This window comes from Streptomyces sp. NPDC015220, from assembly GCF_043079345.1.
Lineage (GTDB): Bacteria > Actinomycetota > Actinomycetes > Streptomycetales > Streptomycetaceae > Streptomyces.
This window is the reverse complement of the sequence record NZ_JBIBUK010000008.1, coordinates 1-57,671: the sequence shown is the minus strand read 5'-3', so window position 1 is coordinate 57,671 and position 57,671 is coordinate 1. Positions and strand designations below refer to the sequence as shown.

Annotated in this window: 49 protein-coding genes and 1 pseudogene (1 of these 50 running past the window's edge); 33 read left to right on the top strand and 17 right to left on the bottom strand. The window is 72.6% G+C overall.

The genetic code is table 11. The annotated features are described in order from the left end of the window. Together ACF061_RS18450 and dmpI are read left to right on the top strand one after the other, a co-directional pair. Positions 1 to 521, top strand: the 3' portion of a protein-coding gene (locus ACF061_RS18450; protein WP_392267930.1) for a LysR substrate-binding domain-containing protein. The gene continues 346 nt to the left of window position 1, outside the view; the window shows 521 of its 867 coding nt (coding positions 347–867); the start codon falls outside the window, past its left edge; it ends in the stop codon at positions 519 to 521. A 116-nt stretch (positions 522 to 637) separates the two neighbouring features. Next, positions 638 to 820 (top strand): 4-oxalocrotonate tautomerase DmpI, encoded by a 183-nt coding sequence (gene dmpI / locus ACF061_RS18445; protein WP_392267929.1) that lies wholly within the window; start codon positions 638 to 640, stop codon positions 818 to 820. Positions 821 to 909: 89 nt separating this feature from the next. On the opposite strand, the gene ACF061_RS18440 is transcribed toward dmpI, so the two are convergent. From ACF061_RS18440 to ACF061_RS18430, 3 genes are all read right to left on the bottom strand, one after another. Further along, entirely contained in the window at positions 910 to 1,734 is an 825-nt protein-coding gene (locus ACF061_RS18440) for a S1 family peptidase (RefSeq protein ID WP_392267928.1), read from the bottom strand. A 492-nt stretch (positions 1,735 to 2,226) separates the two neighbouring features. Further along, positions 2,227 to 5,082: an AAA family ATPase gene (locus ACF061_RS18435; protein ID WP_392267927.1), complete on the bottom strand. Its 2,856-nt coding sequence runs from the start codon at positions 5,080 to 5,082 to the stop codon at positions 2,227 to 2,229. A gap of 667 nt (positions 5,083 to 5,749) precedes the next feature. Beyond that, on the bottom strand, positions 5,750 to 6,589 hold the full coding sequence (locus tag ACF061_RS18430) for a LuxR C-terminal-related transcriptional regulator (protein ID WP_392267926.1): 840 nt from the start codon (positions 6,587 to 6,589) through the stop codon (positions 5,750 to 5,752). A gap of 219 nt (positions 6,590 to 6,808) precedes the next feature. Between ACF061_RS18430 and ACF061_RS18425 the strand changes: the two genes are divergently transcribed. The 3 genes from ACF061_RS18425 to gcl all read left to right on the top strand — a co-directional run bounded on the left by ACF061_RS18425 (position 6,809) and on the right by gcl (position 12,202). Further along, positions 6,809 to 8,482 carry an AMP-binding protein gene (locus ACF061_RS18425; RefSeq protein WP_392267925.1) on the top strand — a complete coding sequence of 558 codons (1,674 nt, stop codon included), beginning with the start codon at positions 6,809 to 6,811 and terminating at the stop codon, positions 8,480 to 8,482. Beyond that, complete coding sequence (locus tag ACF061_RS18420) at positions 8,479 to 10,086, top strand: AMP-binding protein (RefSeq protein WP_392267924.1); 1,608 nt, start codon at positions 8,479 to 8,481, stop codon at positions 10,084 to 10,086. Before ACF061_RS18425 ends, ACF061_RS18420 begins: the two co-directional genes overlap by 4 nt. A 331-nt stretch (positions 10,087 to 10,417) precedes the next feature. Next, positions 10,418 to 12,202, top strand: coding sequence for a glyoxylate carboligase (gene gcl, locus ACF061_RS18415; RefSeq protein WP_392267923.1), 1,785 nt, complete (start codon positions 10,418 to 10,420; stop codon positions 12,200 to 12,202). Positions 12,203 to 12,810: 608 nt separating this feature from the next. Here the strand turns inward: gcl and ACF061_RS18410 are convergent. The 4 genes from ACF061_RS18410 to ACF061_RS18395 all read right to left on the bottom strand — a co-directional run bounded on the left by ACF061_RS18410 (position 12,811) and on the right by ACF061_RS18395 (position 17,338). Beyond that, positions 12,811 to 13,047 carry a hypothetical protein gene (locus tag ACF061_RS18410; RefSeq protein WP_392267922.1) on the bottom strand — a complete coding sequence of 79 codons (237 nt, stop codon included), beginning with the start codon at positions 13,045 to 13,047 and terminating at the stop codon, positions 12,811 to 12,813. Between the two features lie 792 nt (positions 13,048 to 13,839). Then, complete coding sequence (locus ACF061_RS18405) at positions 13,840 to 15,303, bottom strand: catalase (protein WP_392267921.1); 1,464 nt, start codon at positions 15,301 to 15,303, stop codon at positions 13,840 to 13,842. 234 nt (positions 15,304 to 15,537) lie between these two features. Further along, positions 15,538 to 16,428: a 2-hydroxy-3-oxopropionate reductase gene (locus ACF061_RS18400; RefSeq protein ID WP_392267920.1), complete on the bottom strand. Its 891-nt coding sequence runs from the start codon at positions 16,426 to 16,428 to the stop codon at positions 15,538 to 15,540. A gap of 70 nt (positions 16,429 to 16,498) precedes the next feature. Next, the gene (locus ACF061_RS18395; RefSeq protein ID WP_392267919.1) at positions 16,499 to 17,338 is read right to left on the bottom strand and encodes a TIM barrel protein; all 840 of its coding nucleotides are present in this window, start codon (positions 17,336 to 17,338) and stop codon (positions 16,499 to 16,501) included. 170 nt (positions 17,339 to 17,508) lie between these two features. Between ACF061_RS18395 and ACF061_RS18390 the strand changes: the two genes are divergently transcribed. The 8 genes from ACF061_RS18390 to ACF061_RS18355 all read left to right on the top strand — a co-directional run bounded on the left by ACF061_RS18390 (position 17,509) and on the right by ACF061_RS18355 (position 24,732). Beyond that, positions 17,509 to 17,760 carry a hypothetical protein gene (locus tag ACF061_RS18390; RefSeq protein WP_392267918.1) on the top strand — a complete coding sequence of 84 codons (252 nt, stop codon included), beginning with the start codon at positions 17,509 to 17,511 and terminating at the stop codon, positions 17,758 to 17,760. Further along, positions 17,757 to 18,119, top strand: a complete 363-nt coding sequence (locus ACF061_RS18385; protein WP_392267917.1) for a helix-turn-helix domain-containing protein — start codon at positions 17,757 to 17,759, stop codon at positions 18,117 to 18,119. Before ACF061_RS18390 ends, ACF061_RS18385 begins: the two co-directional genes overlap by 4 nt. Positions 18,120 to 18,264: 145 nt before the next feature. Continuing rightward, the gene (gene uraD, locus ACF061_RS18380) at positions 18,265 to 18,774 is read left to right on the top strand and encodes a 2-oxo-4-hydroxy-4-carboxy-5-ureidoimidazoline decarboxylase (protein WP_392267916.1); all 510 of its coding nucleotides are present in this window, start codon (positions 18,265 to 18,267) and stop codon (positions 18,772 to 18,774) included. Positions 18,775 to 18,806: 32 nt separating this feature from the next. After that, on the top strand, positions 18,807 to 19,208 hold the full coding sequence (gene uraH, locus ACF061_RS18375) for a hydroxyisourate hydrolase (RefSeq protein ID WP_392267915.1): 402 nt from the start codon (positions 18,807 to 18,809) through the stop codon (positions 19,206 to 19,208). Between the two features lie 8 nt (positions 19,209 to 19,216). Beyond that, entirely contained in the window at positions 19,217 to 20,152 is a 936-nt protein-coding gene (gene pucL / locus ACF061_RS18370; protein WP_392267914.1) for a factor-independent urate hydroxylase, read from the top strand. A gap of 64 nt (positions 20,153 to 20,216) precedes the next feature. Next, the gene (locus ACF061_RS18365; protein WP_392267913.1) at positions 20,217 to 21,629 is read left to right on the top strand and encodes a nucleobase:cation symporter-2 family protein; all 1,413 of its coding nucleotides are present in this window, start codon (positions 20,217 to 20,219) and stop codon (positions 21,627 to 21,629) included. A gap of 68 nt (positions 21,630 to 21,697) precedes the next feature. Further along, complete coding sequence (locus ACF061_RS18360) at positions 21,698 to 23,083, top strand: 8-oxoguanine deaminase (RefSeq protein ID WP_392267912.1); 1,386 nt, start codon at positions 21,698 to 21,700, stop codon at positions 23,081 to 23,083. Between the two features lie 233 nt (positions 23,084 to 23,316). Then, entirely contained in the window at positions 23,317 to 24,732 is a 1,416-nt protein-coding gene (locus ACF061_RS18355; RefSeq protein ID WP_392267911.1) for a nucleobase:cation symporter-2 family protein, read from the top strand. 43 nt (positions 24,733 to 24,775) lie between these two features. Here the strand turns inward: ACF061_RS18355 and ACF061_RS18350 are convergent, their stop codons facing one another. The 6 genes from ACF061_RS18350 to ACF061_RS18325 form a co-directional block, all read right to left on the bottom strand. Beyond that, positions 24,776 to 25,198 (bottom strand): acyl-CoA thioesterase, encoded by a 423-nt coding sequence (locus ACF061_RS18350; protein ID WP_392267910.1) that lies wholly within the window; start codon positions 25,196 to 25,198, stop codon positions 24,776 to 24,778. A 60-nt stretch (positions 25,199 to 25,258) separates the two neighbouring features. Further along, positions 25,259 to 25,894, bottom strand: a complete 636-nt coding sequence (locus ACF061_RS18345; protein WP_392267909.1) for a hypothetical protein — start codon at positions 25,892 to 25,894, stop codon at positions 25,259 to 25,261. A 131-nt stretch (positions 25,895 to 26,025) separates the two neighbouring features. Continuing rightward, positions 26,026 to 26,643 (bottom strand): histidine phosphatase family protein, encoded by a 618-nt coding sequence (locus ACF061_RS18340; protein WP_392267908.1) that lies wholly within the window; start codon positions 26,641 to 26,643, stop codon positions 26,026 to 26,028. Between the two features lie 167 nt (positions 26,644 to 26,810). Continuing rightward, positions 26,811 to 27,512, bottom strand: a complete 702-nt coding sequence (locus ACF061_RS18335) for a DUF4232 domain-containing protein (protein ID WP_392267907.1) — start codon at positions 27,510 to 27,512, stop codon at positions 26,811 to 26,813. A gap of 267 nt (positions 27,513 to 27,779) precedes the next feature. Further along, positions 27,780 to 29,663, bottom strand: a complete 1,884-nt coding sequence (locus ACF061_RS18330) for a trypsin-like serine peptidase (protein ID WP_392267906.1) — start codon at positions 29,661 to 29,663, stop codon at positions 27,780 to 27,782. Positions 29,664 to 29,907: 244 nt separating this feature from the next. After that, entirely contained in the window at positions 29,908 to 31,116 is a 1,209-nt protein-coding gene (locus ACF061_RS18325; RefSeq protein WP_392267905.1) for a pyridoxal phosphate-dependent aminotransferase, read from the bottom strand. 81 nt (positions 31,117 to 31,197) lie between these two features. Here ACF061_RS18325 and ACF061_RS18320 point away from each other — a divergent pair, with 81 nt between their 5' ends. Beyond that, entirely contained in the window at positions 31,198 to 31,824 is a 627-nt protein-coding gene (locus tag ACF061_RS18320; protein WP_392267904.1) for a winged helix-turn-helix transcriptional regulator, read from the top strand. Between the two features lie 56 nt (positions 31,825 to 31,880). Here ACF061_RS18320 and ACF061_RS18315 read toward each other — a convergent pair whose 3' ends face one another. Genes ACF061_RS18315 through ACF061_RS18305 form a run of 3 tightly spaced genes read right to left on the bottom strand, consistent with a single transcriptional unit; the run spans position 31,881 to position 35,524 of the window. Then, positions 31,881 to 32,702 (bottom strand): hypothetical protein, encoded by an 822-nt coding sequence (locus ACF061_RS18315; protein ID WP_392267903.1) that lies wholly within the window; start codon positions 32,700 to 32,702, stop codon positions 31,881 to 31,883. After that, positions 32,702 to 33,970: a VWA domain-containing protein gene (locus ACF061_RS18310; RefSeq protein WP_392267902.1), complete on the bottom strand. Its 1,269-nt coding sequence runs from the start codon at positions 33,968 to 33,970 to the stop codon at positions 32,702 to 32,704. Before ACF061_RS18310 ends, ACF061_RS18315 begins: the two co-directional genes overlap by 1 nt. A 9-nt stretch (positions 33,971 to 33,979) precedes the next feature. Next, the gene (locus ACF061_RS18305; protein ID WP_392267901.1) at positions 33,980 to 35,524 is read right to left on the bottom strand and encodes an IucA/IucC family protein; all 1,545 of its coding nucleotides are present in this window, start codon (positions 35,522 to 35,524) and stop codon (positions 33,980 to 33,982) included. 92 nt (positions 35,525 to 35,616) lie between these two features. Between ACF061_RS18305 and ACF061_RS18300 the strand changes: the two genes are divergently transcribed. From ACF061_RS18300 to ACF061_RS18270, 7 genes and pseudogenes are all read left to right on the top strand, one after another. After that, complete coding sequence (locus tag ACF061_RS18300; RefSeq protein ID WP_392268125.1) at positions 35,617 to 37,140, top strand: IucA/IucC family protein; 1,524 nt, start codon at positions 35,617 to 35,619, stop codon at positions 37,138 to 37,140. 472 nt (positions 37,141 to 37,612) lie between these two features. Continuing rightward, positions 37,613 to 38,587, top strand: a pseudogene (locus tag ACF061_RS18295) (hydroxyacid dehydrogenase); the annotation flags it as partial. Further along, entirely contained in the window at positions 38,587 to 39,933 is a 1,347-nt protein-coding gene (locus tag ACF061_RS18290; protein WP_392267900.1) for a lysine N(6)-hydroxylase/L-ornithine N(5)-oxygenase family protein, read from the top strand. The pseudogene ACF061_RS18295 and the gene ACF061_RS18290, both read left to right, overlap by 1 nt. Next, positions 39,930 to 41,249 carry an APC family permease gene (locus tag ACF061_RS18285; RefSeq protein WP_392267899.1) on the top strand — a complete coding sequence of 440 codons (1,320 nt, stop codon included), beginning with the start codon at positions 39,930 to 39,932 and terminating at the stop codon, positions 41,247 to 41,249. The genes ACF061_RS18290 and ACF061_RS18285 overlap by 4 nt, the downstream gene beginning before the upstream one ends. Then, positions 41,246 to 41,611, top strand: coding sequence for a cupin domain-containing protein (locus ACF061_RS18280; protein ID WP_392267898.1), 366 nt, complete (start codon positions 41,246 to 41,248; stop codon positions 41,609 to 41,611). Before ACF061_RS18285 ends, ACF061_RS18280 begins: the two co-directional genes overlap by 4 nt. Further along, a complete protein-coding gene (locus ACF061_RS18275) occupies positions 41,608 to 43,302 on the top strand; it encodes a class I tRNA ligase family protein (RefSeq protein WP_392267897.1) in 1,695 nt (564 codons plus the stop codon). The genes ACF061_RS18280 and ACF061_RS18275 overlap by 4 nt, the downstream gene beginning before the upstream one ends. Continuing rightward, complete coding sequence (locus ACF061_RS18270) at positions 43,302 to 43,778, top strand: GNAT family N-acetyltransferase (RefSeq protein WP_392267896.1); 477 nt, start codon at positions 43,302 to 43,304, stop codon at positions 43,776 to 43,778. Before ACF061_RS18275 ends, ACF061_RS18270 begins: the two co-directional genes overlap by 1 nt. A gap of 60 nt (positions 43,779 to 43,838) precedes the next feature. On the opposite strand, the gene ACF061_RS18265 is transcribed toward ACF061_RS18270, so the two are convergent. Further along, positions 43,839 to 44,849 (bottom strand): LuxR C-terminal-related transcriptional regulator, encoded by a 1,011-nt coding sequence (locus ACF061_RS18265; protein WP_392267895.1) that lies wholly within the window; start codon positions 44,847 to 44,849, stop codon positions 43,839 to 43,841. 219 nt (positions 44,850 to 45,068) lie between these two features. Here ACF061_RS18265 and ACF061_RS18260 point away from each other — a divergent pair, with 219 nt between their 5' ends. From ACF061_RS18260 to ACF061_RS18205, 12 genes are all read left to right on the top strand, one after another. After that, positions 45,069 to 45,695 carry a LysE family translocator gene (locus tag ACF061_RS18260; RefSeq protein WP_392267894.1) on the top strand — a complete coding sequence of 209 codons (627 nt, stop codon included), beginning with the start codon at positions 45,069 to 45,071 and terminating at the stop codon, positions 45,693 to 45,695. Positions 45,696 to 45,811: 116 nt separating this feature from the next. Beyond that, positions 45,812 to 47,179 (top strand): diaminopimelate decarboxylase, encoded by a 1,368-nt coding sequence (gene lysA, locus ACF061_RS18255; protein ID WP_392267893.1) that lies wholly within the window; start codon positions 45,812 to 45,814, stop codon positions 47,177 to 47,179. Positions 47,180 to 47,245: 66 nt separating this feature from the next. Next, the gene (locus ACF061_RS18250) at positions 47,246 to 48,406 is read left to right on the top strand and encodes a PLP-dependent transferase (protein WP_392267892.1); all 1,161 of its coding nucleotides are present in this window, start codon (positions 47,246 to 47,248) and stop codon (positions 48,404 to 48,406) included. Continuing rightward, entirely contained in the window at positions 48,403 to 49,416 is a 1,014-nt protein-coding gene (gene sbnA, locus ACF061_RS18245; protein WP_392267891.1) for a 2,3-diaminopropionate biosynthesis protein SbnA, read from the top strand. Before ACF061_RS18250 ends, sbnA begins: the two co-directional genes overlap by 4 nt. A 31-nt stretch (positions 49,417 to 49,447) precedes the next feature. Then, positions 49,448 to 50,446, top strand: a complete 999-nt coding sequence (gene sbnB / locus ACF061_RS18240; RefSeq protein ID WP_392267890.1) for a 2,3-diaminopropionate biosynthesis protein SbnB — start codon at positions 49,448 to 49,450, stop codon at positions 50,444 to 50,446. A 28-nt stretch (positions 50,447 to 50,474) separates the two neighbouring features. Continuing rightward, the gene (locus ACF061_RS18235) at positions 50,475 to 51,242 is read left to right on the top strand and encodes an iron-containing redox enzyme family protein (RefSeq protein WP_392267889.1); all 768 of its coding nucleotides are present in this window, start codon (positions 50,475 to 50,477) and stop codon (positions 51,240 to 51,242) included. Between the two features lie 69 nt (positions 51,243 to 51,311). Continuing rightward, the gene (locus ACF061_RS18230) at positions 51,312 to 52,586 is read left to right on the top strand and encodes an ATP-grasp domain-containing protein (RefSeq protein WP_392267888.1); all 1,275 of its coding nucleotides are present in this window, start codon (positions 51,312 to 51,314) and stop codon (positions 52,584 to 52,586) included. Continuing rightward, positions 52,583 to 53,149, top strand: coding sequence for a nitroreductase family protein (locus tag ACF061_RS18225; RefSeq protein ID WP_392267887.1), 567 nt, complete (start codon positions 52,583 to 52,585; stop codon positions 53,147 to 53,149). Before ACF061_RS18230 ends, ACF061_RS18225 begins: the two co-directional genes overlap by 4 nt. Continuing rightward, positions 53,130 to 54,410 carry an MFS transporter gene (locus ACF061_RS18220; RefSeq protein ID WP_392267886.1) on the top strand — a complete coding sequence of 427 codons (1,281 nt, stop codon included), beginning with the start codon at positions 53,130 to 53,132 and terminating at the stop codon, positions 54,408 to 54,410. Before ACF061_RS18225 ends, ACF061_RS18220 begins: the two co-directional genes overlap by 20 nt. Before the next feature lies 1 nt (position 54,411). Next, a complete protein-coding gene (locus ACF061_RS18215) occupies positions 54,412 to 55,695 on the top strand; it encodes an ATP-grasp domain-containing protein (RefSeq protein WP_392267885.1) in 1,284 nt (427 codons plus the stop codon). A 71-nt stretch (positions 55,696 to 55,766) separates the two neighbouring features. Continuing rightward, positions 55,767 to 56,651: a class I SAM-dependent methyltransferase gene (locus tag ACF061_RS18210; RefSeq protein ID WP_392267884.1), complete on the top strand. Its 885-nt coding sequence runs from the start codon at positions 55,767 to 55,769 to the stop codon at positions 56,649 to 56,651. A gap of 83 nt (positions 56,652 to 56,734) precedes the next feature. Further along, positions 56,735 to 57,487, top strand: coding sequence for a cysteine hydrolase family protein (locus tag ACF061_RS18205; RefSeq protein ID WP_392267883.1), 753 nt, complete (start codon positions 56,735 to 56,737; stop codon positions 57,485 to 57,487). The last annotated feature ends 184 nt before the right edge of the window (positions 57,488 to 57,671 follow it).

Here is a 57,671-nt window from a genome sequence, read left to right as displayed (position 1 = left end):
TGGAACTGGTCTCGCTGCCGGCCGCCGAACGCCTCGCCCGGGTCGCCGCCGGGGAGCTGGACGCGGCGTTCGTCCGGGCCGCCGAACCCGTCTCCGGAGTGCGGGTGCTGCCCCTGTGGCCGGACCCCCTGGTGGCCGCGCTCCCCGCGAGTCACCCGCTGGCCGCACGGGACGCGGTCGGCCTGTCCGAACTGGCCGGGCTGCCGCTCGCGCTGACCCCGCGCCGCACCAATCCCGCCCTGGTCGACCTGGTCGTCGGCGCCTGCCACGCGGCCGGGTTCGAACCGCCGCCCGGACCGGTGAGCGGCTCCCTCCAGGACACGCTCGCCACCATCGGCACCCGCCCGCTGTGGACGGTGGTGTACGCCTCGCACGCACGCGTGCTGCACACCCCCCGGGTGGCCTTCGTGCCGTTCCGCGCGCCGGGTCTGGCGCTGCCCACCGGACTCGCCGTGCGCGCCACCGACCCCACCCCGCACCTCGACATGCTCCTGCTGGCCTGCGGCGATCACCGGAACTGATCGCTGCGGTCGCGGTCTGCCTCTTGGTCGGCGACCGCGCGGGCGGTGAACTGGACCCATCGCGGCCGAGAGGCGGCAACCGCCGCCGAAGGCACCGCGGACAAGGGAGTTCAGCCATGCCGATCGTCACCGTCCAGCAGGGACCGCGCGACACCGAGCTCAAGCGTGACCTGGTCAAACGCGTCACCGACGCCTTCGTCGACGCCTACCACATCCCGGCCGATACCGTGCAGGTGTGGATCCACGAGGTCCCGGCGGACAGCTGGGGAGCGGCCGGGAAGCTCACCGCCGACAAGTAGCGGACCCATGTGGAAAGGGGGCGTTGCGGGCCGCTCGTGGTGGCTCGCAACGCCCCCTGGCGATCACCCGGGGGATCCCCCGGGAACCCTCAGGAGCCGACCTGTGCCGTGACCAGGTCCGAGAAGGTGGTCAGCCGGGTGTACACACCCGGATACCCCGCCTCGGCACAGCCGTTGCCCCAGGAAGTGATCCCTGCCAGGACGCCCCCGACTAGCAGGGGACCGCCGCTGTCGCCCTGGCAGGTGTCTACGCCGCCGGAGGAGTATCCGGCGCAAACCATGTCGCTCGCGACGAAGTCGGAGCCGTAGGCGCTCGCGCAGCCGGCGTCGGACACGACCGGAACGGTCGCGGTCCGCAGCTGGTCGGCGGAGTCGCCGCTCTCGGAAGTGGTGCCCCAGCCCAGGACGCGGGCGGTGGTGCCGGCCGCGTACACGGCCGTGTCACGGGCGGAGACGTACTTCGCCGCGGTGTACGGCATGGCGGTCGCCAGGGTCAGCACCGCCACGTCGTCGCCGCTCGCGGAGTCCGTGTAGTCCGGCTCGACCCAGATCCCGGCGACCGCGCTCACCGTGCCGTCGGTGCCGTCCAGATAGGTGCGGCCGCCGACCACCCGCACACCGTCGGGGTTGTCCCCGGCCACGCAGTGCGCCGCGGTGACCACCTTCCGGGCCGCCACCAGGGTGCCGCCGCAGAACTGGTTGCCGGACGCGTCCGTGATCTGCATGACGAACGGGTACTCGGCCGTCGTGGTCGCCGTGCCGCCGACTACGGGCTGGGGAGCGGCGGCGGGCCGCGCGGCGGCGGTGGCGGTCGGGGCGGTCAGCAGGGCGGTCGCGGTGGTGGCGGCGCCGGCCGCGACCGCGGCGGCGGTCCGTCCGCCGCGCGTCCGTCTGGCGCGGGTGAGGCCGAACATGCGTCTCCTCGTGGGGCCGATGGGGGGTCGCACGGGTGGGTGGAGCACGGAGGTCCAGGGATCCGGTGCGCGGACTCCGGTGTGCCCGGGCGATCGGCACGCCCCTTACGCTAGGACCGGGCCCACTCCCCTCCAATGAGGGAAGCCCCTAGGGGCGCCGGGGAGGGAAAACCCTCGGTCGTCCCCGACAGGTCCGCTGCGTCGTCGGTCCGGCCCGGCCGGTCGCGGCCGTCCCCGCTCCTCCCGGGCGGCTCCCGGCCGTCCCCACTCCCTCCGGGCGCTCCGGTCGTCCCTGTTCCCTCCGGCCGCTTCCGGCCGCTTCCGGCCGCCTGCGACCCGTCCCGGCCGCCTGCGACCCGTCCCGGCCGCTCCCGGCCGTTCTCGTCGGCGCCCGGCGGTCTCCGCCGGCCCCCGGCCGGTCACGGTCGTCCCGCGGCGCGCCGCGGTGGTGCTCCTCGCTGGAATCACCCGGTCAGTCAACCCGGACCGCGCTCACCTCGCGCGCCGGCCCGCCGCCAATCGGACGATGTCCACCCGCGAACGGATCCCCAGCTTGCGGTAGACCCGGGTCAGGGTGGCCTCGACCGTCTTGACGCTGACGAACAGCCGGGCGGCGATCTCCCGGTTGGTCGCCCCCTCCATGACCAGGGAGGCCACCTGACGTTCCATCGCGGCCAGCCCGTCCAGTGCCGCCGGGGCGGTCTCCGGTCCCGCTCCCGGCCCCGATCCCGGCCGTGCCGGACGGGCGCGGGCGGCGGCGTCCACCAGGCGCAGCCACGGCAGCGCCCGGCAGCGCCGGAACAGCCTCGCCGCCTCGTCGTAGGAGGTCGGGCCCGGCACGGGGGATCCCCCCGCCCGAGCGGAGCCGGGAGCCGGGGGGAGGGTGCGCAGCCGGGCCAGCGCGAAGGCGGCCCGGGCCTCCTCCAGGGCGTTGCCCAGCTTCGCCAGCCGGTCCTGGGCGGACGTCAGCTGGGCGACGGCGGCCTCCGTCTCGCCGCGGGCCGCCCGCACCAGTGCCTCGGCCCGGTCCAGGACCGCGAGCACGCCCTCGCGGCCGAGCCGCAGCGCGTGCTCGCGGGCCACGTCGACCACCTGCTGCGCCTCGTCCGGCTCGCCCACCAGGACCAGGGCCTCGGCCAGATCGCCGTGCCAGCGGCCGCGCGCCGGGTCGGTGATGCCGAGCCCGAGCTCCAGCTCCCGCACGCGGCGCAGTGCGTCCACCGCCGCCTGCGCGTCCCCGGCCACGAACTGGGCGTAGCCCAGGGCGGCCAGGGCGCGTGAGAGGTACATCTGGTCGCCGTCCTCCTCGGCGTGGTCCACCGCCTCCCGGGCCAGCGCCAGCGCCCGTCCGGTGTCGCCGCCGGAGGCCTCGGCGAGGGAGGCCAGCATGGCGGAGGCGCCCTCGCCGATGCCGGTGTCCCGCGCGAGCCGCAGGCTCTGCCGGGCCAGGTCCAGGGCCCGCCCGCAGTGTCCGGAGAGCAACTCGGTCTCGGCGTGGGAGCGCAGGAAGTGAACCTCGCTCTCGACCATCCCGCGCCGCCGCACCTCGCGCAGCAGCGCGGTGATGGTGGCCCGGGCCTCGGCCAGCCGGCCGCTCATCAGCAGCCAGCGGAACCGGGCCGAGCCGACGCCGTTGTGGTGGCAGGCGACGTAGTCGTCCTGGGGCTCCTCCAGCGCCCGCCGGGTCGTCGCCGCGGCGTCGGGATGGCCCATCAGGGTCTCGGTCGAGGCCTGGTGGGCGAGCGACATCAGTTCGGTGCGCCGGTCGCCGGCCCGGGCGGCCAGCTCGGCCGCGTGCGCCGCCTCCTGACGGGCCTCGGGGAAGTCGCCCTCCACGATGAGCGCCCGCCAAGCCAGCATGTAGTGCACCAGGGCGAGCAGCCGGGGGTCGTCACCGGCGTCGGCCAGCGCCTGCGGGAAGACGGCGTCCACGTCCCCGAGGGCCTGCCCGGCCGCCTCGATCACCACCATCCACGCCCGCACCCGTTCCGCGGGCACGGCGGCCCGGGTCAGCACCTCATGGGCTATGTCCCGGGCGAGGTCCGCCTCGCCGGCCGTGATGGCGTCCTCGGCGGCCTGCAACCGCCGCTCGTCGGGTCCCGGTTCGCCGTCGGCCGGGGTGTGCCGGGCGGCGAGCAGCCCGAGCGAGGCGGCCACCGAGGGCGCCCCTCGGTCCCGGGCCAGCGCGGCCGCCTCGGCGAGCCGGGCGGCCACCTCCGGATCGGTGCCGGTGCTGGCCAGGGCCAGATGGCGGGCCCGCTCGATCGGGTCGGAGGCCGCGGTGGACAGCGCGGCGTGCGCGGCCCGTCGTTCCTGGGCGGGCGCCTCCGCGTACAGCGCGGCCGAGATCAGCGGGTGCGCGAACCGTACGGCAGGGCCCTCCGGCTCGGTGGCCAGCAGCCCGAGTTCGGCGGCCTGGGCGCACTCGGCCTCGGCGTTCTCCCGGCCGGCCGCGTGCAGCAGGGCCGGGGTGGGGCGGGCCCCGGCGCTGGCCACGAGCAGGGTGCGGCGGGCCTCGTCGGACAGCATCTCCAGCCGGCTGAGCACCAGGGCGCGCAGCGAGGTCGGCACCGGCAGCGGCTCGCCCGGCCGCGGCGAGGCGGGGGTCTCGGCCAGCGCCCGGCCCAGCTCCAGCGCGAACAGCGGGTTGCCGCCGCTGGTCCGGTGGATCTCCCGGACCGTGGAGCGGGGCAGTCCGGTGTAGCCGCGGTGGTCGAGCAGCGTGGAGACCTGATCGCGCGAGAGCGGGCCCAGCCGGACGGAGAGGGTGTCGGGCGGGCAGGCGCGCAGGTGGCGGTCGTACTCCTCGTCCTCGGTGCGCACCGCGCACAGCATCTGCACCGGGGTGCCGCCCAGCCGGCGGGCGGCGAAGCCGAGCAGCTCCGCACTGGCCGAATCCAGCCATTGGAGGTCGTCGGCGACGAGCAGGACCGGGCCCTTCGCCGCGAGCGCGCGCAGTGCGGAGAGCACGGCCAGGCGCAGGGCGAGCCCGTCGCGCTGGAGGGTGGACTCGCCGCGGCCGGTGAGCGCCGACTCCAGCGCGGTGCGCTGGGCGGCCGGCAGCCCCCCGGACACCTCGTCCAGCTCCAGACCGAAGAGGTCGGCCAGGGCCAGGAAGGGCAGGTGGGATTCGGACTCGGTCGCCGAGCAGCGCAACACGGTGCGGGCGGTCGGCGCGTATTCCGCCGTCAATGCCCGCAGCAGGGTGGACTTTCCTATTCCGGCCGGACCGTGCAGCAGCACACTGCCGCCGCGGGCCAACTGCTCGCGCGTCGCCGCGGACGGCTCCTCCTGGCCGATGACAAGCTCGGAACGGCAGCTCGCAGGGCCCTTGAAGTCCCGTCGCACGGTTACCGCTCCCCTCGAGTGTCGTGTTCTGGCCAAATACTAGGCAACCAGTCCTTGAATTCCGGACCGGTGGGGTGGTGAGGGAAACAACAGTGGGCGGGGCTTGTCCTATTCAAAGCGCCACCAAATGAATACGAACCCCACGCGAACAGCCCTTCGAAGGTACCCCCCGCACCGCGCCCACCGGTACCGCGCCCGCCCGGCACCCGCCCCCACCACGCCCGCATCCGGCCACCGGCGTCACGCCCGCGTCCGGGCACCGGCACCGGGCTCGCATCCAGCCACGGCCACCGCCCCCGACCCGAGCCGCCGCTCGTCAACCTCACCTTGTGGTCCTGCGGTCCTGCGGTCCTGCGGTCCTGCGGGGATCGTGGATCGACGGTCAGGCGCCGTCGGTGGGGTGGGTGCCAAGGCCGTCTCGTCCCGGCCGCCGTGACAGCGCTCCCGCCCGGCCGCCCGCGCCCCTCGGCCGCAACCGACTCCACCGGTCCCGCGCCCCCGCCGGCCGGCCGCGGCCACACTCACCGGGTCCCCGGGCCGGGACCCGGTCCCCGGGCCGGGCCCCGGTCCCCGGACCCGGCCCCGGTCCCCGGACCCGGCCCCGGTCCCCGGACCCGGCCCCGGTCCCCGGCACTTCGGCTGCCCGGTGGCGCCTCGTCCGCTCCGGCTACGGCAGCACGCCCGCCCGGCGTGCCGCCGCGACCGCCTCACCGCGGGTGTGGGCGCCGAGCTTGCGCATGGCCGAGCGGAGGTAGCCCTTCACCGTCTCCGGTCGGATGCCCAGCCGGGCGGCGGCGGTCGCGTTGGTCGCGCCCGCGGCCACGCAGGTCAGGACGTCCACCTCCCGGGGGGTCAGGACCACGCCCGCGGCCGGGGCGGCGGCCGCGGTCAGCAGGCCGCAGGCGGTCAGGAGCTCCGCGCGCAGGGCCGGGTCCGTGATCCGCGGGGCCAGGGCGCGCAGCGCCGCGTGGGCCTCGCGGACCTGCTCCCAGGCCGTGCCGCCCCACGGATCACCGGTCACGGGTTCCGGACGGGACGCCGCCAGCAGGGCCCGCGCCTCCTCCCGTGCCACCAGCGCCTGCTCCACGTCCCGGGCCGCCGCCACCGCCGCGCTCAGCGCCCGGTCGCCCAGCGGCTGGGCCGAGCGCAGAGCGCCGTACAGCACGCCGCGCACCCGGCGCCGTACGACGACCGGGACCGCGAGCACCGAGCGCAGCCCCTCCGCGGCCACCGCGGCGTCGTACTCGTGGCTGATCTGCCGGGACAGCGAGTAGTCCGTCACCGCGCACGGGCGGGCCAGTGCCACCGCCTTGCCGCCCAGCCCGTTGCCGGAGGTCACCGCCAGCGCGCTGAGCGCGAGCGTCGCCGTACCGGTCAGTTCGCTGATCCGCACCCGCGGCCGGCCCGGCTCGACCAGGCCGCCGAAGGCGACCGGCAGGCCCGTCGCCCGCCGCAGCCGTACCAGCGCACCCCGGATCTCCGCCGCCCCGGACGCCTCCGTCGTCACCTGCTCGCTCCTTCGCCCCGGCCGTCTCGGCCGGCCACTGTGCCAGGCCCTGTCCGACAATCCCCGCCGGGCCCGCGACGCCTTCCGTCGGCCGGGACCCGGCGCAACCCCGCACCACACCCCCGTTCGGGGGTAGTGAGACGTGCATCACGGATTACACGATGTGACAGAGCCGCCCGGCAATGGTCCGGAACATTCGGGACCGCACATGGAGGACAGATGACGACGGCGACGGAGACCTTCCGCAGGGCCCGGGACTTCCTGCTGACCCACCGCGAGGACTACGCGACGGCCTGCGCCGGTTTCGAGTGGCCCCGCCCCGACCGCTTCAACTGGGCGCTGGACTGGTTCGACGTCGTCGCCGAGGGCAACGACCGCACGGCCCTGCACATCGTCGAGGAGGACGGCACCGAGACCCGGCTCTCCTTCGCCGAGATGTCCGAGCGCTCCAGCCGCGCCGCGAACTGGCTGCACGACCGCGGAGTGGCCGCCGAGGACCGCATCCTCGTCATGCTCGGCAACCAGGCCGAGCTGTGGGAGACCGCGCTGGCCGCGATGAAGCTGCGCGCGGTCGTCGTCCCCGCCACCCCGCTGCTCGGCCCCGCCGACCTGCGCGACCGCGTCGAGCGCGGCCGGGTCAAGCACGTGATCGCGCGGGCCGAGGACACCGCGAAGTTCGCCGACGTGCCCGGCACTTACACCCGCATCTCGGTCGGCGGCCTGCCCGAGGAGGGCTGGGAGCCGTACGAGGACGTCTACGCCGCCCCCGCCGACTTCCTCCCCGACGGGCCCACCCTGGCCGACGACCCGCTGATGCTCTACTTCACCTCGGGCACCACCGCCCGCCCCAAGCTGGTCGAGCACACCCACACCTCGTACCCGATCGGGCACCTGGCCACCATGTACTGGGTCGGCCTCAAGCCCGGTGACGTGCACCTGAACATCTCCTCGCCCGGCTGGGCCAAGCACGCCTGGTCGAACCTCTTCGCCCCGTGGAACGCCGAGGCGACCGTCTTCATCCACAACTACACCCGGTTCGACGCGGCCCGGCTGATGGCCGAGATGGACCGGGCCGGCGTCACCACCTTCTGCGCACCGCCGACCGTGTGGCGCATGCTCATCCAGGCCGACCTGAGCCGACTGCGCACCCCGCCGCGCGAGGTCGTCGCCGCGGGCGAGCCGCTGAACCCGGAGGTCATCGAACAGGTCCGGCGGGTCTGGGGGGTGACCGTCCGGGACGGCTTCGGGCAGACCGAGACGGCCGTGCAGGTCTCCAACAGCCCCGGTCAGCCGCTGAAGACCGGCTCCATGGGCCGGCCCAGCCCCGGTTTCCGCGTCGAACTGCTCGACCCGGTCTCCGGCGCGCCCGGCGTCGACGAGGGCGAGATCGCGCTCGACCTGTCCGCCCGCCCGGTCGGCCTGATGGCCGGTTACCACGGCGACGCCGACCGCACGGCGGAGGCGATGGCGGGCGGGTACTACCGGACCGGGGACGTCGCCTCCCGGGACGAGGAGGGGTACCTGACCTACATCGGGCGGTCCGACGACGTCTTCAAGGCGTCCGACTACAAGATCAGCCCGTTCGAGCTGGAGAGCGCCCTGCTGGAGCACGAGGCGGTGGCCGAGGCGGCCGTCGTGCCCGCACCGGACGAGCTGCGCCTGGCCGTGCCGAAGGCGTACGTGGTGCTGGCGGGGGGCTGGGAGCCGGGGCGCGACACGGCGAAGGCGCTCTTCGAGCACTCCCGCCGGGTCCTCGCCCCCTACAAGCGGATCCGCCGCCTGGAGTTCGGGGACCTGCCCAAGACCGTCTCCGGCAAGATCCGCCGGATCGAGCTGCGCGAGGCCACGGCCAAGGGCTCCGCGGATGAGTACCGCGAGGAGGACTTCCGGTGACCGCGGAACCGTCGTACGCCCACGGAACGAGCGACACCCGCCTGCTGGGTGACACCATCGGCGCCAGCCTGGACCGGGCCGTCGCCGCCTGGCCCGACCGCGAGGCCCTCGTCGACGTCTTCGCCGGCCGGCGCTGGACGTACGCCGAGTTCGCCGCCGACGTCGACCGGCTGGCGTACGCGCTGCTGGCGAGCGGGGTCGCCAAGGGCGACCGGGTGGGCATCTGGGCCGTGAACTGCGCCGAGTGGGTGCTGGTCCAGTACGCCACCGCCCGCGTCGGCGCGATCATGGTGAACATCAACCCGGCCTACCGCACGCACGAGGTCGAATACGTCCTGAAGCAGGCGGGCATCCGTCTGCTCTTCGCCTCCGTACGGCACAGGACCAGCGACTACCGGGCGATGGTGGAGGAAGTGCGCGGCGCGTGCCCCGAGCTGCGGGAGGCCGTCTACATCGGCGACCCGAGCTGGGCGGCGCTGATCGACCGGGGCACCCCCGACCGGGCCGGGGAACTGCGGGCGCGCGCGGCCGAGCTGTCCTGCGACGACCCCATCAACATCCAGTACACCTCGGGCACCACGGGCTTCCCGAAGGGAGCCACCCTCTCCCATCACAACATCCTCAACAACGGCTATTTCGTCGGGGAGTCGATCGCCTACACCGAGCAGGACCGGGTCTGCATCCCGGTGCCCTTCTACCACTGCTTCGGCATGGTGATGGGCAACCTCGCGGCGACCTCCCACGGTGCCTGCATGGTCATCCCGGCGCCGTCCTTCGATCCCCGGGCCACCCTGGAGGCCGTCCAGCGGGAGCGCTGCACCTCGCTCTACGGCGTCCCGACCATGTTCATCGCCGAACTGAACCTCCCCGACTTCGCGGACCACGACCTGTCCACCCTGCGCACCGGCATCATGGCGGGCTCACCCTGCCCGGTGGAGGTGATGAAGCGGGTGGTCGCCGAGATGCACATGGAGCAGGTCTCCATCTGCTACGGCATGACCGAGACCTCCCCGGTGTCGTTGCAGACCCGGACGGACGACGACCTCGAACACCGCACCGGCACGGTCGGCCGGGTGCTGCCGCACCTGGAGGTGAAGGTGGTCGACCCCGCCGGGGTGACCGTGCCCCGCGGCACGGCGGGCGAGCTGTGCACCCGCGGCTACAGCGTGATGCTCGGCTACTGGGAGGAGCCCGAGCGGACCGCCGAGGCCGTCGACGCGGGCCGCTGGATGCACACGGGGGACCTCGCGGTGATGCGCGAGGACGGTTACGTCGAGATCGTCGGCCGCATCAAGGACATGATCATCCGGGGCGGCGAGAACGTCTATCCGCGGGAGATCGAGGAGTTCCTCCACGGCCACCCGAAGGTCCGCGACGTGCAGGTCGTCGGCGTGCCGCACGAGAGGTACGGCGAGGAGGTGCTCGCCTGCGTCATCCCGCTCGACGCGGCCGACCCGCTCACCCTCGCCGAACTGCGGGCCTACTGCGAGGGCCGGCTGGCGCACTACAAGATCCCCAGCCGCCTGGCCGTCCTCGACGCCTTCCCGATGACGGTGTCCGGAAAGGTGCGCAAGGTCGAACTGCGTGAGCGCTACGGCGTCTGAGGAGGTGTGAACGACCGGACACCGAGTGTCCGGTGAGAACTCGACGGGGGACCCCGGCCAGAGGATCCGAGTGCGCAGTCGGCGGCGCACACGGCGGGCCGGGGTCCTTCTTCGTTTCCGGGGGTCTTCGGCGGGCCCGCGGCCCGCCCTGTCCCGGCCCTTCCGCTCGCCCTCTCTTGACGACCTCCGCACGCCCACTTACATTGCTTCCAGATCGTAGAAAATACTTTCCGCTATACGGAAGTACGGAAGAGAGCTCACCGCGGGGCGCGACGGGAGTGCGAATCCGGCAGCCGAAGACAGCAGAAGACAGCCGAAGCAGGAGTACTCGATGGCTCGTATGACCGCTGCCCGCGCGGCAGTTGAGATCCTCAAGCGCGAGGGCGTCACCGACGCGTTCGGTGTGCCGGGCGCGGCGATCAACCCCTTCTACGCGGCGCTCAAGGCCTCCGGTGGCATCACCCACACCCTCGCCCGTCACGTCGAGGGCGCCTCGCACATGGCCGAGGGCTACACGCGTACGCACGCCGGCAACATCGGCCTCTGCATCGGCACCTCCGGACCCGCCGGAACCGACATGATCACCGGCCTCTACTCGGCCATCGGCGACTCCATCCCGATCCTGTGCATCACGGGCCAGGCCCCGACCGCCGTGATCCACAAGGAGGACTTCCAGGCCGTCGACATCGCCTCCATCGCCAAGCCGGTGACCAAGATGGCGGTCACCGTCCTGGAGGCCGCGCAGGTCCCCGGCGTCTTCCAGCAGGCCTTCCACCTGATGCGCTCCGGCCGCCCCGGCCCGGTCCTGATCGACCTGCCGATCGACGTCCAGCTGACGGAGATCGAGTTCGACCCGGAGACCTACGAGCCGCTGGCCGTCTACAAGCCGGCCGCGACCCGGGCGCAGATCGAGAAGGCGGTCGGGATGCTGACCGCCGCCGAGCGGCCGCTGATCGTCGCGGGCGGCGGTGTCATCAACGCCGACGCCGCCGACCTGCTCGTCGAGTTCGCCGAGCTGACCGGCACCCCCGTCGTGCCGACCCTGATGGGCTGGGGCATCCTGCCCGACGACCACGAGTTGAACGCCGGCATGGTCGGCCTGCAGACTTCGCACCGCTACGGCAACGCGACCTTCCTGGAGTCCGACTTCGTCCTCGGCATCGGCAACCGCTGGGCCAACCGCCACACCGGCAAGCTGGACGTCTACACCCAGGGCCGCACCTTCGTGCACGTCGACATCGAGCCCACCCAGATCGGCAAGATCTTCGCCCCCGACTACGGCATCACCTCGGACGCCAAGGCCGCGCTGGAGCTGTTCGTCGAGGTCGCGCGCGAGCTGAAGGCGGCCGGCCGGCTGCCCGACCGCTCGGCGTGGGCGGCCGCCGCGCAGGAGCGCAGGGCGACCCTCCAGCGCCGTACGCACTTCGACAACGTCCCGATCAAGCCGCAGCGCGTCTACGAGGAGATGAACAAGGCCTTCGGCCCGGAGACCCGGTACGTCTCCACCATCGGCCTCTCCCAGATCGCCGGCGCCCAGATGCTGCACGTCTTCAAGCCGCGGCACTGGATCAACTGCGGCCAGGCCGGCCCGCTCGGCTGGACCATCCCGGCCGCGCTGGGCGTCGCCAAGGCGGACCCGGACTCCCCGGTCGTGGCCCTCTCCGGCGACTACGACTTCCAGTTCATGCTGGAGGAACTGGCGGTCGGCGCGCAGCACAAGATCCCCTACGTGCACGTCCTCGTCAACAACTCCTACCTGGGCCTGATCCGTCAGGCGCAGCGGGCGTTCGACATCGACTTCCAGGTCAAGCTGGAGTTCGAGAACATCAACTCGCCCGAGCTGGGCGTGTACGGCGTCGACCACGTCAAGGTCGCCGAGGGCCTCGGCTGCAAGGCGATCCGGGTGACCGACCCGAACGAGCTGGGCGCCGCCTTCGAGCAGGCCAAGAAGCTCGCCGCCGAGTTCCAGGTGCCGGTCGTCGTCGAGGCGATCCTGGAGCGCGTCACCAACATCTCGATGTCCGGCACCAACGACATCAGCAACGTCGTCGAGTTCGAGGACCTCGCCACCGAGCCCGGCCACGCGCCGACCTCGATCAGGACGCTGAAGGTCTGACACGCACGCACACCACGACGAAGGGGTGGCCCGTCCCGAGGACGGGCCACCCCTTCGTCGTGCCCGCGCCGGACCGCGTACCCGGCAGGTGGCCGGCGGAGTCCGCCGCCCCGGGCGGTCGGAGCGCGCCATGAGCCGCCCCGCGCGGTCCGGCCCCGCACCCGGGGTCCGTCACCGCCGCGCAGGACCCCGGCGCCCGGCCCCGTCGGCCCCCCGTGCCGACCGGCGCCCACGCCGAGGTCCTTCCGCCCCGTGCCGACGGAGCTCGCCCGGGATTCCTCGGCCCTCTTTCGGACAGGTCCCGTGCCGGCCGGGTCCTGTGACAGGTCCGTCGCCCCCGTGCCGACGGACCTGTCACAGGACCCCTCACCCCCCGTTTCGAGGGGTCCCGTGCCCGGGACCCCTCGTCCCCCGTGCCCGGGTCCGTCGCCCCCGTATCGACGGATCCGGCGCCAGGGTCCGTCGCCCCCGTTCCGACGGGCCCCCGCGCAGGGACAGACTGCCCGGCCGCGGGGGTGGCCGAAGCCTCCGCCGCCGGTTTCAGAGGTTGATTTGAGCATGGCGTAGCCGGCCTGCGCCTCCTGCTGTACACGGGCCGGACGGCCCTTTCAGAAGTCGTCGTGCTCCGACAGGCCCGGCCAGTCGTCCGGGCCGCCGCCCTGCCATTCGACGAGGTCGGTCTCCTCGACCTCCACGCGGTCCAGGTCGGCCAGCCGGAGGATCTCGACGACGTCGTCCAGGTGGGAGGCGAGTCCGAGCGTCACGTCGCCCTCGGTGACCCGCCGGGAGCCGTCCAGGGCCGGCGGATGCACCACGATGTGCGGATGCTGCGTGAGGTGGTCCATGCCCTCAGCCTCCTGCCCGCGCCGCCGGTCCGCACCCCGGGACCCGTCCCCACTCCGGAACGGGTCCGCACCCGGCCTGCTCGCGCGCCGAACGGGCCCGTACGCCAGGGCCCGTTCCCGCCCCGGAACCGATCCGCACCCGGCCTGCGCGCGGGTCGAACCGGTCCGCGCCCGGACCCACTCGCCCCTGGCCCCGCTCGCACCCCGGTCCCGCTCGCTCTCCGGACCCGACTCGCACCACGGTCCCGCCGGGCGGCCTCCCGTGCCCGCCGCATGCCGTGCTCCGCGTGCCCCGGCGCCGGCGCCGGCCCCGCCCCGCCCGGGTCCCGCCCAAAGGCCGGGGCCGGCCGCCCGTGCCGTGGCACGCCGAAGAGCGCCGGATGCGGGACCGTCCGCATCCGGCGCTCTTCGGCCTGGTGAGGTATGAGGTGTCGTGATGTCCGTCCGACGGCGCGAGACTGGGCGCGACAGGACATTCGCGCCGCCGGACGGAGTCTGGGGGAGCCTCGTTGGACGCGAGGCGGATTGGCTGGGACCGCGGTGGGTGCGACGGCGCCGGGAGGCCTTCCCTCTGGTCGAGAAGGCGGCTCACGGAGCCTTCACCACCGCACTGGCTCGCACTGCCCCGGGTTCTCGCCTTCGCTCGAACAGGGGCACCCCCACCGCGGTCCTCGCCCTGACCGCACGGCCGCCGGCCGACCACCCCTCATCCGGGTCGTCCGGCGCCCGCGCGGGGCGTTGTGCGTCCGGCTCCCGACCTCCCCGTCGGGGTGCCGGACGCGGCTTGCGGGATCAGTCCTCGCGCAGGGCGCGGACCGCCTCCTCCACGCGCTTGCCGTAGTCCGGGTCGGCCGCGTGGAAGTGCGCGAGGTTCTTCTCGATCACGTCGTTGCGGGTGACCTGCGAGAGGCCGCCGGCGATGTTCGCGACCAGACGCTTCTTCTGGTCCTCCGACAGCAGCCGGTACAGCTCGCCCGCCTGGAAGAAGTCGTCGTCCTTGGTGTGCTGGGGCGCCTCGTGCGTGCCGGTGTGGCCGGACACGGGCAGCGGGGCGGACAGCGGACGGCCGGTCTCGACCGGGCCGTCGTAGGAGTTCGGCTCGTAGTTCTTGGCGTACCGGCCCTGGGAGTTGGAGGCCATCAGACCGTCGCGGCCGTAGTTGTCGGCGCCACCGGGCACGGCCTTCGGGGCGTTCACCGCGAGCTGGGTGTGGTTGACGCCCAGGCGGTAGCGGTGGGCGTCGGCGTAGGCGAACAGCCGGCCCTGGAGCATCTTGTCCGGCGAGGGGCCGATGCCCGGCACGAAGTTGTTCGGGGAGAACGCGGCCTGCTCGACCTCGGCGAACACGTTGTCCGGGTTGCGGTCCAGCACCATGCGGCCCACGCGCTGGAGCGGGTAGTCCCTGTGCGGCCACACCTTGGTCAGGTCGAACGGGTTGAAGCGGTAGTTGTCCGCCTCGGCGGCCGGCATGATCTGGACGTAGAGGGTCCAGGACGGGTGCACGCCGCGCTCGATCGCCTGGAGCAGGTCGGTCTGGTGCGAGTTGGGGTCCTTGCCCGCGGTCTCGGCGGCCTGCTCGCTGTCCAGGCAGCGGATGCCCTGGTTGGTCTTGAAGTGGTACTTGACGAAGAAGCCCTCGCCCCGGGCGTTCGTCCACTGGTAGGTGTGCGAGCCGAAGCCGTCCATGTGGCGGTACGACGCCGGGATGCCGCGGTCGCCCATCAGCCAGGTCACCTGGTGCGTGGCCTCGGGGGAGTGGGCCCAGAAGTCCCACACGTTGTCCGGCTCCTGGCGGCCGGTGAACGGGTCGCGCTTCTGGGAGTGGATGAAGTCCGGGAACTTGATCGGGTCCTTGATGAAGAACACCGGGGTGTTGTTGCCGACGAGGTCGTAGTTGCCCTCCTCGGTGTAGAACTTCACCGCGAAGCCGCGCGGGTCGCGGACGGCGTCCGCGCCGCCGAGGGAGTCGGCCACGGTGGAGAAGCGCACGAACACCTCGGTGCGCCTGCCGATCGTCTTCAGGAAGTCGGCGTGGGTGAAGCCGGTGACGTCGTCGGTCACCTCGAAGTGGCCGTAGGCGCCGGAACCGCGGGCGTGCACCACACGCTCCGGGATGCGCTCCCGGTTGAAGCGCGCCAGCTTCTCCAGGAGGTGCTGGTCCTGCAGGAGGAGCGGGCCGCCGATGCCGGCGGAAGCGGAGTTCTGGTTGTCGGCGACCGGGGCGCCGGACTCTGTCGTGAGCACGCGCTTCGACATCGAAGACCTTCCGTACGAGGGGCAGCGGAAACTTGTTTCCGCTTTGTGGAGCCTAGGTTTGGAGCGATCGGGACGTCAACAGTTTGTTGAAGTTCACCGGGTGGCCGACCGGAGGTGATACCGGGGGACGCCGCCGCCTGGGCGCGACAGGACAGGTGTCGGCGGCGGCGCCACCCGGAGTCGGAGGGGGCCGGCCGGCTCAGCGGGAACCGGCCGGCCCGGGCGGGCGCCCGGTCAGACCTGGGCGCCGGACAGGCGCTCCACGGCCCGCAGCAGGGCCGAGTGGTCCAGGCCGCCGTCGCCCTGGGCGCGCAGCGAGGCGACGAGCTGGGCGACCACGGCGCCGACCGGCAGGGCGGCGCCGACGTTGCGGGCGGCGTCGGTGACGATGCCCATGTCCTTGTGGTGCAGGTCGATGCGGAAGCCCGGCTTGAAGTCCCGGTTGAGGAAGTTGTCCTTCTTCCGGGTGAGCACGGTGGAGCCGGCCAGGCCGCCGTTGAGGACGTCCAGGGCCGCGGCGAGGTCCACACCGGACTTCTCCAGGAAGACCACGGCCTCGGCGCACGCCTGGATGTTCACGGCGACGATCAGCTGGTTGGCGGCCTTCACGGTCTGACCCGAGCCGTGCGGACCGCACAGCACGATCGTCTTGCCCAGCGCCTCGAAGATCGGCTCGGCCTCGTCGAAGTCGGCCCGCTCGCCACCGACCATGATCGAGAGAACGGCCTCGATGGCGCCGGCCTCGCCGCCGGAGACCGGGGCGTCCAGGACGCGGATGCCCTTGTCCTTGGCCGCGGCGGCCAGGTCGACCGAGGTCTGCGGGGTGATCGAGGACATGTCGATCAGCAGCGCGCCGGACCGGGCGTTCTCCAGGATGCCGTCCGGGCCGTAGGCGATCGCCTCGACCTGCGGGGAGGCGGGCACCATCGTGATCACCACGTCGGCGTCCCGGACGGCCTCGGCGATCGAGCCGGCCGCGTTGCCGCCGGCGGCCGCCAGCCGGTCCAGCTTCTCCTGCTCCAGCGTGAAGCCGGTGACCTGGTAACCCGCCTTGATCAGGTTCTCGGACATGGGGGAGCCCATGATGCCGAGGCCGACCCAGGCGATCTTCGGAAGGTTGCTCATAACGGGGGTGCCTCTCTGAAAAGCTGTGCTGTGTCTGCGACTTCGGCGGGCCCGCCGGGGCCCGGAGCGATCAGCGGGCCGCGCGGGCCTCGGCCGGCAGCCAGTCGAAGGCCTCGGCGCTCGGCCGGTCGCCGGGCTTGTACTCCAGGCCGACCCAGCCGTCGTAACCGGCCTTCCTCAGCTGGTCGAGCAGCTCCTCCAGGGGGAGCGAGCCGGTGCCGGGGGCGCCGCGGCCGGGGTTGTCGGCGATCTGCACGTGGCCGGTCTTCGACGCGTACTGCTCGATCACCGACGGCAGGTCCTCGCCGTTCATCGACAGGTGGTACAGGTCCATCAGGAACTTGGCGTTGCCCAGGCCGGTGGCCGCGTTCACCTTGTCCACGACCTCGATCGCGGCGGGCGCGCTGACCAGCGGGCACAGCGGCGACTCGGGCTTGTTCAGCGCCTCGATCAGCAGGGTGCCGCCGATCCGGCCGACCGCCCGGGCGGCCAGGACCAGGTTCTCCAGGGCGAGCGCGTCCTGCTCGGCGGGGTCCACGCCCTCGACGCGGTTGCCGTAGAGGGCGTTGAAGGCCGTGCAGCCGAGGGACTGGGCGAAGGCCACGGCCACGTCGATGTTGGCGCGGAACCTCTCCGACTCGGCACCGGGGATCGACAGTGCGCCCCGGTCGGGGCCGGGGAGCTGTCCGGCGTAGAAGTTCAGCCCGGTGAGCTGGACGCCGGCGTCCTCGATGGCCTTCTTCAGCGCGTCGAGTTCGGACTGCTCGGGGGTGGGGGCGTCGACCCAGGGCCACCACAGCTCGACCGCGGAGAAGCCGGCCGCGGCGGCGGCCGCGGGACGCTCCAGGAGCGGGAGTTCCGTGAAGAGGATCGACAGGTTGACGTTGAAGCGCTGGTCTGCGAATCCCATCGGGGCCGCGCTCCCTTCCGTATTGCTATTTCGTATGGCGGAAGTTCATTTCTGCTTAATGGAAGAGTGCCGTCGAGCGTCCCGGCTTGTCAAGAGGGGGTCCCCGACCGGCGTGCCCCCGGACCGGCCGGGACGGTCCCCGGGCGCCGCCCGCGCGTTAGGTTGAGCGCGTGCGATTGAGAGTTGAGTTCACGACCGAACCCTTCGACCTGGACGAGGCGCCCGCTCACGCCGTGGTGGCCCGTGAAGTCGTCGAGGCGGCGGAGCTGGACGCCGTGGACGTCGGGCCGTTCGGCAACACCGCGGAAGGAGGCGCCGACGCGGTCCTGAACGCCGTGGACGCCCTGCTGCGCAAGAGCCTGAAGGCCGGCGCCACCCGTATCTCGCTCCAGGTCAACGTGATCGGGGAGGGTGATAGATGACCGGGTCCGAGCCGTTCATCGCTGCCGTGAAGCCGCTGGTGGACGCGATGGGCGGCGAGCTGCTGCCGCCGGACGAGGCCGGGCTCGACGACGTCGTGCTCGCCTGGGAGGGGCAGGACGTCGTCGCCGTGCGGCTGCCGCAGCTCGCCGACTCCCTGGACCACATCCTGGCCGCCATGGAGCGCCGCAAGGGCATGCCGCTCGCCGAGCTGGACCGCAAGGCCAAGCAGGAGGTCGTACGGGTCCTGGAGGCGCGCGGCGCGTTCTCCGTGCGGCACGGGGTGGAGACCGTGGCGGGCGCCCTGGGCGTCAGCCGCTTCACCGTCTACAACTACCTCAACCGGGAGAAGGAAGGCTGAGTCGCCCCAACCGGGAGGAGGCGCGACGGGCCGCCTTTGGGCTTTACCCGGAATTTTCAACAAAGTGTTGACGCAGTGTTTCGGAGGGCGTTAGCTATCCGCAGCCCGTTCAGCACAAAGGCCGTTCGCGGCCACGGAGGCTCCCGTGACTACGAGTTCCACGCCGTCGGGCCTCGCCCGCTTCAACGCTTCCCCGGACGCCGCGGCCCGCGCCGCGCTCCTGGAAGCGTGCGCCTCCACGGCGTGGGCGGAGCGGCTCCTCGCCGCCCGCCCCTACGCCGGTCCCGAGGACCTCTTCGCCGCCAGTGACGCCGCCATGGCCCAGCTGACCACGGCGGACCTGGAGGAGGCGATGGCCGGCCACCCCCCGATCGGCCGTCCCAAGCCCGGCGACCCGACCTCGGCCCGCGAGCAGAGCGGCATGGCCGGCGCCTCCGAGGCACTGAAGACGGAGATGCTCGAACTGAACCTGGCCTACCAGGAGAAGTTCGGCCATGTCTTCCTCATCTGCGCCACCGGCAGGACCGGCGAGCAGATGCGGGACGCGGTCGAGGAACGGATCGGCAACTCGCCCGAGCGGGAGCGGGAGATCGTCCGCACCGAGCTGGGGAAGATCAACCGCATCCGGCTCGCGCGACTGCTCGAAGACGCCTGAGCACCTGCTCGACGACGCCCGAAGAGGAAACCATGAGCACCGAGACCACCGCCTCCGTGTCCACGCACATCCTGGACACCAGTGTCGGCCGGCCCGCCGAGCACGTCGCCGTCCAGCTCTCCGCCCGCTCCGGGCCGAGCGCCGACTGGCAGGCGCTCGGCGGTTCCGCGACCGACGCGGACGGGCGGTGCAAGGACCTTCCGGCCCTGCCGGAGGGCACCACCCACGTACGGCTCGACTTCGACACCGAGACGTACTTCGCCAAGAAACAAGCCGCGGCCCAGCAGGACGCCCCCGCGCTCCGGGACAGCGAGAACGGCCGGCCGGTGTTCTTCCCCGAGGTCACCATCACCTTCGCGGTGGTGCCCGGTGAGCACTACCACGTTCCGCTGCTGCTCAACCCGTTCGGCTACTCCGTTTACCGAGGGAGCTGACCGACACCATGACCCGTTTCGTCCTGGGACAGAACCAGTACGGCAAGGCAGAGAACCGCGTAGTCAAGATCACGCGTGACGGCGACACGCACCACATCAAGGACCTGAACGTCTCCGTCGCCCTCTCCGGCGACATGGAGGAGGTCCACCGCAGCGGTTCCAACGCGAACGTCCTGCCCACCGACACCACCAAGAACACGGTGTTCGCCTTCGCCAAGGAGCACGGGATCCAGAGCGCCGAGGACCTCGGCGTCAAGCTCGCCCGCCACTTCGTGGACAACAACGAGCCCATCCACCGGGCCCGCATCCGCATCGAGGAGTACGGCTGGGAGCGGATCGAGACCTCGCAGTCCGGCGCCCGCTTCGTCGGCTCGGACGAGATCGCCCACTCCTTCGTCCGCAAGGGCCAGGAGACCCGCGTCGCGCAGATCACCTACGACGGCCACGGCATCCAGGTGCTCTCCGGGTTCAAGGACCTGACCGTCCTTAACTCGACCAACTCCGAGTTCTTCGGCTTCCTTAAGGACAAGTACACCACCCTCCAGGAGGACCACGACCGCATCCTCGCCACCACCGTCTCCACCTGGTGGCGGCACAACTGGGACGGCATCGACTCGCACGCCCCGGACTGGGACCGCTCGTACAACGGAGTGCGCAAGCACGCGCTCCAGGCGTTCGGCGAGACCTACTCGTACTCGCTCCAGCAGACCCTCTTCGAGATGGGTGTGCGGGTGCTGAACTCGCGCGACGAGGTCGAGGAGATCCGCTTCTCGATGCCCAACAAGCACCACTTCCGCTCGGACCTGTCGCCCTTCGGGATCGACAACGAGGCCAAGGACGGCGCCGTCTACTACGCCGCCGACCGCCCCTACGGCCTGATCGAGGCCACCATCCTGCGCGACGGCGCCGAGCAGCTCATCCCGGTCGACATGACCAACCTCTGACGCGGGACGCGCGCCACCGGCCCGGCCGCCCGGGCCGGTGGCGCGCCACACCGGAGGGAACACAATGGCACAGCCTGCAATGGAGCCGGCGAAAGGCTCCTGTTCCACCCCGCCGGTGCACACCGAGGACGCCGTCACGTCCGTGCACCCGGTGGACGAAAAGCTCCACCCCTCGCGGCTCGTCCCCGCAGCTCTCCAGCACATCGCCGCGATGTACGCAGGCGTTGTCACTCCTCCGCTCATCATCGGCCAGGCCTGCGGACTCGACATCGCGGCCCGCACCCGGCTGATCGCCGCGTCCCTGCTCATCGCCGGCGTCGCGACCATCCTCCAGACCATCGGCGTCAAGGGCGTCGTCGGCAACCGGCTGCCGTTCGTCAACGCCGCCTCCTCGGCCGGCATCGCCCCGATCCTCGCCATCGCCGAGACCAACTCCAAGGGCCACCAACTCCCCGCCATCTACGGCGCGGTGATGGTCGCCGGCGTCTTCTGCCTGGCCATCGGCCCGTTCTTCGGACGGTTGCTCAGATTCTTCCCGCCGCTCGTCACCGGCGTGGTGATCACCCTCATCGGTGTCACCCTGATGCCGGTACCGGTCGGCTGGGCCCAGGGCGGCGACAAGACGGCCGCCGACTTCGGCTCCATGAGGAACCTCGCGCTCGCCGCGTTCACCCTCGTCGTCATCCTGCTGATCCAGCGCTTCGGCACCGGCTTCGTCAAGCAAGTCGCCCTGCTGTTCGGCCTGTTGATCGGCACCCTGGTCGCCATCCCGTTCGGCATGGCCGACTTCAGCGGCATCGAGTCCGCGCCGCTGGCCGCACTGCCCACGCCGTTCGCCTTCGGCGCCCCCGTCTTCCAGCCCGCGGCCATCCTGTCGCTGTGCATCGTGATGCTGGTGCTGATGACCGAGTCCAGCGCCGGCATGCTCGCCCTCGGCGAGATCTGCAACCGCCGCGCCGACGCCCGCACCATTACCCGCGGCCTGCGCACCGACGGCATCGCCACCCTGCTCGGCCCCGTCTTCGGCGGCTTCCCCACCTCCGCCTTCGCCCAGAACGTCGGCGTCGTCTCGCTCACCCGGGTGCGCAGCCGCTACGTCGTCGCCGTCGCCGGCGGCGCCCTGCTGGTCCTCGGCGCCTTCCCGGTCCTCGGCGCGGTCGTCTCCCTGGTCCCCATGCCGGTCCTCGGCGGCGCGGGCATCGTCCTGTTCGGCTCGATCGCGGTCAGCGGCATCCGGACGCTCTCGGAGGCCGGCCTCGACGACAGCTCCAACATCATCCTGGTGGCCGTGGCCCTCGGCGCGGGCATCATCCCGCTGGCCGCGCCGACCTTCTACGCCGAGTTCCCGGCCTGGGCGCAGACCGTCCTCGGCTCCGGCATCAGCGCCGGCGCGATCGTCGCGGTCCTGCTCAACCTGTTCTTCCACCATCTCGGCACCCGGAGCCGCGCCGCGGCCCCGGCACTCAAATCCTCCTAGGGTCCTGCCGTGCCCTCCCCGTGGACCCTCCCCGTCCACGGGCCGCCACCGAAAGACAAGGAAGCGCAATGGCACCATCGGCAGCCCAGCGCATCGTCATCGAGAACTGCGCGATCGCGACCGTCGACGCGGACGACACCGAGTACGCGTCCGGACACATCGTGATCGCCGGCAACAGGATCGAGTCGGTCGGCGCCGGCCGGGCCCCCCAGGGCCTGGAGGACGTGCAGCGCCGGATCGACGCGAGCGGTCACCTGGTCACGCCCGGCCTGGTCAACACCCACCACCACTTCTACCAGTGGATCACCCGGGGCCTGGCCACCGACCACAACCTGTTCAACTGGCTCGTCGCGCTCTACCCCACCTGGGCGCGCATCGACGAGGAGATGGTGTACGCCGCGGCCCAGGGGTCGCTGGCGATGATGGCCCGCGGCGGCGTCACCACCGCCATGGACCACCACTACGTCTTCCCGCACGGCTCCGGCGACCTGTCCGGCGCGGTCATCCGCGCCGCCCGCGAGATGGGGGTCCGCTTCACCCTGGCCCGCGGCTCGATGGACCGCAGCGAGAAGGACGGCGGCCTGCCGCCGGACTTCGCCGTCGAGACCCTGGAAGGCGCGCTCGCCGCCACCGAGGAGACCGTCAAGAAGCACCACGACGCCTCCTTCGACGCCATGACCCAGGTGGCGGTCGCCCCCTGCTCGCCCTTCTCCGTCTCCACCGAACTCATGAGGCAGGGCGCCGAACTGGCCCGCCGGCTCGGTGTACGGCTGCACACCCACGGCTCGGAGACGGTCGAGGAGGAGAAGTTCTGCCACGAGCTGTTCGGCAAGGGCCCGACCGACTACTTCGAGTCGACGGGCTGGCTCGGCGAGGACGTGTGGATGGCGCACTGCGTCCACATGAACGACTCCGACATCGCCGCCTTCGCCCGGACCGGGACCGGTGTGGCGCACTGTCCGTCGTCCAACGCCCGCCTGGCGGCCGGCATCGCCCGGGTCCCCGACATGCTGGCCGCCGGGGTCCCGGTCGGCCTCGGCGTCGACGGCACCGCCTCCAACGAGTCCGGCGAACTCCACACCGAACTGCGCAACGCCCTGCTGATCAACCGGCTCGGCGCGCACCGCGAGGCCGCCCTGAACGCCCGTCAGGCGCTGCGCCTGGGCACCTACGGCGGCGCCCAGGTCCTCGGCCGTGCCGAGCAGACCGGCTCCCTGGAGGCCGGCAAGCTGGCCGACCTGGTGCTGTGGAAGCTGGACACGCTGGCCCACGCCTCCATCGCCGACCCGGTGACCGCGCTGGTCTTCGGCGCGGCGGCCCCGGTCACGGCCTCCTTCGTCAACGGACGGCAGATCGTCGAGGACGGCCGCCTGCTGCACGCCGACGAGGACGCCATCGCGCACGCCACCCGCACGGAGGCCCAGCGCCTGGCGCGGATCACCGCCCAGGGCTGAGCCCCCGGAAGACTCCGACCGGGAGGGACGGCTCCCGGTCGGTGCCCGTGGACCCGAGCGGGGTCCACGGCGGCCGTCTCCGGGGCGCGCGTGGACGCGCGCGCCCCGGAACGGTGTCCGTTCGCCACCCCCCGAGGGCCCCGCAGGGGCCCGCCCCCGGTCCCGCACGACCACATGCATCACCTCCCTGACACCCACGTCAGCAGACGTGTTAACCGACCGGAGGAGCCGCCGTGGCCACTCAACCCGCTTCCAGCGATGAGGCACGACAGCCAGCCGAGTCCATCCACCCCGTCGACGAGAAACTCCCCGCACTCAAGATGGCGACCAGCGGGCTCCAGCACGTTGCCGCCATGTACGCGGGCGTGGTCGCCCCGCCCCTGATCGTCGGCGCGGCCGTAGGCCTGTCCGGCACCGAACTCACCTTCCTGACCGGAGCCTGCCTGTTCACGGCCGGCCTCGCCACCTTCCTGCAGACCCTCGGCATCTGGAAGATCGGCGCCCGGCTGCCCTTCGTCAACGGCGTCACCTTCGCCGGTGTCGCCCCGATGACGGCGATCGTCGCCTCCACCGACGACAAGTCCGACGCCCTGCCGATCATCTTCGGCGCGGTCATCGTGGCCGGCCTCCTCGGATTCCTGGCCGCCCCCGTCTTCTGCAAGGCGGTCCGCTTCTTCCCGCCGGTCGTCACCGGCACCGTGATCACCCTCATCGGCGTCTCCCTGCTGCCCGTCGCCTTCGGCTGGGCCCAGGGCCCCAACCCGGCGGCGCACGACTACGGATCGTCGACCTACCTCACCCTGGCCGGGATCACCCTCGTCATCGTCCTGCTGCTGCGCCGCTTCACCCGGGGCTTCGTCAAGCAGATCGCCGTCCTGCTCGGCCTGATCGCCGGCACGATCATCGCGATACCGTTCGGCGTCACCGACTTCGGCCCCGTCGCCGACGCCTCCGTCATCGGCTTCCCGACCCCCTTCCACTTCGGCGCGCCCCAGTTCCACGTCGCGGCGATCGTGTCGATGTGCGTGGTGATGGTGGTCTCCATGACCGAGTCCACTGCCGACATGCTCGCCCTCGGCGAGGTCGTCGAGCGTCCCTCGAACGAGGAGACGATCAAGGCGGGCCTGCGCGCCGACACCCTCGGCTCCGCCCTCAGCCCGCTGTTCAACGGCTTCATGTGCAGCGCCTTCGCACAGAACATCGGCCTGGTGGCGATGACCCGCATCCGCAGCCGGTTCGTGGTCGCCTTCGGCGGCGGCTTCCTGGTCCTGATGGGCCTGTGCCCGATGGCCGCCTCGCTCATCGCCGTCGTCCCGCGCCCGGTGCTCGGCGGCGCCGGCGTGGTCCTGTTCGGCTCGGTGGCCGCCAGCGGCATCCAGACCCTGGCCCGGGCCGGCCTCGACAAGGACAACAACGTCCTGATAGTCGCCGTGGCGCTCGCCGTCGGCGTCATACCGATCACGGTCCCGGGCTTCTACCACGCCTTCCCCGAGACGGCCCGGATCGTCCTCGACTCCGGCATCTCCACCGGCTGTGTCGCCGCCGTCGTCCTCAACCTGGTCTTCAACCACCTGGGCAAGTCCCGCAAGGAGGAACGGGACGTCACCCATCCCATGGAGGCGGGCGAGGAGATCGCCGTCGTGCACTGACCGCGGGGCGGGGTACGGTGCACGCGCCGTACCCCGCCGCGGCTCACAGGCCGAACAGCTCCGGTCGCGCGGCGAGCTCCTCGAAGCGGTCGCGCGGGTCGGCCAGCAGCTTGCGCGCCTTCAGGTCGAGCAGTCCGCCGACCGCGGTGACCTCGGCGGCCACGGTGCCGTCTGCCTTGCGTATCGTCTGCTCGATTCGGAAGGTCTTGCCGCCGCCCCACTCGAACGAGCACGTCACGTCCACCTCGTCACCGGCCAGGAGCTCCCTGCGGTAGCGGATGGTGGTCTCCAGGGCCACCGGGCCCACGCCCCGCGCGTGCAGGCCGGCCTGGGTGATCCCGGCCGCCTGGAGCATCGACCAGCGGGCGTGCTCCGCGTAGTTGAGGTACACGGCCTGGTTGAGATGGCCCTGCGTATCGGTCTCGTACCCGCGTACGGTCACCCGCACGGAAAACGGCTCGCTCACGGCGTCCCCTCCACACACGTCCGGCATGTCACACCCTCGCCCATGATCTTGGCACGCCCGTCACACCCGGCGCGGGGACGCCAGCAGATACCGGGCCCGCGTACGGGGCTCGGTGTACTCCCCGGCCTGCCAGCCCGCCCGTTCCAGCGCCACCGCGTACTCCCGCAGCGCCTCGGGGCCGGGCCCGTGCACGGCGACCGCCTCCGGCTGCGCCGTCGCCCGCACCCGGTACCCGTCGTCGCCGTTCGGTCCGGCGGGGCGGCGCCCGGCCGCCTCCAGGGCGAGCGCGGCGGCCCGCACCAGATGCGTGCGCTCCCAGCCGCACGGCCGGTCCACGGAACCGTCCGGATTGGTCATCCGCCGCAGCTCCAGCAGCCCCTGCCAGGCGCTGTGCACCTCACGGGCACGGGCGGGGGAGGCGTCCGCCGCCTGCTCCTCGCCTCCGACGCGGGCGGCGAACACACCGGCGGGAGCCTCCTCGGCGGTGGGGTGCTCGGGCTCGGGCGCGGGTTCCGCCTCCCGTGTCCGATGGCCGGCGGGCGTCAGGAAGTGGTCGTGCGGCGGGCGCGGATGCCGGAACGCCAGCCCCCGCCCGACCAGGGCCGCCAACTGGGCCGGTGTGCCCCGCACCCGCCCGGTCACCGGGTCGGCTGAGTCGATGACGCGGCGCTGCGCCGCGGTCGGCGGTCGTGTCACGGCGTGCTCCCTCCGAGGCCGTCGCGCACGGCCCGGCCGAGGGGCCGCGAAGACGGTCCTCCCGGCCCTTGGCGAAGAGTACGACCCGGGTACGACAACGGCGTCCGGCGACCGGCGTCCGGCGACCGGCGTCAGTCGGAGGGCCGGTCCGGACCGGACGGCCGGATGTTCCAGCCCGCGACCACCGGCCGGTCGTGCTCCGTGCCCAGTCGGCACACGGTCCCCGTGGCCAGCTGGAACAGCGCGCCCGCCGACGGCGGCAGACCGAGCCGCCGGGCGGTGAGCACCCGCAGGAAGTGACCGTGCGCCACCAGCAGCACCACCCCCTCGGTGTTGGCGAACGCGGCGTCCACCTTGGCCAGCATCCGGTCGGCGCGCTCGCCGACCTGCTCCACGCTCTCCCCGGGATGCTCCGGCGGCCCCGGGGCGACACCGTCGGTGAACAGGAACCAGCCGGGCCGGGTGCGCTGGATCTCCGGGGTGGTGACGCCCTCGTAGCCCCCGTAGTCCCACTCGCGCAGGTCCGCGTCGACCCGGGCGTCGTGCACGCCGACGAGCTCGGCCGTCTCCCGGGCCCGCTGCGCGGGGCTGACGAACGCCGCGCCGATCCGGTGCGAACGGATCAACGGCACCAGCGCCCGCGCCTCCTGCCGGCCGCGCTCGGTCAGCGGCACATCCGTCCAGCCGGTGTGCCGCCCGGACCGCGACCACTCGGTCTCCCCGTGCCGGACGAGAAAGAGATCACCCACGGCCGTCGTTCCTTCCTCACGACGCGTACCCCAGCACCGTGCCACACCCCCGCCGGGGCCCGCAGGACGGACTCGGCCAGTCGGCCGCCGCACGGCGAGGCCCCCCTGCCCGGCGGACGGGGAGGCGAAACGGCGGCGGACGCGGGAGGACGCAGGCGCACGCCCGGTCATCCGGGGTGTGCCGGGGGCGTCCGTCGCGGGGGCGTCATGGTCATGTACTCGCCGCAGGCCCTCATGACGGCCACCCGGTGACGCGTGTCCAGGACCGGGACGACGGCGCGGGCCCGGTCGTGCGCCGCCCAGACGACCGCCTCCTTCTGGCTCACGCACAGGGGGGAGGCGTCCTGGGAGCCGGCCGGGGTGTAACGGATGTCGAACGCCACACCCGCGCCCTCGCGCAGTTCGAGGGGCGCGAAGCGCCCGCGGCCGAGTCCGTCGACGCTGTTCGCCTTCCCGTTGTGGATCTCGACTCCCGGGTAACCGGCGAACACGCAGCTCCCCGGCCCGCCGTTCACGGCCGTCAGCCGGGCCCCGGGCCCGCCGGAACCGGCGGGGCGCAGGAGCACCAGCGTCCAGCGCAGCCGGTCCGTCCCGCAGGTGCCCGGTCCGCGGGCCGTGGAGGGCGCCGCCGAGGGGGACGCGGACGCCGGCGCGGCCGTGGACCCGGGTGTGCCCGGCCCCGCCGTCGGGGAGGCCGGCGACGCGACGGACGGACTCGCCGAGGCGTCTGCCGGCCCGCTGGCCGGCCCGCCGGCCCACGGCGTAGCGGACCGCTCCGCCCGTGCGTCCGAGGGACCGCAGGCCGTCACGGCCAGAGCGGCCGCGAGCACGGCCGCGGTGGCGGCGAGGCGGCGGGTCGTGGTTCGCATGGCTCCCCCTGGACGTTCCGGGCTCATCCTCGGGGTAAGAGGCCGTCCGCGGCCGATGAGTTCATCCGGCCGGCGACCGACCCGGCGAGCGGGCGGCGACGGGTACGGCTCCGGCCCGGTGGCGGGGTCCGGCGACTGCCCCCGGCAGGCGGACGGTGACTGGTTCGGTTCCGGTCCGGTGACCGGGTGCCGACCCGGCCCGGCGGCCTGCCCGGTGGTGGGTCCGGTCCGGCCGGCGGGCCGACAGCCCTCGGCCGGACCGGCCGGTCACGTGTGGGGGTAGACGAGGACGGTCTCCTTGCCCAGTGCGCGGGTGCCGGTGTCGGGGTACAGGGTGGTCCGGCCGTCGGACCACCGCACGAGGAGGTCGTCTCCCAGACGGTTGGCCGTGTAGTCGCCCGCCGTGACGACCTGGCCGAGCTTCCAGGCGCTGCTCGGCCCGCGCAGACGGGACTTGACGCCCAGTCCCGCGGCCGAGGTGCCCGCGTAGTCGTCGAGCGAGCCGTCCGCCCAGCGCACGACGATGTCCCAGTTCTTCTTGTGGCTGAAGTTCGAGCTGGTCACCAGGGCGGCGTTCTTCCAGGTGGCGTTCGGCGCGAGCAGGCGCTTCTCCTTGCCGAAGGTGCCGGCGCCGACGCCCGTGTAGAGGCTCAGTTCGCCGTCCGACCAGCGGACCACGAGGTCCGTCGGGTACGTTCCGCCGTGGAACTGCCCGGCCGTTATCTGGACGGCGTTCTTCCAGACGGAGCCGGAGCGCGCCATCTGGACCTCCTTGCCCAGTCCCTTGCGGCTGACGTCGGGGAAGAGGCTGACCCTTCCGTCGGACCAGCGCACCATCAGGTCGTACAGCGAGCCGCCGGCGAAGTCCCCGCCCGTGATGGTCGTGGCGCGGGTCCAGGTGGCGCCGGCGGCGCGCAGCCGTACCTCGGGCAGGAAGCCGCCCTTGCCGTCGCCGGGGTACAGGGTGACCTCGCCGTCGGACCAGACCACGATCAGATCGCCGCGGTGGTCGCCGGTGTAGTCGCCCGAGGCGAACAGCCTGGCGTGCTGCCACAGCGCCGCGCCGCCCGGGAGCTTGCCCGGGACGCCCCGGTACGGCGGCAGGCCGGACGGCGGGGTCCGGTCGGCGACCGCGTCGGCGAGCAGGTTGGCGGCGTCGGCGCCGAAGGCCGGGGCGTAGCTGACGTAGTCGACGTTGGCGTCGTTGCCGCCCCCGTTGTAGCCGCCGAGGTTGCCGATGACGTGGCCGGTGCCCGCGTCGTCCCGGTAGTCGGTGATCCACGGGCTGCCGGACACACCGCCGTAGTAGCCGCCGCAGGTCATGGACATCTGGCGGTAGCCGGGGAGCTGTGTCGTCGGCACGGTGCACTTGACGGCCTGCCCGGCGTCGTTGCCGTACTTGCGGGCCGGGTAGCCGACGACGGTGACGTTCTTGTTGGAGTAGCCGCCCGGCCGGGTGAAGGTCAGGCCGCCGCCCACCGCGTCCTGGAGCTGCTGCCCGCGCTGGTTCGCCGAGACGCGGGCGAAGGCGGTGTCCAGGTCGGACAGGGGCGTCTTGGTGGTGGACGACCCCTTGTCGGGCACGTAGCGCGGGTCGATGAACATGCGCTGGATGTGGAAGATGCCGTACGGCTGCTGGTCGGGGCCCGCGCCCTTGACGAACCGCGGCACGAAGATGTAATTGCTCCCGATGCCCCGTCCGCAGTGCGCCGCGGTGAGGATGACGTTCCGGGCCGCGGTGTCGAGCACGCTGCCGGTGCACGTCCAGTCGGTGCCGTCCGGACCGCCGGAGCCGAAGAACGTCCCGACCAGCCGGGTCCCGCCGAACTTGGTCCCCTGCGGGATCGCCGCCACCGCGTTCGCGGGCCGGTGCGGGGCCGGAGCCGCCGAGCGCAGGTCGTCCAGCGGCCTCGCGGCCGCCATCCGCCGCGCCGTCCAGTACGCGGCCGCCCTGCGCGCCTCCTGCCCCGCCGCCGTCCGGGCGGACGGCGTGCCGGGGCCAGGGGTGGAGGACGGCCCCGGCGACACCGGCCGGACGGCCGAGGACGGCCCCGGGGGAGGCGGCGCGGCCTGCGCCACGGGAACCGCGGAGCCGAGCACGGCGGCGGACAGGACGGCGACGGCCGTCGGGCGTCTTCGGGGCGAGAACAAGCCCACTCCTCCTGGTGCGACGGAAGATCGATCGCGCGGGCGGCGCCTCGGCCGGGCCGCCCACCGCGCCGCGGGACCGGCACGGGTCATGGGCCCGCGCCCGTGGCCGGACCGGAGCCGGTGGTGGCCGGCGGGCAACTCCCGCACATTCGCGTGATCTTCGCACGAACGGTCCCGTGCGGGCCAGGAGACCGGGCGGGGACCGTCGCGTGTCGGCCGTGCCGCTTGGGGTGCCGCGGCGCGGCTACTGCCGGTACCCGCTCAGGAACCGTCCGATCCGGCTGATCGCCGTGTCCAGCACGTCCGCGTGCGGGAGGGTGAGGATGCGGAAGTGGTCGGGGGACGGCCAGTTGAAGCCGGTGCCCTGGACGACCTGGATCTTCTCGCGCAGCAGGAGGTCCAGGACGAACCTCTCGTCGTCGTGGATCCTGTGGACCTCGGGGTCCAGGCGGGCGAACGCGTACAGCGCGCCCCTGGGCTTGACGCACGACACGCCGGGGATCTCGTTCAGCTTCTCCCAGGCCACGTCGCGCTGTTCGTACAGCCTGCCGCCGGGGGCGGTCAGCTCGCGGATGGACTGGCGGCCGCCGAGCGCGGCCTGGATGGCGTACTGGGCGGGCGCGTTGGGGCACAGGCGCATGGAGGCCAGCATGGTCAGGCCCTCCAGATAGCTCTTCGCGTGCTGCTTCGGGCCGGACACCACCAGCCAGCCGGAGCGGAAGCCCGCCACCCGGTAGGTCTTGGACAGACCGCAGAAGGTGAGGACGACGAGGTCGGGGGCGAGCGCGGCGGTCGAGTGGTGCACCGCGTCGTCGTACAGGATCTGGTCGTAGATCTCGTCGGCGAAGACCATCAGGCCGTGCCGTCGGGCCAGGTCGAGGATGCCCTCGAGGATCTCCTTGGGGTACACCGCGCCGGTGGGGTTGTTCGGGTTGATGATCACCACCGCCTTGGTACGGTCGGTGATCTTCGAGGTCATGTCGTCCAGGTCCGGGTACCAGTCGGCCTGCTCGTCGCACAGGTAGTGCACCGCCTTGCCGCCGGCCAGGGTCGTCACGGCCGTCCAGAGCGGGAAGTCGGGGGCGGGGATGAGGATTTCGTCGCCGTCCTCCACCAGGGCCTGCACGGCCATGGAGACCAGCTCCGAGACGCCGTTGCCGAGGAAGACGTCGTCCACGCCGACCTCCAGACCCCGCTCCTGGTAGCGCTGGGCCACCGCCCGGCGCGCGGAGAGGACGCCGCGCGAGTCGGTGTAGCCGTGCGCCTGGGGCAGCATCCGGATCATGTCCTGGACGATCTCCTGCGGCGCCTCGAAGCCGAAGAGCGCGGGGTTGCCCGTGTTCAGCCGCAGGACGCTGTGGCCCGCCTCCTCCAGGGCGTTGGCGTGCTCGATCACCGGGCCGCGGATCTCGTAGCAGACCTCGCTGAGCTTGTTCGACTGCCGGAACTCCATGCGCCCCTCCGGGAACTCGTGTTACTTGGTTTTACCAAGTTGGAGCTTGGAAAGTCCAACGACATGTCTAGACTGCGTCGCATGCCACCTCGCCGAAGCTACGACCAGTACTGCTCCGCCGCCCGCGCCCTCGACCTCGTCGGCGACCGCTGGACGCTGCTGATCGTGCGTGAACTGCTGGCCGGTCCCCGCCGCTACACGGACCTGCACGCGGACCTGCCCGGAGTCAGCACGGACGTTCTCGCCTCGCGGCTGAGGGACATGGAGCGGGACGGGCTGACCGGCCGCCGTCGGCTGCCTCCGCCCGGCGCCGCCTACGTCTACGAACTCACCGAGCGCGGTTACTCGTTGCTGCCGGTGCTCCAGGCGCTGGGGGAGTGGGGCCGGGCCGAACTGGGCGAGCCGCGGCCCACCGACGCGGTACGCGCCCACTGGTTCGCGCTGCCCCTGCTGCGGGCGCTCGACGGGGAGGGCGTCGTCGAAGTACACCTGGAAGAGGGTGTGTTCCACCTCCGGGCCGGCGCCGAGGACGGTCCCTTCTACGGGGACGGCCCGGCCCCCGGAGAGCCCGACGCCCGGCTGGTGCTGGACTCCGCCACCTGTACGGCCGTCGCCCGTGGAGAGGCGACCCTGGTGGACGCGGTACGCGACGGAAGGGTCGGCGTGAGCGGCGACGGCGCCCTGGCCAAGGCGCTTCGCGAGGGATGACGGAAGGCCCGTCCTCCGGGAGAACGGGCCTTCTGGGTATCGCAGGCGTCGTGGCGTCAGTTGTCCGTGGGCACCCGGGACGGGCGTCCCGATCCCCGCGTCAGCGCGTACCCGCCGATGCCCGCGAGGGCGGCCAGCACCGCGCCGATCCCGCTCCACACCCACCGGTCGGACCACCAGTTGGAGGACCAGCCGTCGTCCGGCTCGATGCTCGACAGCACCGCGTGCTTCTTCGAGCCGCTGCCGCTGTCCGAATCGCCGTCCTTCTGAGCGGACTTGACGGCGATGCCAGGAACCAGCGGCTGGGACAGGGAGCCGTCCACCGCCGCCGGACCGCCGATGTGCTTGGAGTGGACCCGCACCTCGGCGCTCACCGGCTGGCCCAGGTCGGACGCCTGGAGGCCGACCACGGTGAGCCGGATGTAATAGGTGCCCGGCAGCGGGTCGTCGGCCCACGGCTCCGACCAGGCGCGGACCGTGCGCATGACGCAGGCCAGCTCCACCGTGGCCGCGCCCTGGGCGGCGGTGCGGGTCTGCGCGCCGTACTGGCAGGACTGGCGCCGCCGCAGACCGTCGTAGACGTCGAGCTGCCAGGTCTGCGAGGTGTGCTTGTCCGACAGCTTCACCGTCGCCTCGACGGTGGGCCGCTCGCCCGCGTCCGCCGGGAACGACCAGTACAGGTAGTCGCCCGTGGAGCCGCCGGCGGTGGCCCGCTGCCCCTGCTCGATCTCCGTCGCCGTACGGAACGACGTGCCCGCACTGGTCGGCGCGTCGCCGTCGCCGGACGGGCTCGCGGAGGGCGAGGAGTCGGCCGCCGCGGGCCCCGCGGCGAGTCCCACGGCCAGCAGCGCCGCGCTCAACACACGTGTGAAACGCATCAGTTCGTCCTCCAGATCGCGACCCGCCAGCGCGACAGCCAGCCCCAGACCAGACCCGCCAGGAAGCCGATCACCACGAGCAGGCCGAGCAGCCACCAGCCACGGCCCAGACCGAACGCGGCCACGTCGTGCGCCTTGTCCGGTCCGTCCACCACGTCCACGGTCAGCTCCAGCGGCAGACCCGGCGAGGTCTTCACCCCGGCGGCCGCCGCGAAGGAGTTGGTGACCTGGAGGCACACCGTCTCGGCCGGCGCGTTCTCGTCGTCGCTCTCCGGGCGCGGGTAGCGCAGCCCCGTCGAGATCACGTCCGTGCGGCCGGTGCCGGCCGCCTCGCCGCGCACGATCTCCCGGCCGTGCACCGTCACCGCCCGCAGCAGCACCCCGTAGTCGGGGGCGACCGCCCGGTCGTCGGCGACGCTCACCGAGGCGCGCAGCTCCTGGCCGGCCTTCACGTCCACCCGGTACCAGCGCTGCTGCCCGAACTCCTCACGGTCGGTGTAGAGGCCGGACTTGAGCGCCGGCGCCTTGGCGCAGTCGGCGGCGCCCTGGGCGGCCACCGGGGTCACCACCGGATCGGCGGCCCGGTCGACCAGCTGGCCGACGCGGTCGCTCAGCTCCTCCTTGTGCTGCACGGAGGTGTAGGTGCCGCCGGTGGCGTCCGCGATGCAGCTGAGCTGGTCCCGGGTCTTGGCGTCCGGGACCAGGCCGAGGGTGTCGATGGTCAGGCCGATGCCCTTGGCGGCTATCTCACGGGCCACCTCGCACGGGTCCAGCGGCTGGCAGGTGTCCTCGCCGTCGCTGATCAGGACGATCCGGCGGGTGCCGTCGCCGCCCTCCAGGTCCGTCGCCGCCTTCAGCAGCGCCGGCCCGATCGGGGTCCAGCCGGTCGGGGAGAGCGTCGCGACCGCGGTCTTGGCCTCGGTGCGGTTCAGCGGACCGACCGGGTAGAGCTGCGCGGTGTCCTTGCAGCCCGTCTTCCGGTCGTCGCCCCGGTAGTTGGCGCCCAGCGTGCGGATGCCGAGCTGGACCTCCTCGGGCGTCGCGTCGAGCACCTCGTTGAACGCCTGCTTCGCCGCCGCCATCCGCGATCCGCCGTCTATGTCCCGGGTGCGCATGGAACCGCTCACGTCCAGGACGAGTTCGACCTTCGGCGCGGCCTGGCCGTCCGTCTCGTCGGCGGCGACCGCGCCGGCGGGGAAGGCGGTCCCGGCCGTCAGGGCGGCGAGCAGAGCACAGACTCCTGCCGCCAGCCGTTGTCTTGTGATCATCGGCGGATCTTATTGACCGGGTGTGCGTTGCTCCAAAACGACGTCCTCGACCAGCGGGTTGGGCAGCACGGTCCACTGGTCGCCGGACGTCCCGGGCGACAGCCGCATCAGCGTCAGCGCCTTGGCGGGCAGCGGCTCCTCGCGCAGCGCCCGCGTATCGGGGGTGCGCGGCAGATCCCGTACGGCCGCCTCCAGGGCCGCCCGGAGCGCGGCCCCCGATCCGGCCGTCCCCGCCAACGCGCCCGCCACCAGGGAGCCGAACAGCTTGCGGCGCAGGGCGACCGGGTCGTCGGTGAGGTTGCGGGCGGGCAACCGCGGCACCTCGATGCCATGGTGCGCCAGCCGGGCCGGGCTCACCCGGATGTCGGCCAGGTCGCGGTAGACCAGCCGCACCGGAGCGCCCGAGGCGGACAGCACCACCAGCAGGTTCTGGCCGTGCGCCTCCAGGGCCACGCCCAACTCCAGCAGCCGCAGACCGGCGAGGAGGGCGAGCCGCGCGAAGTCGGCCGTCCACTCGGCGGACTCGGGCAGGCGCGTGGCGGCGAGGGCGGCCACCGGCAGCACCTGCTCGCCCGGCGCCGCGTACGCGCGCGGGGACTCGCGCCACAGCGCCGCCAGGTCCGGCGAGCCGGCGGTGGCCGCGCCGAGGGTCCGGGTGAAGTGCAGCAGGCCGTCCGTGCGGGCGGCCAGATCACGGGCGAAGGCCGACAGCGCCGCCGAGGCCGTCACCGAGCCGACCGAGATGTCCCGCACCGACGACGTCAGCCGGGCCGACAGCGCCGTCTTGACGTGCGGGCCGTCCGGCAGGGCCAGGGTGCGCAGGGACATCAGCGGGTGCGCCGCGAGGCCCGTGCCCTCGCCCGCCCGACCCAGCACGTGCCGCGCCTGCCACGGGTGCACGGGGATCAGCAGCCGTCCCGCGTCCCGCATCCCGCTCGGCCACTCCCCGCTCACCAGGCACTCCGAGGCCCGCACCGGCAGCAGGGCCAGCTCCACCAGCGGACGGTGCTCCGGCCCGTACGCCAGTTGCTCGGCCACCGAGAAGCCGGGCCGAGAACGGCAGTTGGGGTGGAAGGGGTGCCCGTCGACCACTCGCTGTTCCCACCCCCAGTCCGTCGCGGGCCATCCGTTCGGGTGAGTCCCGCCGCTCTCCGGCTGGTTCGCCCGCGACAGCGCCAACGACGCGGCACTGTGCGCCAGTTCGGCGGCGAAGTCCTCACCGTGCGGCACGGCCAGGTCCGTCGTCAGGCGCGCCGGATCGTCGTAGGGCCGGCCGTCGAGGCGTACGGCGGACACGTAGCCGGCGGTGGCGTACGGGTCCGCCGCAGGACCGCTCAGCGTGCGGCCGTCGGAAAGTTCGAGGACCAGCCTGTCGCGCGCCCGTTCCCGGGCGCCGATCCACGGCAGCGGCTCGTGCGCCAGGGCACGCCACAGCCGGGTCAGCACGGACGCCCGGGCGCCGGGCAGCTCCCGCGCGTACCGTGAGACCAGGCCGGGCCGCCCGGCGGCCAACTCGTCGCCGATCTCGGTCTCGACGCTCGGGGGACGGTGCACGATCGGGCTCCTCGGTAGCGGGTCGGGCGTCACCGTAGCGCGCGCCGGGCAGACATACTGATCACGTCGCACCCTGTGGACGTATGGAACGAATGGAACGCGTGGAGCCCATGCCCCCCAGCGCCGACGCCGGAGCGCGCGCCGACGCGTACGCCGCCGCGCCCCTGCTGAACTGCCTGATCCGCGAGCTGGCGCGGCCGTGCCCGGATCCCCGGGGGCGGCAGGCGTACCGGCTGCCCGGCGGCCGGCTGCTGCGGGTGCGCGCCGGGCGGCGGCCCGCCGAACCGGAGGTCCGCGCGGACGGTGGCTGGCGGCCCGTCGGCCACACCGAACTGGTCAAGCTCGTGTCCGAGGAACTGCGCCGGCACACGGGCCTGACCAACGACGAACTGCCCGCCGAGATGATCGACAGCCGGGAGGCGGTGGCGGCGCTCCTCGCCGCGCGCGACCGCGCGATCCCGCCCGCCGATCCGTACATCCGCTCCGAACAGTCCCTCGTCACCGGCCACCCCTACCATCCCGCGCCCAAGGCGCGCGGCGGCGGCCCGGTGGCCTCCTGGCTGCCCTACGCCCCCGAGGCGCACGCCCGGTTCCCGCTGGCGCTGCTCGCGGTGCGCGAGGACCTGGTCGTCGAGGAGGGCGACACCTCGGCGCTCGACGCGCTCGGCCAGGCGCCGCCCGGCTACCGGCTGCTGCCCGCCCACCCCTGGCAACTGGAGCTCGTGGGCCGCGACCTCGCGGGGGCGTTCGCGGACGGCCGGCTGCTGCGGCTGGGCCGCACCGCGTTCGAGGCGCACCCCACGGCGGCCGTCCGCACCGTCCACGCCGCCGACGCCGACCTCTTCCTCAAGTTCAGCCTCGACGTGCGGATCACCAACGACGTGCGCCGACTGTGGCGGCACGACCTGCTGAGGCTGCGCCGCACGGACACGGCGGCGGCGGCCGCCTTCGCGCGGCTGGACGGCCCGGCCGCCTGGCTGAGCGACCGCGGCTACCGCACCGCCGCGTTCGCCTTCGAGGAACTGGCCGTGGTCGTCCGCGACGGACTCGGCCGGCACGCGCTGCCCGGCGCGACGGTGCTGCTCGCCGCCGCCCTGGCCGAGGGCTTCGACGGCAATCCGCTGGACCGCCCGGTGGACCCGGCGGTGTGGTGGGCGGCGTACCTGCGCCAGGTGGTGCCGCCGGCCCTGGCCGCCTTCGCCGATCACGGCGTCGTGCTGGAGGCCCACCTGCAGAACTCGCTGATCGCCGTGGACGCGGCCGGGCTGCCCGTGCAGGCGCTGTTCCGGGACGCCGAGGGCGTGAAACTGCTGTCGGAGACGACCCGGGCGGCCGGCTGGGAGCGGCTGGTGTACTGCCTGGTCGTCAACCACCTCACCGAGATCGCCGGCGCGCTCGCCGAACGCCGTCCCGGCTTCGACCCGTGGCCCGCCGCCCGCCGCGAACTGTCCCGCCACGGCCTCCCCGAGATCCCCGCGCTGCTCGCCGCGCCGACGCTGCCCGGCAAGACCAACCTGCTGCTGCGCTGGACCGGAGCGGACGGCGCCGCCGCCCGCTACCGCCCGCTCCGGAACCCGCTCGCCACCGCACAAGGGCGGGCCGGGCGAAGAATTTGAGACAGCGGGCCGGTACGGCAGAAGAATGTACGTGCGATTCGCGTTGCTGACAGAATTCTGTTCCCTGCTCCCCGCCACTCGTTGAACAATTGCGTCGAATAGTGGTGGACGGGCACGGCGACTACTCCTTTATGCCCGCTTTTGTCCACCCGTCTGCGGATGGTGCCCGCGCATTACGACAGGTGATGTCGCTGTTACTCGCGGCCCCCGGGTGGCAGAGTGATTGACCGACCACGAGAAGTGACTGGTCAAATCCTGAACAACGGGGAGTGAAAGTGAAGCGCATCACCGTCTGCCTGGTATCCGTGATGGCCCTCGCCATTCCTGTTTCTCTGAGCGAGGTACCCGGATCCGGACAGTTCAGTGGTTCGACCGCACGATCTGCGGCCGCGCAGGACCTCGGCTGGGGCTGACCGCCGTACACAGCCACGACATACTCCGCGCCTCACGAACAAGGAAAGGTTGTTTCGGAATGTCCGACGCCAGTCTTCCGGTGGTTCTCATCGCCGAAAAGCTCAGCCCCGCCACCGTCGACGCCCTGGGCCCCGACTTCGTGATCCGGCACTGCGACGGCGCTCGCCGTGACGAACTCCTCGCCGCCGTCGCCGAAGCCGACGCGCTCCTCATCCGCTCCGCGACCAAGGTGGACTCCGAGGTGCTGCGGGCCGCCGGGAAGCTGCGCGTCGTCGCCCGGGCCGGGGTCGGGCTGGACAACGTGGACGTCGCCGAGGCCACCCGGGCCGGCGTGATGGTGGTGAACGCCCCCACCTCCAACGTCGTCAGCGCGGCGGAACTGGCCGTGGGCCTGCTGCTGGCCACGGCGCGCAACATCGCGTCCGCCAGCAGCGCCCTCAAGGCCGGACAGTGGGCGCGGTCGCGCTACGGTGGCGTGGAGCTCAGCGGCAAGACCGTCGGCGTGGTGGGTCTGGGGCGCATCGGCTCCCTGGTCGCCGAGCGGCTGCGGGCCTTCGGCATGACGATCGTGGCCTACGACCCCTATGTGACCGACGACCGCGCCGAGCGGCTCGGCGCCGAGCGGGTGGAGCTCGAGGAGCTGCTGCGCCGCTCTGACTTCATCACCATCCACCTGCCGCGGACCGCGGACACCGTCGGCCTCATCGGGGACGAGGCGCTGCGGAAGGTCAAGCCCAGCGTCCGGATCGTCAACGCGGCCCGGGGCGGCATCGTGGACGAGGTCGCGCTGGCGCTGGCGCTGAAGGAGGGCCGGGTGGCCGGCGCCGGCCTGGACGTGTTCGAGTTCGAGCCCACCGTCGAATCCCCCCTGTTCGACTTCGACTCGGTCGTCGTCACCCCGCACCTGGGCGCCTCCACGGGAGAGGCCCAGGAAAAGGCCGGAATATCGGTTGCGCAGTCCGTCCGCGCGGCCTTCGCGGGCGAACCGGTGCCCGGCGCGGTGAACGGAGAGGTTCTCCAGGAGCGCCGACCGTGACCTCTGCCGATACGCTCGGCACAGTTCAGGCCCCGGTCCACGACATTCTGGGAATCGGATTCGGCCCGTCCAACCTCGCGCTCGCCATTGCCGTCCGGGAACACAACGACCGGGTTCCGGACACCGATCGTCTGACCTCCTTCTTCCTGGAGAAGCAGATTCGTTTCGGGTGGCACCGTGACATGCTGATAGACGGCGCGACGATGCAGGTGTCCTTCCTGAAGGACCTCGCCACGATGCGCAACCCCGGAAGTCGGTACGGTTTTCTGCCGTATCTCCAAGCGAAGGGGCGTTTGGTCGACTTCATCAACCACCAGAGTTTCTTCCCGACCCGTGCCGAATTCCACGACTACCTGGAATGGGCGGCGGCGGACTTCGCCGACCAGGTCGCCTACGGAGAGACCGCCGACGCGGTCCGGCTCACCCGCTCCGACGGCGAGCCGCTGTTCCAGGTGACCTCGCACCGCACCCGGGCGCCGGAGCGGACGACGGTCCGGCTGGCCCGGCACGTCGTCCTGGCCCCCGGCCTGACGCCCCGCCTGCCGCCAGGGGTCACCGAGTCCAAGCGGGTGTGGCACAGCAGCGGTTTCCTGTCCTGTCTGGACGCACTGGCCGGGGCGGAGCCACGGCGGTTCGTGGTCGTCGGGGCGGGGCAGAGCGCGGCCGAGATCACCGAGTACCTGCACCGCCGCTTCACCGGGGCGGAGGTGTGCGCGGTGTTCGAGCGCTACGGCTACAGCCCCGCCGACGACAGCCCCTACGCCAACCGCGTCTTCGACCCGGAGGCGGTCGACCGCTACTTCCACAGCGACGACGACCTGAAACGGCGTCTGCTCGCCTACCACGCCAACACCAACTACGCCGTGGCCGACCTCGACCTCGTCAAGGAGCTGTACCGGCGCGAGTACCAGGAGGGGGTGAGCGGTCCGCGGCGGCTGCGCATCCTCAACGTGTCACGGCTCGTCGCGGCCGACGACCTCGGCGACCACGTCGACGTCACCGTGCGGGACCTGTCCTCCGGCTCGACCACCCGGCTCACCGCGGACGCCGTGGTGTACGCGACCGGGTACCGGCCGGCGGACCTGCGCGAGCTGCTCTCCTCCGTGGCGGGGCACGTCCAGTGGGACGAGCGGGGCCTGCCGAGGGTCGCCCGTGACTACCGGCTCACGACGTCGCCCCGGACGCCGCTGCCCGGCGGCGTCTACCTCCAGGGCGGCACCGAGCACACCCACGGCATCTCCAGCTCGCTGCTCTCCGTCTCCGCGGTGCGCGCCCAGGAGATCTGCGACTCGATCCTGGCCGGCCGGCGGACGCCGCACCGCGCACCGGCGGGAACCCGGTGAGCCAGGCCCGGCCGGCCGGCCCGGACGGAGAACGACGGCCGAGCGGGCGTGCGCCCGCGCCGGCCGGCGGTCTCGGCACCCGCGGGCTGGTGACGTTCTACGTCACCAGCCTGATCGGGGCCGGCCTCCTCGGCGTGCCCAGCGTGACGGCCGCCATCGCCGGTCCGGCCTCCCTGCTGGCCTGGGCGGCGCTGGCCGTGGCCTCCTACCCCATCGCCCGGCTGTTCGCCGAGATGTCCGCCCGGCACGTGGACTGTTCGGGGCTCAGCGCACTCATCCGCAGCGGGTTCGGCAGGCACGCCGGTGACACCGCCAACATCCTGCTCGTCCTGGTGTACATGGCGGGCAACCCCGTCATGGGCGTCATCTCCGCGCGGTACTTCTGTCACCTCACGGGGCTCGGCGACGGCTGGACGATGTACGTCGCGGCCGGCTTCATGACGCTGTCGGTGGCGTTCAACGCAATGGGGCTCGCGCTGGGAGCCCGGATCCAGCAGGCCGCACTGGTCCTGCTGCTGCTCTGCCTGGCCGCCGCCGTCGTACTCGCGGTGCCCTCGATGTCGGCCTCCCGCCTCACGCCGTTCGCCCCGCACGGCTGGCAGGCCGTCGGCACGTCCGCGGTCATCGCGTTCTTCTCGTTCCTGGGCTGGGAGAACGTCTCGGCGGTGGCCGAGGAGGTGCGCGACCCCGCGCGTTCGTTCCGCCGTGCCATCCGCTACGCGGTGCCCGTCGTGGGCCTGGTGTACATGGTCGTCGCGGGCGCCTACCTGCTCGTCCCCCATCCGGAGGGGACCATGGTCCTCTCCGCCCTGCTGGGTGCGCGCGACTCGGGGGTGGGCGCGGCCGCCGGCGACCTCGTCGCCCTGGTGATCGTGGTGACGGCCACCAACTCCTGGGTGCTGGGCGCTTCCCGGCTCACCCTCGCCGCGACCCGCCAGGGCCTGCTGCCGGCCGCCCTCGGCCGGGTCGGCCGCCGAACCGGGGTGCCCGCCCGGGTGCTGCTGACGCTCGGCGCCGGCTACGTGGCCGTGCTCACCGTGCTCGGCCGCTTCGGTGTCGAGGAGGACCGTCTGGTCGCCTTCACCAGCGCCGTCTTCCTGATCCTCTACATCGCCTCCGCGGCCGCCGCGGTGCGCGACCGTCCCACGCGCGCCATGCGGGCCAGCGCCCTGGTCACCGGGGCGCTCGCGGTGTTCTTCCTGCTCTTCACCGGTACGGCCCTGCTTCTCGCCCTGCTGCTCGTGCTGAGCGTGGTGCCGGCCACGGCCCGCCGTCGCTCGCCGGACAGGCTCATCAGCAACGAAGAGGTCACGTGACAACCAAGTTCCGCATTGATCCCGCCCTGGCCGAGGAAGAGTTCGGCATGCGCTGCCAACGGCTCGTCCCCTGGGACGGCGGCGACGAGCCGCCCGTCGGCGCCATGGCCTGCTTCCTGCCCGCGGGCGCCAGCTCCGATCCGGACCGGCACAGCCAGGTCGAGGTGATGTTCGTGCTCGGCGGCGCCGGACGGGTGGAGCTGGAGGGCGAGAGCACCGACGTCACCGCCGGCGACGTCGTGGTGCTCCCCGGCGGGCTCGAGCACGTCGTGCACAACCCCGGCGCCGCAGGCGCGGCCACCCTGAGCTGGCTCTCCGTCTACTGGCCCCTGCACGAGGACCCGCGGGAGGTCGCCGCGTGACCGCGCCCGTGTGGATCACCAGCACCCCTCCGACCCCCAACGGCGACCTGCACGTCGGCCACCTGGCCGGACCGTACGTCGCGGGCGACGTGCTGAGCCGCTTCCTGCGGGCCGAGTCCCGCAGCGTGCTGTACACCTCCGGCATCGACGACCACCAGAGCTACGTCCAGGTGCGCGGGCTCAAGGACGGCGGCAGGAGCGCGGCGGAGATCGCCGACCGGTACGGCGCCTCCATCGAGCGGACCTGGCGCGGCGTCGGGGTGCGCCTCGACCGCGTCGTCCTGCCCCGCCGGGACGCGGGGTACGCCAAGGCCGTGCAGGGGTTCTTCAGACGCCTTTACGACGAGGGCCGCATCGAGGCCCGCACGACCCCGCTGCCGTACTGCGCGCCGTGCGAGCGCTGGCTCTACGAGGCGTACGTGGTGGGCGGCTGCCCGCACTGCGGGGCGTCCTCCAACGGCAACGCCTGCGAGGCGTGCGGCCGTCCCAACGACTGCGGTGACCTCGTCGGCCCGCACTGCGCGCTGTGCGGACGAGCGGCCGTCAACCGCCCGTGCGAACGGCTGTACTTCCCGCTGGGTCCCTACACCGAACAGCTCCGCGACTACTGGTCGACGGTGCGCATGCCACCGCACCTGCGGGCCCTGTGCGAGCGGATGGCCGCCGACGGACTGCCGGACATCGCGGTGACGCACCCGGCCGACTGGGGCGTCGGCGTCCCGGTGGTGGGTTTCGAGGACCAGCGCGTCCACGTGTGGTTCGAGATGGCCCCCGGGTACCTCGTGCAGTCGGGCCGGGAGGACGCCCCGGACCACGTGGAGCACCCCGGCCACGTGCAGTTCTTCGGCTTCGACAACGGCTACTTCCACGCCGTGCTGTTCCCGGCCCTGTACACCGCCGCCGGCCGGGCCGACGCGCTGGCCGCCGGGTTCGTGGTGAACGAGTTCTACCGGTTGCGGGAGCAGAAGTTCTCCACGAGCCGCCGCCACGCCGTCTGGGCCGACGAGGCCATCGAGGAGTGCGGCAGCGACGTCCTGCGCCACCACGTGTGCTCCGACCGGCCCGAGGGCCGGCAGACCAGCTTCGACCGGCCGGCCCTGGAGCGCACCCGCCTGCATCTGGACACCTTGTGGAACGGCTGGCTGGAGCGGCTGTTCGACGCGGTCGGGACCGAATGCGGCGGACGGTTGCCCGAGGAGGAACCCGCCGGCGCCGACTGGGGCAGGCTGCGCGCCCGGCTGCTGGCCTCCCTGGCCGAACTGCGCGATGCGTACGGGCCGGCCGGGTTCGCGCCCCGCCGGGCGGTGGCCCTGCTGGACGAGATGGTCCACTGCGTGACCGACTTCGCGTACGTCCAGGCCCACCAGGCCGAACGCCCCGACGGTGGCCCCGGCCATCGCGCGGCCCTCGCCGGGCAGCTCGCCGTGGCGTCGGCGATCGCGGCCTGGGCGGCACCGGTGCTGCCGGTCGGCGCGGCGCGGCTCGCGGCCGTGCTGGGCCTGCCCGCCGACCGGCCGGTGACCGCGGCGGCGCTGGAGGTGCCCCGGGGCCGGCGCCGACTCGCCCCACCGGCCGGTCCCGTCTTCGGCTCCGTCACGCACTACGCTGCCGTCGGCGCCGCCACCGGCGAGGAGGGACCCGACGGGGTGCTCCTGGGCGCCGCGAACCGGCCCGTCATGGAGGAGAGTTGATGAACGACAGCGTGCGGGTGCGCACCGCGGTCCTCGCGGACCTGCCGGAACTGACCGGACTCTTCCGCCTGTACCTGGAGTTCTACGGCGTGGAGCCCGCCGACGACGAGGGCCCGCGGACGTTCCTCGCCGACCGGCTGAAGAACGGTGACGCGATCCTGCTGCTCGCCGAGACGGACGCCCGAGCCGTCGGCTTCGCGCAGGTCTACCCGACCTTCTCGTCCCTGTCCATGCGGCCGGTGTGGACTCTGAACGACCTGTACGTGCGTGCCGAGGCGCGCGGCGACGGAGCGGGCCGCGCCCTGGTGCGCTCCTGTCTGGAGCGGGCACGGGCGGCGGGGGCGGCCGGGGTTCAGCTGGAGACCGCGCCGGACAACCACGTCGCCCGGGACCTCTACGAATCCGAGGGATTCGGGCGCGGTCACTACCTCACGTACTTCCGCGCCACGGACACCGGGGCCGACGCCTCCGGGTGACGGCGGACGGATGACATCACGCGGCGGAGCACGGGCCGAAAGCCCCCGTGCTCCGCCGCTTCAGTCGTTCTCGGACCGGTCGCGGTCTCCGGCCGGCGGGTCGTGCGGACCGTCGTCGGCGTCGCCTTCGGTGAGGGCCGCCAGCCCCGGGTCCCCCTCGTACTCCCGCAGCAGATAGCCGGCGTGCACCCGGCTCTTGGCCCCGATCCGTTCCATGATCTTCGCGATGTGGCGCTGGCACGTCCGTACGGTCATGCCCATCCGCCGGGCGATGACCTTGTCCGACTCGCCCTGGACCAGGAGCCGGATGATGTCCTCCTTGGTCTTGTCGGAGACCCGGATGGCCTGCGCCCGGCCGAGGCTGACGGGGAACGGGTCCGCCTGCCGCCACATCAGCTCGAAGGCGGCCACCGTGAAGGAGACCACGCTGGGTTCCCGGACCACCAGCGCGGCCTTGGCGTCGCCCTTCTGCTCGATCACGACGATCTCCCGGTCGAAGGCGATCATCCGCATGAAGCCCTCGCCCAGGGTGCGCACCTCCGCTCCGAGCCCGGTCACGATCTCGACGTACGCCGCCGTCCCGGGGTTGTACTGAGCGGTGTGCTGGTAGAGCGTGCGCATCCGGACGCCCCGCCCGAGCACCGCCTCGGTGCGGCCCATGGCCTCCTGGAGGACCTCCTCGTTGCGTCCGCCCCCCGGCTGCGAGGTGAGCACCTCGTGCCGCGCCTCGGTGGCGAACCGGTCCAGCTCGCGCCGCACACTGGCGACATCGGGCAGCTCCTCGAACAGGGGCTGACGCAACCGCCGTTCGAGGGCGTTCTCGTAGACGGACACCAACTCGCCGCGCAGGCGGTCCGCGGCATCACGTGCCGTGCGCGCCTGCTGGACGATGGGACGGATCAGGGCCTCGCACGCGGCATCGGGGGGAGCCGCGGCGAAACGCTTCTTCTCCCCGCCCACCGGCAGTAGCAGCCGGCGTTCCGTGAGGTTGTGAAAGGCGGCCGCGACATCCTCGGCCGCCATGCCGTCGATCTCCGGCAACTCGTCGCGGGGTACATCTGCGCGTTCCACGGCAAAGGTATACAGCGCGAGTTCCGCCGCGGAGAGGGGGGAAAGTAACGTATTGTATGGCATGTCCATTTTATTCACCCGTCCTAAAGTGTGCTCGACTAATGAGTATGCTTCCGTTCGGCCTTCGCCCCGGCCGCGGGTGGCACACTGGAGATGTCTCCACGGAAGGTCTGCGGCGAGAACGCGCCGCCAGCGGAAGGTGCGGAGCGACTACCTGTCATGGACATCCTGAGCGCGTCGTTCGTTTCCTTCCTCGCGGCGGCCACGATCGTGTGCGTCACTCCCGGGCCCGACATGCTCTACGTCATGTCTTTCGGGGTGTCGCAGGGGCGCCGCGGTGGAGTCTCGGCGGCCGCCGGCGTGGCGGCCGGAATGTTCGCGCACGCGGTGCTCTGCGCCTTCGGCGTGTCCCTTCTCGTCTCCCGCTACCCGGTGCTCCTCTCGGCCTTCAAGGTCGTCGGGCTCTGCTACCTGCTCTACCTCGGTGTCTCGATCATCCGGGACAAGTCCGACATGGCGGTGAGCACGGCCCGGGCGCGCCAGGACTACGGACGCATCGCCTACCGCGCGATGCTCGTGAACCTGACCAACCCCAAGGTGATCGTCTTCTACGTGGCCTTCCTGCCCCAGTTCACCTCGTCCTCCGGCTGGCCCGTCCCCGCCCAACTCCTGGCGCTCGGGGGCATCTTCGTGGCCATCGGCTTCGCCGCGGACGCGGGAGTGGGGCTGGTCAGCGGGGCTCTCGCCGAACGCTTCACCGCCGACAAGGGCCTCGCCCGCAAGGTCAACATCGGCTGCGGCATCGTGATGTTCCTGCTGGCCGGCGTGCTGGCCCTGGACATCTGAGCCCACCGTCCCGCCCGTACCCGGGCCTTCGCCGGCGGCCGGCGGCTCACCGGGCCGCCACGCCCTGCCGTCCCCCCCGTCTCCCACAGGGCCCCGCCCACGGCCCCGACTCGACCATGCCGCACGACCAGAGGAGTGCCGTGCCCGCACAAGAGTTCCCGCCGCCCTCCACCACCGATCCCTTTTCCCTCTCGTCCGGCATCTGGCCGGTCACCGCCGCGGACGAGAACGGAACTCTCACGATCGGCGGAATGTCCGTCACGGAAATCGCCGACCGTCACGGCACACCGGTCTACGTTTTCGACGAGACCGACTTCAAATCACGCTGTGCCCGATTCCGCACGGCCTTCGAAGAATTCGACGTCTATTACGCCGGAAAGGCTTTCCTGAGCCGCACCACGGCCCGGCTGGCGGAAGAGGCCGGACTGAGCCTGGACGTGTGCACCGAAGGCGAACTGGCCTTCGCCAAAGCCGTCGGATTTCCCGGCGAACGCATACTGATGCACGGCAACAACAAATCCGCGGAGGAACTCGCCGCGGCCCTCGAATACGGCGTGGGCCGCATCGTCGTGGACTCCTTCGCCGAACTCGACCGGCTGGGCGAGCTGCTGCCCAGGTTCCCCGGCGTCCGGCCCGCCGTCCTGCTGCGTGTCACGGTCGGCGTGCGCGCCGACACCCATGCCCACATCGCCACCGCGCACGAGGACCAGAAGTTCGGCTTCTCCCTGGTCAGCGGCGAGGCGGCGGCCGCCGTCCGGCGCGTCCTCGACGAGGACCTGCTGGAACTGCGCGGGCTGCACAGCCACATCGGCTCGCAGATCCTGGGCACCGCCGGGTTCGAGGCCGCCGCCAAGCGGCTGCTCGAACTGCGCGCGCAGTTCGTCCGGGAGGGGGCCCGACTGCCCGAACTGGACCTGGGCGGCGGCTTCGGCATCGCCTACACCCCCGAGGACGAGCCCACCGAGCCGGAGGAGATGGCCGAGCTCCTGCGCACGGTGGTGGCCAAGGAGTGCGCCGCCCTCGGCGTCGACGTGCCCCGGCTCGCGATCGAACCGGGACGGGCCATCGCCGGCCCCAGCGGCGTCACCCTGTACACCGTCGGCACGGTCAAGCACCGCGAGGGCATCCGCACGTTCGTCGCCGTCGACGGCGGCATGAGCGACAACGTGCGCACCGCGCTCTACGACGCCAGTTACTCGGTCCGCCTCGCCGGGCGCACCTCCGACGCCCCCGCGCGACTGGTGCGGGTGGTGGGCAAGCACTGTGACGCCGGCGACGTCGTCGTACGCGACGACCACCTGCCCGCGGACGTCCGGCCGGGCGACCTGCTCGCCGTACCGGGCACCGGCGCCTACTGCCGCAGCCTGGCGCACAACTACAACCACGTTCCCCGGCCGCCCGTCGTCGCCGTCGCCGACGGCGAGTCCCGGGTGATCGTCCGCAGGGAGACCGTCGACGATCTCCTGCGCCTCGACATGGACTGAGCAGCACAGCACAGCACGGCACCGCCGCCCCTTCCTCGATGGCAGAGAACAGTCAAGGAGTAAAGAGTGACGAAGCTGCGCGCCGACGACGCCTACCGCAACAGCATCGAGTCGCCCACCTACCAGAGCGCCTCCTACTACTTCAACGACGCCGAGCACGTGAAGGCCGGACTGCACGACCTGTCGGTCCCGGCCGGCCGCTACGGCCGGTACTCCAACCCGACCTGGATAGAGGTGGAGAACCGCCTCACCTCGCTGAGCGGGGCGGACGACTCCCTGGTGTTCGCCTCCGGCATGGCCGCGCACACGACGGCCTTCCTCGCCCTGCTCCAGGCCGGCGACGAGGTGGTCCTGCCGTCCGAGTCGTACCGCCAGGTGCGCAACGTCTTCCACCACATCCTGCCGAAGTTCGGCGTCAAGGTGCACGAGTTCTCCATCCGCGACCCCGAACGGTTCATCGAGAACGTGCGCTCCCTCAAGGGCCGGCTGAAGCTGGTCCACCTGGAGATGCCGTCCTCCCCGCACATGTACCTCATCGACGTGGCCCGGGTGCGCGAGGCCCTCGGCCCGGACGTGATCATCACCCTCGACAGCTCCTTCTCGCCGCCCCCGAACTTCTACGCGCTCCAGTGGGGCGTGGACCTGGTCCTGTTCAGCGCGACCAAGTACCTCAGCGGGCACGGCGACATCGTGGCGGGAGTCGCCTCGGGCCGGCAGGACCTCATCGACAAGCTGCGCTGGTACCGCGACACCACCGGGCCGATCATGGACGGCAACACGGCCTTCCTGCTCCGCCGCAGCCTGTACACGCTGAAGCTGCGCATGGAGCGGGTGAACGCGATGGGCCTGGAGATCGCCCGGTACCTCGAGGGCCACCCGTGCGTCGACCGTGTCTACTACAACGGCCTGGAGAGCCACCCGCACTTCAAGATGGCCCAGCAGTACCTCAACGGCTACGGCGGTGTCATCACCTTCGAGCTGGACCTGAGCGAGGAGCGGACGGCCGAGGCCGTGGACCGGCTGAAGGTGCCCTTCATGGCGTCCAACTTCGGCGCCCCGCACACCCTGGTCGAACAGAGCACCTTCTTCACCTACTTCGAGTACTCCGACGAGGAGCTGAAGAGCATCGGCGTCCCGCGCGGCACCGTCCGCCTGGCCCTCGGCTACAGCAACGAAACCCAGGCCGTGATCGAAGACCTGGACCAGGCACTGTCCCAAGCCCGGTGAACTCCGCGATCTGCGACCAGCCGTACGACGCGGGGCCGGCCCGGCCCTTCCTCACCCTGCCGGGCTTCTGCCCGGGCTTCAGCACCACGCTGAAGCTGGAGGCGCTCAATCCGGCCGGCTCGATCAAACTCAAGACGGCACGGGAGATGGTCGCCTCGGCCCACCGGGAGGGCCGGCTGCGGGCCGGCGCCCCGCTCATCGAGTCGACCTCCGGGAACCTCGGCATCGCGCTCGCCATGGTGTGCGCGGCGCAGGGCCACCCGCTCACCCTGGTCACCGATCCCAACACCCAGGCCCAGAACATCCGGCACATGCGGGCGCTCGGGGCCGAGGTGGTGGTCGTGACCCGCCGGGACGGCAACGGGGGGTACCTCCAGTCCAGGATCGAGTTCATCGAGCGGCACCTGCTGGCCCACCCGGAGGCGGTCTGGCTCAACCAGTACCGCAATCCGGCGGGCGCGCGGGCGCACCAGCGCGACACCATGGGGGAGGTCGTCGACGGGTTCGGCGTCCCGGACTGGCTGTTCGTGGGCGTGGGCAGCACCGGCACGCTGATGGGGTGCCGCACCGGCCTGCGCGAGCGCCGCCTGGCGACCCGCCTGGTCGCCGTGGACGCGGAGGGATCGGTCACCTTCGGCGGCGCCGGCGCACCGCGCAGCCTGCCGGGCCTCGGCACCAGCCGCCGGCCCGAACTCTTCGAGGACGACGGGTCGTTCCTGAAGATCCGGGTCGCCGAGGCGGACACGGTGCGCGCCTGCCGCCGGGTGGCCCGCGACTACGGACTGCTGCCGGGGGCGTCCACCGGCACCGCCCTGCACGCCGTGACCGAGTTGCGCGGGCTGATCGAGGACGGCGCGCGCGTCCTGGTGATCGCCCCGGATCTCGGCGAACGGTACCTGGACACCGTGTACGACGACGACTGGGTGACCAGCACGTTCGGGCCCGCGGCGCTCGCCGACCCGCGGTCCCCGATCCTCAGCACCGGGCGGCACCGCCCGGTCGCCTCCTGAACCCCAGGAAGCCGAAAGACAGGAACCAGCCATGCACGATTTCTCCGTCCTGCCCGGAAAGGACGTGGTCGAACTCCTCACCGGGCGGGAGGCCGAGGTCATCGACTGGGTGCGAGAGGCCTATCTCGCCCACGACGCGGGTGACACGGTCAACCCCGACAGCTACTTCCTGCGGTTCCCGGAGAAGCCCGAAGCCCGCATCATCGCCCTCCCCGCCTACCTGGGCGGCAGGGACGAGGTGGCCGGCATCAAGTGGATCGGCAGCTTCCCCGGCAACGTCGACGACGGACTGCCCCGGGCCTCCGCGGTCCTCGTCCTCAACGACTACCGCACCGGCTACCCCTTCGCCCTGCTGGAGTCCGCGAACATCAGCGCCGCCCGGACCGCGGCCTCCGCCGCCCTCGCCGCCACCACGCTCGGCGCCAAGGCGCCGGCCTCGGTGGGCGTCGTGGGCGCCGGGGTGATCGCGCGGACGGTCTGCCACTACCTCACGGTCGCGGGCGTCCCCTTCACCGACGTGACCGTCCACGACCTCGACGACGCCTCGGCCGCGGCGCTGGCCGGACACGTCGGCCGGGAGTACGGCGCCGACTGCCGGACCGGGAGCCTGAGCCAGGCGCTCGGCTGCGACCTGGTGGTACTGGCCACCACCGCGCTGCGCCCCTACATCGGCACGGACCACGTGCTGCGCGCGGGGCAGGTGGTCCTCAACGTGTCCCTGCGCGACCTGGAGCCCGAACTCCTGCTCTGCGCGGAGAACTTCGTGGACGACGTCGAGCACTGCCTCAAGGCCGGCACTTCCCCCCATCTCGCCGAACAGCGCGTCGGCCACCGCTCCTTCATCCGGGGGACGCTGGCCGACGCCCTGCTCGGCAGGCGCACGCCGGACCCCGAACGCCCGGTCGTCTTCTCACCGTTCGGCCTGGGCGTGCTCGACCTCGCGGTCGGGCACCGCCTGTACCGACGGGCCGGGGAGGAGGGCCGACTGCTGCCCGTCCCCGGATTCTTCGGCGAAACCAGCCGCTGGTGAACCACCCCGACCCAGGAAAGGACCTTTCATGACCGCCACCGAGACCCGCCTCGACGCCGACGCCACCGAGAAGCGCGTCCTCGACCTCGCCGAGTCGGTGTACCGCCACCCGGCGCTCGACAACGCCTTCTACGACCTGTGGCGTTCCACCGAACTGCCCGCGGAGAAGGTGGAGATCGTCGCCCGGAACTTCTACGCGCAGGTCTCGCCCACCGTCAACCGGCTCGCCCTGGTCTTCCTGCGCATGTCGCCGGACGACCTGGTGGCCCGCTCCGAGACCATCGAGAACATCAACGACGAGATGGGCAACGGCGACCCGAGCAAGGTCCACACCGTTCTGCTGAAGAACTTCTTCTCCGCCCTGCTCTCCCGCATCCGCGGCCACGAGGTCGACTTCGACGACATCGACCCCACCGTGCTGCCCGCCACGCAGCGGCTCGTGGACCGGGGCGCCGCCCTCTTCGCGGACGACAACGTCAGGGTCGGCTGCGGAGCCCTGCTGGCCCAGGAGTGGCACGCCTACGCCCAGTTGGTCTACCTGTACGAAGGCACCCGCAACTACCTGCACCACTTCTCGCTCGAGGAGTTCCACGAGCACTGCGAGTTCTTCTACATCCACATCGGGGCGGCCGAGAAGGAGCACAAGCTGCACGCCGTCTCCAGCTCCGCGGCGCTGTGCCGCGACGAGGAGGACCTGGCCGCTCTGGAGCACGGATTCACCAGCTACCTGGGGCTGCTCGCCGACTTCTGGCAGGAGCTGGCCGAGGCCGTCGGCGCCGGCCGGGCCGCCGCCTGACACCGGCCCCGACGCGGCCGGGCCCGGCCCGGCCGGCCCGCCACCGACCCCGACAAGAAGGCTGGAGCAATGACCGCCGTACCGCGATCCGTCGTCGTCCTCGTCGACCCCCTCCGTGCCGGCACCAAGCTGGCACAGCTCTTCAACGGACTGGGCCTGCGCTGTGTGGCCGTCCTCTCGCAGGAGAGCGACTCGGAGTTCTGGCGGGCGTCCTTCCGCCCGCAGGACTTCCTGGCGACCCTGGAGGAGTCGGACGGCGTCGAGGCGCTGCTGCGCGGCCTGTCGGCGTACGAGGTGGCCTGTGTGGTGCCGGGAGGGGAGTCCGGGGTCGACCTGGCCGACCGCCTGGCACCGCACTTCCCCGGCATCCCCGCGATGGCGCCCCGCGCGGCCCACGCCCGCCGGGACAAGTACCACATGGCGGAGGCCCTGCTGCGCGACGGCCTCGCCGCGATCCCGCACTGCCGGACCGGCGACGCGGCCGAGGCCGTGGAGTGGTACCGCACCCGCTCCGACGGCCGGGCGGTCGTCAAGCCGCTGGCCGGCACCTCGGCCGAGGGCGTGCGGTTCTGCGCCTCCGCGGACCAGGTGCGGGCCGCCTTCGCCGAACTGCGCGACAGCGTCAGCCTGTTCGGCCGGGTCAACGACGAGTTGCTGGTCCAGCAGGACATCGCGCACACCGGCGGCGTCGAGTACACCGTCAACTCGGTCAGCTCCCGGGGACGGCACCATGTCACCGACGTGTGGCGGATGAACCGCCGGATGGTCGACGCCACCGCGGTGTGCACGTACTCCGACCTCGTCCACCCCGACGAACCCGAGTACGGGCAGCTCAGCACCTACCTGCACGACGTGCTGGAGACGCTGGGCATCGACAACGGCACCGCGCACAGCGAGATCATGCTGACGTCCGGCGGCCCCGTCCTGATCGAGACCGGCGCCCGGGTCGAGGGCGCCTGCGACCCCGGCGCCGTGCTCACGGTGTGCGGGCGCAGCCAGAACTCACTGCTGCCGCTCAGCTACCTCGACCCGGAGGGCTTCGAGCACGCGATCCGCCGGCCGCGGCCCGAGCCCCGGCTGTACGCCCGCCACGTCTACCTCCTGAGCACCGTCGAGGGAAAGGTCGTGCGCGCACCCGACCTGACCCGCTTCCGCTCGCTGCCGACGTTCTACGGGCTCGACACCACGCTCGACGCGGTCCCCTACCTGGAGCGGACGGTCAACCTGGCGACCTGCCCCGGCAACCTCTACCTCATCTCGCCGCACCCCGAGCGCATCGAGGAGGACTACGCGGCCCTGCGCGCCATGGAACCGGGGCTGTACGCCGACATGCTCGCCGAATGAGCCAGGAGGAGAACCCGATGGACGTCTTCACCGCCGTACTCACCCGCCGCAGCGCCAAGCGGCTCGTCGGCCCGGCTCCGGGGGACGAGGAGTTCCGCTACCTGCTGCAGACCGCGGCCACGGCACCCGACCACGGGGTGCTGCGCCCGTGGCGGTGGATCCTGGTGCGCGGCCAGGGCCTGCACACCGTGGTCGACGGCCTCGCAGAGGAGGACCCGGCCGTCCCCCGGCAGCAACTCGTCGACAAGGTGGTGCGCGCCCCGCTCAAGGCGATGCTGGTGTTCCGCCCACGCGTCGGTCACCGCGTGCCGGAGTGGGAACAGCTCGCCGCGGCCAGCGCCATGACCCACGCGCTGCTGCTCCTGCTGCACGCCCGGGGGTACGCCGCCATCTGGCGTACGGGCCGGCTGTGCACCTCCCGGACGCTGCCCGGCACGCTCGGGCTCGCCGACGGCGAACGCCTGCTGGGCGCCCTGGACATCGGCTCGCCCGACCCGGCGTCCGGGCCGCAGCGGCGCCGCAGCCCGGTGGACGTCACCGATCATGTCGCGACCCTCGTCTGAGACCCGGCCCGCCGGGCGGCGGGAGGCGGCGGCCGGGCCCACGGGGCTGCGCCGCTACCGCCCGCTGCTGGCGGAGCCCGGCATGCGGACCACCTTCGTGGTGGGCTTCCTCGTCAAACTGCCCGTGATCGCCATTCCCCTGGTTCTGTCCCTCCAGGTCTCACTGGGGCTGGACCGCTCCCTCGCGGCGGCCGGTCTGGTCACCGCGGCGTGGATGGCGGGAGTGATGGCGGGGGCGCCGGTCCTCGGCTGGGCCATGGACCGGTCCTCGATGCGCCCGGTCCTCGCGGTCAGCGCCGTGGCGCAGGGCGTCTTCTGGGCGGCGGCGGACCACCTGTCCTACCCGGCGCTGGTGTGCGGCGCCCTGGCCTCCGGACTCCTGCTGGTGCCCGGTTCCACCCTGACCCGGATGGTGCTGGCCGAGCGGACGGCACCGGAGCACCGGCAGGCGGCCTTCGCCCTGGACACGGTGACCAGCCAGCTCTCCTACCTGACCGGCCCCGCCCTCGGCGCCGTGCTGTCCACCCAGGGCTCGCCGACGACGGCCTGCCGGCTGCTCGGCGGCGTCCTGGTCCTGGGACTGGCCGCCTTCGCACTGCGCTCCGGGGCGCCCGCCGGGCCGGCGCCGGCCGCGGGCGCCGGGGCGGCGGACCGGCCGACCGCCGGGCCCGGCGCCGCGGACCGGCCGGCCGCGGGGCTCCGTCCGATGCTGCTCGCCGTCCTGGCCTGCGCCTTCGCCACCGGAACGATCTCCTCGGGCTTCGAGCTGTCCCTGCTCGGGCTGGCCCGCGCGCAGGACGCCGTGGCGTGGGTGGGGCTGCTCATCGCGGCGTGCGGGGCCTACGCGGTGCTGGGCGGGCTACTGTTCGGCGCCCTCCCGGTCACGCCCCGGCCCGCCGTCCCGCTGCTGCTGCTCGGTCTCGTCACGGCGCCCCTGGGCCTGGCCGGGGACTGGCGTGTCCTGCTCGTCGCCGTCGCCCCCGCCGCGATGCTGTCGGCGACTTCCTTCGCGGTGACCGCTGCGGCCTGCGGCGCGGCCGCGACGGAGCACAACCGGGGCCGTGTGCTGGGCCTGTACGGGGCCGCCGTGGCCGGCGGCAACGCGGCCGGCGCCCCGCTGGCCGGCGCGGCGATCGCCGTGCGGGGCCCCGCCGCCGGCTTCCTCGCGGTGGGCGCCGCGGCCGTCCTGGTGGCCCTGGCGTCCTGGCTCCTGAGCGCCCGGACGGGCGGCGCCCGTCTCCTCCTCCCGCAGAAAGGCTGACATGCCGGCAACCCCTCTCGTGTGCGTCGTCGACTCCTACGGACTGTCGAAAGCACTGGTCGACGAGTTCCTCAAGCGCGGCGCCGCCGTGGTACGGGTGCAGAGCACCCCGGGGGTGCCGGCCGCCTACCGGGGCCCGTTCGACCTCTCGGAGTACGTCGACAACATCGTCCACCGGGGAGACCTGGAGGCCACGGCGCGCGCGGTGGCCGCCCATCGGCCCGTCGCCGTGGTCGCCGGCGGCGAGATCGGCGTCGAACTCGCCGACGCGCTCAGCGAGTCGCTGGGGCTGCCCACCAACGGCACCGCGCTGAGCGCCGCGCGGCGCGACAAGTACGTGATGATCGAGACGATCAGGAGTGCCGGGGTGGCGGGCGCCCGGCAGACGCTGGTGACCGACGAGGGGCAGGCACTGGCCTGGCACCGGTCGGTGGGCGGCAGGGTCGTCGTCAAGCCGCTGCGCAGCGCGGCGGGCAACGGCGTCCACTTCTGCGACACGCCCGAGGAGTCCGCGGCCGCCGCCCGCGCGGTCATCGGCGCCGAGAACGTCTTCTCCGACGTCAACACGGCGGCCGTGGCGCAGGAGTACCTGCGCGGCACCGAGTACATGGTGAACACGGTCAGCCGGGACGGGACGCACCGGGTCTGCGAGATCTGGCGCACCACGCGGATCACCGCCAACGGCGTGGCCGACCTGTCCGACAGCGTGTACCTGATGCCGCGCTCGGGCGAGGTGCAGGACCGGCTGACCGGGTACGCCGTCGAGGTGCTGGACGCGCTCGGCATCCGGCACGGCCCCGCGCACGTCGAGATCAAGCTCACCGGGGCCGGACCCGTCCTGGTCGAGGCGGGGGCCAGGATCGGCGGAGCCAACCTCCCGCACTACGCCCAACTGGCGCACGGCGCCTCGCAGCTCGACTGGACGGTCGACGCCTATCTGGACCCCGAGGGTTTCCTCGCCCGCCACAAGGACGACGACCCGCGCGCCCTGCACTGCGCCTTCGTCGGCCTCGTCTCGCCCTTCTCCGGCACTCTGCGCGGCTACCGGCACCTGGACCGGCTCCGCGAACTGGAGAGCTTCCACGAGATGCGGGTGGCCGTGGCCCCCGGACAGCCCATCCGCCGCACGGTGGACGACCTGAGCTACCCCGTCTTCGTGGTCCTGCTGCACGAGAGCGAGGAGACCGTCCTGCGGGACGCCAACACGATCCGCTATCTGGACGGACCGTCGTTCTACGACGTGACCGGCCCGGACCAGGACCAGGATCCCGCGTCCGGATCGTGAGCCCGGCCACGCCTCCCCACCCCCTCGCCCCAGCCCCCTCCACCACCCACACCCCACGCAGGGAGTCGTCCATGCTCTCCACACCGTCCACGCCGTCCACCGGCATCTCCGCCGACCGCCCGGCCGCGCTGCGCTGGGCGGAGCGCTGGGACCGGCAGCAGGAGGAGTTCCTGCCGGAGCGCGAGGCCCTCTTCGACGCACTGGTCGACGTCGTCCAGGAGACCGCGGGACGACCGGACCCCCTGGTGGTCGACCTGGGCTGCGGCCTGGGCTCCATCGGGGTGCGCCTGCTGCGGCGGATCCCGGACGCCACCGTCGTCTCCGTGGACGCCGACCCCCTGCTCATCGCCCTGGGCCGGGCCGCCTACGGCGACCTGGACGGACTGCGCTTCGTCCCGGCGGACCTGCGCCGGCCCGACTGGGTGGAGCGACTCGGCCTGGACCGCCCGGCGGACGCCGTGGTGAGCGGCACCGCGCTGCACTGGCTGGACCGGCCGGTGCTGACCTCGGTGTACACGGCGGCGGCCGGAGCGCTGCGACCCGGCGGGGTCCTGGTCAACTGCGACGAGCTGGAACGCGACCACACCGCCACACCGGCGCTGGCCCGCCTCGACCGGTCCCTGCTCGCCCGGGAGAAGGCCCGCCGGCTCGCCCCCGGCCACGGCGAGGGCTGGTACGACTGGTGGGAGCGGGCCCTGGCCGAGCCCGCCTTCGCCCCGGCGGTGGCCGAGCGCAGGCGCCAGGGATTCGAGGGAGAGCACCACAGCGACCTGTCCTCCGGGCTCGACATCCACCGCACCGCCCTGCGGGAGGCCGGGTTCGCCGAGGTCGGCACCCTGTGGCAGCGCGGCGAGATGCAGCTCCTGTGCGCGGTGACCGCCTCCCCCGACGGCGCCCCCGAACCGGCGCCCGCGCACACGCACACCCACAACAGCGCCCCGGCGTCGCGCTCGTGACCGCGGGGCCCATGCGGCCGCTCGGCCCGACGGACCGCAACCGCTGGCGGGCCTCGGCACACCAGGTGGACCTCACTCGCCCCGTGCCCGCGCCACGCCCGGTGACCGTGCCGGCCGCCCCGCAGCGTCTGACCCTGGACCTGGCGCGGACCGCGCTGGTCGTCGTCGACATGCAGAACGACTTCTGCTCGCCCAAGGGCTGGCTCGCCTCCATCGGGCTGGACGTCTCGGGCACGGACCGGCTGGTCGCCTCGCTCGCCGAGACGGTGCCTGCGCTGCGCGCCGCCGGGGTCCCGGTGGTCTGGCTGACCTGGGCCAGCCGTCCCGACCGCGCCAACATCCCGCCCAACGTGCTGCACGCCTACGACATCGCGGGCGAGGGCGGCGGCGTCGGGTCCGTCCTCCCCGGCGGGCGGAGTCCGGTGCTGGAGGAGGGCAGCTGGGGCGCGGCCCTGGTGGAGGGGCTGGAACCCGCGGCCGGTGACATCCACGTCACCAAGCAGCGGATGAGCGGCTTCTTCGACACACCGCTCGACTCCGTCCTGCGCAACCTGCGGGTGGACACCGTGCTGTTCACCGGGGTGAACGCCGACCAGTGCGTCCTCGCCACGCTCACGGACGCGGCGTGCCTCGGCTACGACGCGGTCCTCCTGGAGGACGGCGTCGCCACCACCTCGCCCGAGTTCTGCCTGCGCGCCACCCTGTACAACGTCGAGCGCTGCTTCGGCTTCGTCGCCCGGGGAGCGGACCTGGTCGCGGCCGTGCGCGACTCGGCCGCCGCCCCGGCGGACCGCGGGGTCCCCGCCCGGTCCCGTTCCTCTGCCTGCACCGTCTGAACCCGGAGACGACCACCATGTCCGACATCCAGATCCCCGCTGACATCAAGCCCGCCGACGGACGTTTCGGCGCCGGCCCCTCCAAGGTGCGGATCGAGGCGCTGGACGCCCTCGCCGCCACCGGCACGTCCCTCCTGGGCACCTCCCACCGTCAGGCTCCGGTGAAGAACCTGGTCGGCAGGGT

Coding starts and splice junctions, on each gene's coding strand:
- dmpI (WP_392267929.1), top strand. CDS start 638: ATGCCGATCGTCACCGTCCAGCAGGGACCGCGCGACACCGAGCTCAAG.
- ACF061_RS18440 (WP_392267928.1), bottom strand. CDS start 1,734: ATGTTCGGCCTCACCCGCGCCAGACGGACGCGCGGCGGACGGACCGCC.
- ACF061_RS18425 (WP_392267925.1), top strand. CDS start 6,809: ATGACGACGGCGACGGAGACCTTCCGCAGGGCCCGGGACTTCCTGCTG.
- gcl (WP_392267923.1), top strand. CDS start 10,418: ATGGCTCGTATGACCGCTGCCCGCGCGGCAGTTGAGATCCTCAAGCGC.
- ACF061_RS18410 (WP_392267922.1), bottom strand. CDS start 13,047: ATGGACCACCTCACGCAGCATCCGCACATCGTGGTGCATCCGCCGGCC.
- ACF061_RS18405 (WP_392267921.1), bottom strand. CDS start 15,303: ATGTCGAAGCGCGTGCTCACGACAGAGTCCGGCGCCCCGGTCGCCGAC.
- ACF061_RS18400 (WP_392267920.1), bottom strand. CDS start 16,428: ATGAGCAACCTTCCGAAGATCGCCTGGGTCGGCCTCGGCATCATGGGC.
- ACF061_RS18395 (WP_392267919.1), bottom strand. CDS start 17,338: ATGGGATTCGCAGACCAGCGCTTCAACGTCAACCTGTCGATCCTCTTC.
- ACF061_RS18385 (WP_392267917.1), top strand. CDS start 17,757: ATGACCGGGTCCGAGCCGTTCATCGCTGCCGTGAAGCCGCTGGTGGAC.
- uraH (WP_392267915.1), top strand. CDS start 18,807: ATGAGCACCGAGACCACCGCCTCCGTGTCCACGCACATCCTGGACACC.
- pucL (WP_392267914.1), top strand. CDS start 19,217: ATGACCCGTTTCGTCCTGGGACAGAACCAGTACGGCAAGGCAGAGAAC.
- ACF061_RS18365 (WP_392267913.1), top strand. CDS start 20,217: ATGGCACAGCCTGCAATGGAGCCGGCGAAAGGCTCCTGTTCCACCCCG.
- ACF061_RS18360 (WP_392267912.1), top strand. CDS start 21,698: ATGGCACCATCGGCAGCCCAGCGCATCGTCATCGAGAACTGCGCGATC.
- ACF061_RS18335 (WP_392267907.1), bottom strand. CDS start 27,512: ATGCGAACCACGACCCGCCGCCTCGCCGCCACCGCGGCCGTGCTCGCG.
- ACF061_RS18325 (WP_392267905.1), bottom strand. CDS start 31,116: ATGGAGTTCCGGCAGTCGAACAAGCTCAGCGAGGTCTGCTACGAGATC.
- ACF061_RS18320 (WP_392267904.1), top strand. CDS start 31,198: ATGCCACCTCGCCGAAGCTACGACCAGTACTGCTCCGCCGCCCGCGCC.
- ACF061_RS18315 (WP_392267903.1), bottom strand. CDS start 32,702: ATGCGTTTCACACGTGTGTTGAGCGCGGCGCTGCTGGCCGTGGGACTC.
- ACF061_RS18310 (WP_392267902.1), bottom strand. CDS start 33,970: ATGATCACAAGACAACGGCTGGCGGCAGGAGTCTGTGCTCTGCTCGCC.
- ACF061_RS18300 (WP_392268125.1), top strand. CDS start 35,617: ATGGAACGCGTGGAGCCCATGCCCCCCAGCGCCGACGCCGGAGCGCGC.
- ACF061_RS18270 (WP_392267896.1), top strand. CDS start 43,302: ATGAACGACAGCGTGCGGGTGCGCACCGCGGTCCTCGCGGACCTGCCG.
- ACF061_RS18260 (WP_392267894.1), top strand. CDS start 45,069: ATGGACATCCTGAGCGCGTCGTTCGTTTCCTTCCTCGCGGCGGCCACG.
- lysA (WP_392267893.1), top strand. CDS start 45,812: ATGCCGCACGACCAGAGGAGTGCCGTGCCCGCACAAGAGTTCCCGCCG.
- sbnB (WP_392267890.1), top strand. CDS start 49,448: ATGCACGATTTCTCCGTCCTGCCCGGAAAGGACGTGGTCGAACTCCTC.
- ACF061_RS18235 (WP_392267889.1), top strand. CDS start 50,475: ATGACCGCCACCGAGACCCGCCTCGACGCCGACGCCACCGAGAAGCGC.
- ACF061_RS18230 (WP_392267888.1), top strand. CDS start 51,312: ATGACCGCCGTACCGCGATCCGTCGTCGTCCTCGTCGACCCCCTCCGT.
- ACF061_RS18225 (WP_392267887.1), top strand. CDS start 52,583: ATGAGCCAGGAGGAGAACCCGATGGACGTCTTCACCGCCGTACTCACC.
- ACF061_RS18220 (WP_392267886.1), top strand. CDS start 53,130: ATGTCGCGACCCTCGTCTGAGACCCGGCCCGCCGGGCGGCGGGAGGCG.
- ACF061_RS18215 (WP_392267885.1), top strand. CDS start 54,412: ATGCCGGCAACCCCTCTCGTGTGCGTCGTCGACTCCTACGGACTGTCG.
- ACF061_RS18210 (WP_392267884.1), top strand. CDS start 55,767: ATGCTCTCCACACCGTCCACGCCGTCCACCGGCATCTCCGCCGACCGC.